Raw genomic sequence first — 56,419 nt, forward strand, 5'->3', positions numbered from 1 at the left:
ATGGCCATTGACGCCGGGCTCGCTCCCTTGGAAGCGTGGCGTCATGGACGACATGGTGCGGGCACGCAGGTACGCGGTGGTGACGGGCGCCTCGAGTGGCATCGGCCGGGAGCTGGCGTCGCTGCTGGCACGCGAGGGGTATGCGCTGGTGCTGGTGGCCCGGCGCACCGGGCCCATGCAGGAGCTGGCGGAGCAGCTCCAGCAGGCCCATGGAGTGCCCTCGGTGGTGGTGGGGGCGGACCTGGTCTCGCCCGAGGGCGTGTCCACCGTGGTGAACGAGCTGAAGACGCGCCAGCTGGACGTGGAGGTGCTGGTGAACAACGCGGGCTTCGGGCTGGCGGGGAATTTCGAGGTGCTGCCCGCGGAGCAGCAGGTGGGGATGTTGGATCTCAACGTCCGGGCGCTCACCGCGCTCACCCGCGAGCTGGTGCCGGGGATGGTGGCGCGCAAGCGCGGGTACGTGCTCAACGTGGCCTCGCTGGCGGCCTTCACGCCGGGCCCGTTCATGTCCGTGTACTACGCGAGCAAGGCGTACGTGCTGTCCTTCTCCACCGCGCTGCACGGGGAGCTGAAGGGGCAGGGGGTGAGGGTGACGGCGCTGTGCCCGGGGTTCACCGAGACGGAGTTCGCCGCGCGGGCGGGGGAGCACCAGAAGGCCCGGCTCTTCAGCGGCCCCATGGGGACGAGCACCGCGCGCCAGGTGGCCGAGGCGGGCTTCCGGGGCCTGATGCGGGGCAAGCCGGTGGTGGTACCCGGGCTCTCCAACCGCCTCTCGGCCTGGTTCATGCCGCTGACCCCGCTGGGGCTGAGGCTGCGCATCGCCGGGTACATGAACGCGAGCGAGCCCTGATCCGGTGGAGTTGAGCCGGTGGTTCGGCCGGAGTTAGAGAGACGGGATGAAAAAGCGCTACCGCTGCATGATGTGCCAGTACATCTATGACCCGGCCGTGGGCGATCCCGACTCCGGCATCGCGCCGGGCACGGCCTTCGAGGACATCCCCGACACCTGGTACTGCCCCGAGTGCGGCGCGGGCAAGGCCGACTTCGAGCCGTTGGAGGACTAGGCGGCGGCTAGGGGGCCGGGCGGCGCAGCACGTAGACGACGCGCTGCGAGCCGGGCTCGATGGGCTGTAGCTCGCTGCGGGTGAAGGGCGCGCCCACCAGCTCCATCATCGCGTCCATGTTGCCGTGCATGAAGTGCGGGTCGATGCCTGGCGTGGTGCCCAGGGCGGCGAAGAACTCGGGCATCACCTCGAAGGTGACCTCGAGCGCGCCATCCGGCAGGAAGCGGGTCCGGGCCGACAGGAAGTTCGTCCCCGACTGCAGCCCGCGGGAAATCCGGCCCAGCGAGCGCTCCCAGCCCAGCATCCGCAGCATGGCGAACACGGCCCGGCCCATGGTGGTCTGGCCGTACCCGTCCACCAGCTTGCGGCCAATCTTGTAGCGGGCCTGCTCGTTGGACAGGTCCGGGAAGAGGACCTCGGAGCACACCCCCACGGCGGCGAACCAGGTCGGCACCGAGTAGGCCACGAGGAACGGGTGATCCAGGTCGATGCCGATCTTCTTGAGCCGTGCCCGGGTGTGGGTGTCGAGCCGCTCCTTGAAGGCGTGCTTGAAGAGGGCCTCCACCACCTGACTGAAGATGACGGGTTCCTTCCGGGGTACGGCAGCGGTCATCATCGAGCATCCCTGGGACGAATGGGTACCCAGCCCCGCGGCAGGGTACCCCCTACGTGGTGGCCTCTACCACCATCTCCAGGGATTTGGTTTCCGGAGTTGTGTCCCAAGGTAGGACATTGTCCTGCCTGTGAGGAGAGCTACTGGATGAGGTCCGCCTGGCGGGTGGCGGTGTTGCGGACGAGGCCGAAGTGGCTCTCGGAGAGGGTGTAGGAGGCGGTCTCGTTGGTGAGCTGGCTGGAGTGGACGCCGTCCACGGTGCACACGCCGGTGGCGCAGACGATCTCATCCGAGTTGCTCTTGAGGGAGTAGATGCGGGTGGCCATGCGCTTGCCTTGGATGCCGGTGAGGAAGGGGCTCTTCACGGACAGGCCCCAGTAGCCGCAGGTGGAGGTGACGACGTTGAAGGGGTAGGTGCCGCAGGTCCACAGTCCGCGGTAGCCGGCGGCGAGCCCCACGAAGGCATCCACGCGGCTCTGCACGCCCAGGTCGAGGATGGCCTTGATGGCGAGCGTCACGCCCATGGAGTGGCCGATGACGTCGATCTTCCCGGTGCACGAGCGGGCGAGGGCCTGGGTGATGGCGTCGCGGACGGGGGTCTCCTCGGAGCCGGAGTGGTCGTTACAGGCGGCGCACGTCTTGGAGCCCCAGCTGGGGCGGAAGATGTCCGCGGCGGCGTACCCGCGGGAGATCAGCGTGTTGTAGGTGTTGTTGTAGTCCGAGGGATAGGAGGTGTTGCCGTGCACCAGCACCACCGCGTCCCGGCACGTCTGCGCGCTGGCGGAGGCCGCGGCGAACCCGACGACGAGAACGGACAGACAACGCACTGCGCTCGACAGCCGCTTCATCTCCATGGTGCTCCTCCGGGGCAAGTGCCGTCCTCCTGGGACGGTACGGCCGGGGAGCCTTCATGAATCATGATTCAGGTGTCAACTGCTGATTCCCGGATTCAGGGAAAATAGTGGATGGGGGTGGGGGTTACTGGGGCAGGGTGACGCTGTGGGCGAGCACCATGCGCCATTGGCCGCCGCGCTTGAGGGCGATGTCGGTGAAGGCGCCCAGGTCGGCCACGGTGGTGCCGTCCTCCATCTGGACTCGGGCGCGCTGCCGGCCGAGGAGGACCCCGACGTCACCATAGATGCGGGCTTCGAGGTCCTCGGACTCGACGGACAGGATGGTGCCGGGGATGGCGAGGATGGCGGCGATGAAGCCGGCGCGATCCACCGGGGGATTGCCCGGGACGCGGAGCTCGAAGCGCTCGTCCAGGATGCGCTCGAGCATCTGGCGATCCCGGGTGCGGATGGCGGTGAACATGTCCTTCTCGAGCTGGAGCAGCTGCGCCTGGTCGGTCATGTTCGAGGAGTCTGCCTGTCGAGCGGAGCGAAGTCCGCAGGCGGTGCACAGGCAGAGGACGGCGAGGAGCGTGAGCCGGGCGGGGGTTCTCATGGAGCCGAAGATACCGGTCTCCTGGGGGAAGCCCCGGGGCGCTCACCGGGAGGGCGTTCTGGCTCGTGTCGAGCCGGTTACCCGCGCGGCGTCACTTGCGTTGACTTGGCTCAGCCAAACTACGCGCTCGCCGGGTAGGTGGCGCCTCCTCACTTGGAGGAGGGCAGGCCCTCGGCGGTCTCCACGACCTTCTCCAGGGCCTTGATGCCCTTGCGCTGGCCCACGGCCACCACGGTGAGGTTCTCCCGGGCGAAGTAGCGCCGGGCCACGTCGCGCACGTGCGCCGCGCTGGCCGCGTCCACCAGGTCCGCCCGGCGGCCGAAGGACTCGGGCCGGCGGAACAGCTCCGTGCCGCCGAACCACCCGGCCAGCTCGCCCGGCGAGTCCTGGGAGAACTCCAGCAGCATCCGGTGCCGCCGCTTGGCCCGAGCCAGCTCCTCCTCGCCCACCGGCGTGGTGCTCAGCTCGCCCAGCACCCGGAACACCTCCGCCACCACCAGCGAGGCCCGGTCCGGCGCGCTCGCGGCTTCGATCTCGAAGATGCCCGCGTCGTGGAAGGCCTCCAGCGAGGCGTGCACCGAGTACGCCAGCCCCCGCTTCTCGACGATCTCGAAGGGCAGCCGCGAGGACAGCCCGTCATCCAGGAAGCGACGCAGCAACTGCAGGGCGGGCCAGTCCTCGTGGTGCTCGGGGACGGTGCGGAAGCTGATGCGGAACTCCGTCTGCGACTCGTCGTGGGTGACGACGTGCAGGTGCGGCCCGGCGGGTGTGGGCGGCGGCGGCAGGTCGATGCTCTCGGCGCCCCGGGGCAGCCGCGCGAAGTGGCGCTCCACCAGCGCGAGCACCTCGTCGTGCTTCACCCGGCCCGCCGCCGTCACCACCATGTTGCCGGTGACGTAGTGGCGCGCGAAGTGCTCGCGGATCTGCTCGTGGGAGAGCAGCGAGACGGACTCCTTCGTGCCGGCGATCTTGAAGGCCAGCGGGTGGTCGCGGAAGAGCACCCGCTTGGACAGGTTGTCGATGTCGATGTCCCGGCCCTTCTCGTCCACCTCGTCGAGCATCTCCTCGAGGATGATGTTCCGCTCCACCTCCATGTCGGTGAGCTTGGGGCGGGTGAGCATGTCCCCGAGCACCTCGAGGCCCACGTCGAGGTGCGCCGGGTGCAGGGGCGTGTAGTAGTAGCCGTGGTCGCGCGTGGTGACGCCGTTGAGGTTGCCGCCCACCTCCTCCACGGCGGAGTTCATCTTCACGGTGTCCGGCCAGCCCTCGCTGCCGCGGAAGAAGAGGTGCTCGAGGAAGTGGCTGACGCCATTGTTGGCGGCCGTCTCGTGGCGGCTGCCGGTGCGCACGTACACCGCGAGCAGGGCGGTGTGCAGGTGCGGGGTCTCGATGGTGACGACGCGCAGCCCGTTGGGCAGGACATCGCGGTGGTAGCTGAAGCTCATGCGCGGGGAAGCCTGACGGAGAAGGTGGTGCCCTGGCCGGACTCGCTCTGGCACCCGAGCGAGCCGCCATGGGCCTTGAGGATCTGCTGGCAGACGGCGAGCCCCAGGCCCGTGCCGTCTTCCTTGGTGGTGAAGAAGGGTTCGAAGATGCGCGAGCGCACGGCCTCGGTCATGCCGCGGCCGGTGTCCTGGATGCGCACCTCCACCTCGCGCTCGTGCACGCGCGTGGAGATGGTGAGCCGGCCGCCATCGGGCATGGCCTCGCGGGCGTTGCGCAGCAGGTTGAGGAACACCTGGCGCAGCTGGCCCTCGTCGGCCAGGGCCTGGGGCGGAGTCTCGGCGAGCTCGCTCGCCACCTCCACGTGGGCGCGCTCCAGCTCCTCGCGGGAGAAGTCCAGCACGCTGGCCAGCACGTCGGTGACGTCGGTGGGCTCGAGGCTGGGCCGGGGCGGGCGCGCCATGCGCAGGTACTGCTCCGTCACCTCGGTGAGCCGGTCCACCTCGCGGGTGACGGCGGCGAGCAGCTCGCGCGCCTCGCGGGCATCCACCGGGGACTCGAAGGTGGCGCGCTCGAAGGCGTCCTGCATCAGCTCCACGTTGAGGCCGATGGAGGACAGGGGGTTGCGCACCTCGTGGGCCACCTGGGCGGAGATGCGGCCCACGGCCGCCAGCTGCTCGGCGCGCATGAGGGCCTCGGCCTGGGCCTTGAGCTGGGCCTCGCGCGCCTGGAGCGAGCGGGCCATGGCGTCGAACTCGCGGGCGAGCACCGCCACCTCGTCGTCACCGCGCACGCCCAGCTGGGCGCTGTAGTCGCCGCGGCCGATGCGCGACACGCCCTCGATGAGGGTGCGCACCGGGCGCAGCGTGCGGGCCGACCAGGCGGTGGCGCCCAGGCCCACGCCGATGGCCAGCACGGACAGGGTGATGATGGCCAGGCCCGTGCGCCGCTCGCGGTCCTCGGCCCCGTCCACGCGCTCGCGGATGCGGTTGCTCAGCGCGGCGCGCAGGAAGCGGATGTCCCGGCCGATGGAGGACTCCTGTTGGCGCAGCTCGGCGGTGGCCCGTGCCACCTCCTCCGCCAGGGGCTGCTCGTTGGAGAGCACCGTGAAGACGGCCTCCGCCGCCCGCCCGTAGGCCTGGTAGCGGTTGGCGAGCTCCCCCAGGCGCGACTCCAGGTCCTGGACGAAGTGCACCTCGCCGCCAGGCGCCAGGGTGCGCACCTCGCTGGCCCTCGCCTTGGCCGCCTGCAGCCGCTCCGCCATGAGCGAGGGAAAGTACAGCCGGGCCAGCCGGATGAGGGCCCGCCGTGTCTCCACGCTGCCCTCCTCGAGCAGGCGCTCGGTGTCCTTCTCCTGGTTGGTGTGGAAGGACTCGAGCGCGGCCGCGTCCTGCGACAGCTGGAGGTAGCCCTGGCTCACCAGGCGGATCTCCAGCCGGTTGCGGTGCAGCTCGGCCACGCTGAAGAGCGACACCGCGCCGAAGGTGGCGAGCACCACCGCGTAACCAAGGAAGATGCGGGTGGCGAGCGAGAGCTTCATTCAGGGGGCGGGGGCCGCGTTGACCACGGACGGAGCCCATCGCTACGCTCGGGACGGTCCGAGCGCAAGCCCATCTTTAGCCTTCGCCGGGACCTGAGACCGCAAAAGGGGAACACGATGAGGCGGAGTATCAACGGGTGGACCTCGTCCGCCCGCCGGGGCAGGGGACAGGGCAGGGCCCGGTCATCAGGTGGGAAGGCCTGGATGGTGGCGCTGGGTCTCCTGAGTGCCTGCGGGCCGAAGGAGGAGATCTACGCGGTGGAGATCAACCACCTCAGGACGTGTAGCGGCACTCCGGCCCTGGAGGGCGTCCGCTACCTGCGCTTGCGCGTGACCGGCGAGGACATGGAGCCCGTGGAGCGCTACGAGCCCGTGGAGCGCTACGTCCTGAGGGAGGGGGACGACGTGTCCGAGTATCTCAGGCGGCGTCAGCCGCTGCTGCCCCCCGTCCCCCTTGGGAAGGGTCGTGTCCTGGAGGTGCGTGGCTATACGGATCTGCCTCGCTCGGGGGGCCGTGTGGTGGCCCTGGGACGCTCAGCGCCCTTCCAGGTCCAGGCGCGGCAGGCCGGGGAGGGCTTCCCGGGCGTCCACGTCGCCGTCCGTCGGGTGGATGAGTACGTGCGGTATGGGCGGCAGGGCGTCGAGGATGGCGAGTGCGCGTCACTCTCGCTCGCTCAGCCTCGTGCGGCGCACACCGCGACGCTGCTGGAGGACGGCCGGGTGCTGCTGGCCGGAGGCTTCCAGTCCAGCCCGGACGGCCGCGACACCTCGGTGTCCCAGGTGGAGATCTTCACTCCGCTGCCAGCCCCTCCAGGGCCCTATAGGCCGCAGGTCGGGTCGCTGTCAGGCCTGGTGGAGGCGGTGGTTGAGAGCGCGCCTCTGTGGGCGCCGCGTGCGTTCCACACCGCGACGTTGCTGCCGGGCGACAAGGTGCTGCTGGCGGGCGGTCAGGTGGAGTCGGTGGAGGGCTCGTTGCCCCTGCGGAGCGCCCAGGTGCTGGACCTGGTCTCGAACACGTCCACCGAGGTGGAGTTGAAGGCGGCGCGCAGCCATCACGCGGCGGCGGTGGACTCGGGCGGACGGGTGCTGTTCGTCGGCGGAGTGGGGGCCGGCGGCGAGGTGGTGGCCGAGGCCGAGGGGTATGATCCCTCCACGGGCCAGGTGCTCCCCGTGAGCACGCCGGTGCCTCGCGTGGGCATGTCGGTGATGCCGGTGCGGGATGGCCGGAACATCGCGGTGGTGGGCGGCTCGGACGGGACGTCGCTGCGGCCCGAGGTGCTGTTCTTCTCCTTCCAGGCTGGCTCCTTCGTCCCGGTGGGCGAGGGCGCGCGGTTGCGCGAGCCCCGGCGCGATGCGGCGCTCGTGCCGTTCGGCGGGCCGGAGCGGCTGCTGTACGTGGGAGGGAATGCCTCGCCGGGTGGAGGGGAGGACGCGCGCTTCCTGGCCTCCTCGGAGGTCCTCTCCCCGGGCGCGGCGACGCAGGTGTCCCCGGGTCCCCAGGTGTTCGCCCGGAGCGGGCTGTGCGCGGTGACGCTCCCGGATGGCCGCGTGCTGACCTTCGGGGGGTTGCGGTACGACGCGGGGGCGTTCGTGAGCGACTCGCACGCGGAGATGCTCGTTCCCGGGAAGGACGGCGCCGCTCCGGCTCTGCTCGGGTTGAAGCCCCTAGACCGTCCGCGTCACCAGCACTCGTGCACGGTGCTGCGGGATGGCTCGGTGCTCATCGCGGGCGGCGTGGAGGACACCGGCACCCAGCGCACCACGCTGGACGACCTGGTCATCTACATGCCGGCTCCGCTGGACTGACCCCACCTTGATTCACGAAGCATCCCGCCTACGGCGCTCAGAGGCCGGATCTTCCGCCTCAGCGGTGGTTTCGGCACGGGGTCACCACGCACCCGATGGGTGAGGTGGATGGAGGACCCAGCAATCGCCTCGGAGGCCGACAATCCGGCCCCGAACCGTGCTTCGCGGCGCGCTCTCGTGGGCTGACAAGTCCTCTTCACCTCTCTTTCAGCTCGCCCTTGGGCTTCGTTGACACTCACCGGCCCTGGCATGTCACTCAAGCGCCGGAGTCCACTCGTCGACTTCGACCTTCAGCGAGGACGTCGTTGCGATTTCACCCAGGAGCTTCCTGAGCGTTCCCGCGTTTTCCCCCCCGAGCGTGAAGGTCTGGATGCCCGCGGGTTTTTCCCTCAGGGTGCTATTGCAAATCATTGCCGCATCGGAGCGTTCATACAGTCCGCAGAAGGGCCCGGTGGGAATCGGCTTCGTGAACCCAAAACTGCTCATCAACGGGTCGAGGCGAGAGAGAACGTCGGGTTCGTCGCTGGCGAAAATGCCCTCGCACTGCTGCGGCATCTTGCCAAGTCGAAAGCTCAAGAATGCACCCCACGCCAACATCTCGCGCAAAGTCTCGAATTGGTCATGAAGCTCACCGCCTCGCGCATGCCGCTTGGTTACTCTCGCATCCGATCGAGCCGGCGCGTCGAGATCGTAGAAGACATGCAGAGGCATCATCTCGTCGGACTCATGTGCGATGAGCAGGAATCGGGGATGAGGCACGACCAGCTTCTCGGCATAACAGGCGAGCACGCGCTGGGCTGAGAAGTCCAGGCTCGGATAGGCCAGAGGGCCCATGCTCTGGCCCATGCGGGTCAGAAACCAATTATAGAATGGAGGCAAGGGGCGGCCTGCAAGCCGCTCGATCTGCGCGATCTCGTCTGGCGTGCTGCCCTTCCACTGCTCGGCGAGCCCGGGTACGCTTCTCAGGAGTAACTCCTCCATCTCAAGTTCTAGTCCTTGTGCTGGCACTTCTCCTCCTTGTCTCCAGGGCAAAGCATCAACGGAATGATGAGCTCGCAGGTCCTACACGGTGGGACGGTCGTGCCGTGTTCAAACGTTCTGACAACCACCTGCCCTTGGCTCTCATCGAAGAACTGGATCGGCGCCCCGGTCGGCTTGCCCTTGCTGTGGAAGAACTGTTCTGTGAGGCCACCTGGGTAGGCGCCCCCATCCAGAGCGAGCAAGAGCGTTTTTTGGGCAGCACATGTTCCCGGCGGATAGGCGGCGGGTCCTGTTCGGTCGCGGTCACTCTTTTTGGCTCGGCGATCGGCTCTGTCCCATATCGGATTCACGTTCGTTTCTCCGAGGCGTTTTAGAAGGTGTGAGTGAACCCGTTCTCGCGTGGCGGTGTAGGTCTTGTCGTCTTCATCTCTGGCATCGATTGATAGAGAACCTGTAGGTGCGTGCCACCCGAGGTGCTTGATGACATCGCAGACCTCCAGGAGCGTCACGGCCGACTGGTCTGCATACTTTTGTCCACACTTGCACTGGACCACACCCAGCATCGTCACCAGGCGGCGCCCCTTCTTGGCTCCCACCATCGTGTCGAGCTTCGATGCCAATTCTGAAGCGCCGACCTTCGTCTTTTCCGTCTCTTCCAGTGCGTCATGTTGCTTGCCGCACAGGGGGCAAGCGTCCTTTCCAGTGACGGCTGTGACGAACCCGGTCGCTTGGAGCACGCCCATCATCGTCGCTGCGTTGGCTGGACTCCCGCTCGGTCCACAGTTGTTGAGCATCGGGTCGCCGAGCAACTGGACGTTCTTCCCCTCGATCTTCACGTCGATGGACCCGGGACCCACGAAGCTCGTGGGCCCTTCCACGTTCGAGGAGACGATTCCTCCGCCTGTTCCCTTGCTGGCCACGTCACCCATGGAACCGAAGGTGGCGCCCCTGATCGCCACCTTCTTTCCTTCGATGGTGACACTCTTGGAGTAGTTTTTCGGGTCTGTTCCGCTCTTGCCGATGTTGGGCAGCGGGGTGGGGACAAACGGCGCCGGAGGCCCCGGCATCTTGCACACGTTGGGGACCGTCGCCGCGGCGACTCCGTTGCTCCCCTCGGTCACCGGGGTCTTCGGCGTATTCACAGTGACTTTCGACATTCGGATTGTCTCCTCATGATGCCTGCGGAGCTTGCAGGAGCATGGCCCCTCTCAGTCCGCCATCGGAACCGGCCATCACCAGCGCCCGCGGGCCCCGCGCATAGCCCCGTGCGAACGCTTGGACCGCCAGGATGCTTCCGAGCGCCCCAGACGCGGCGCCCACGTCACCCCAGCAGTCGCTCGGAGCCTTGTACCCAGGTGTCTTCCAAACCGACGGCGCACGCAACGCGGTGAAACCCCACTCCTCGCTGCGGTAACGCTCACCGTTGATATCCGTGTACACAACATCGACGCTCTCGCGGGGACGGTCGAGCCTGGCGATGGCGCCCTCGACGGCCTGGGTCATTGCGGCGCCGAACGAGCCCGTGTCACTGTCACGCAGGAGTCGCTCCTGTGCGGTGCTCGCCCCTCGTACGACAGCCAGTTGGGGGAGGCGCAAGCGACGGCGCAGTCCCGCGCTGAGCAGTGCGAGACATCCAGCTCCCTCTCCAGGGGTGAACCCGTTGCGAATACCCGGCTGTGCGAACCGGCGGTCGCGCTCCAACCATGCGAACGTGTCCGCGTGGTGATAGCTATCCACGCCAACGACCAGGAACAGCTCGTCATGGCTCTCGGAGCACTCCCGCCTCACCTGCTCGACCGCCCGGATTGCCCCGGCGTGCCCGCGTCCGGCAATCTCGACGTGCGTGTTGGACGTCTTCGCTCGCAAGTGCACGGCCAGGGAGTCCGTCACCCAGGCCGCGTCGTTCTCGGAGAACCCCGGGCGGGTTTCTGGCAGTGCGAGCAACACACGGAGCCTGCCTCCGTAAAGGATCCTCTGATCGATCTTGGCTTCAATCTCCTCGAGAACACTCTGGGCCATGGGCACCAGACGGTCTCGTCCCTCGAGTCTGGGCGCGAGCAGCCCGTCGGCGGCGACCACGACCGGCTCGCCGCGAGGGTCGATGAAGGGATACTCGGCGTACCGCGTGATGCCAGCGCGCACGGCCGCCGCGCTGCTCTCGGCGGTGAGCCCGACCGGGGTTCGCGCGCCGACGGCTACCAGATCGACCTGGGCGTTCACGTCGTGCTCCTTCGTTCGACGATCTCCGTTTCGTCGAGATAGTCTGCCTCAGGGGCGGGAACTCGCAGCACGCTCTGCCACACTAGGCAGAGGCGCCTCTCCTCGGGCTCCACGAGCACCGTCACCACGCGCGGGCCGTGCTGCTCGCGCCGCGTGCCGATGCGTGTGGTGAAGCCAAGCGAAATACGCGGGAGCTCGAAGCGCAGGACACCGTCGGGGGTCATGTTCAGGAGCTCGACACGCTCTCCGCCGACAAGGGGCTTCTCGGTCCGCTGGTCCGTGGGGGCACTCAACGCGAAGGAGGGATGGAAGTCATCAGGCAGCAAGGGCTTCTTCGATTGCTCCCACCGTGCGTCATATGTCCCCGCGAGCTTGCGCCGCGGCATCCATGAGGAATCGATCGGGCCGAACCCCGCCGGACCCATCTCCGCTGGCTCGCCACGTGGATACTCTATCGCGTGGGCCACTTGCCCAACGACGTGAGCTGCCCGCCGTGCGAAGCCGCGCCCGATCGGGTTCCGCTCGTCGATGCGATGCTTCTGGGGAGCGGGGTCGGTCAGATCGCCGCCACCGAACGCGAACTCGTATCGGATGGGGCGTCTGGTGAACGGCTGCGGCCGGGTCACCGTCACGCTGAGCAACCCCCGGTCGTAGAGGCGATCCCCATGGACGAGCAGTTCCTTGTGGAGCCGTTCGACATGCAGAGAGACTGGCACTGTCGGAGCGGGCTTGTCATGAGGGGCGTGCGCGTGCGCGATGACCAACACGTCCGTGCCCGGCTTCGCCGCGAGAAGATCCGAGTCGTAGCGCAAGCTCGACCGGCCTGGTTCGCCGAAATACTCTGGCGCCAGCACCGGGGGCAGTTGCTCGTCCGCTAGCATGAGCCGTCCCCCGGGAGCGATGTCGAACGTTGCCTTGACCGCGACGAGCCACCAGTGGACCCCGTCCTTGTCGCGCGTCCAGTTCCGCTCCGCAGCGTAAGCTGTGCGATTCTTCAGTGCCCACATTGATTCAACACCCCACACCGGAGCAGCGACGTTAGGTAAATTCAGACGAATGTGTCAAACGTTGTAGGTGTGGGCTCCCAGCGTTCCAGTTGCTCAGATGGCGGATGGTAGGGCCTGCTGGAGAAGGCGTCCCGCCTGTTGGGCTGGTTCCAACCAGACGAGGTGAGGGCTGGGCTCCACCACAATCGGAGGATGTACCGGATGAAGATGCCCATGAATTCGTTGGGAGCAGGGTCGGACGACGGAATGCGCGAGCCCATCTGGGGAAGCAGGCTGGGGTGGATTGTTGGGATGGACGAGGCGGGATGGGTGCTGGTGGATTTCGAGGGAAACAGCGCGGGCCGCCCGTTGGCCGCCCGGCGGACAGTTCCGCTGGAGCCCGAGACGCTACAGGATGCCATTGCTACCCGTCAGCGCGCGGTATTGCTCGTCGAAAATGGAGACCCCTTGATGCCGCTGGTGGTGGGGCTGGAGCAGACACCCAGTCCCACGCCGTTACTGGACGCGGTGCTCGCGCAGCCTGCTCCCACCGAGGAACAACCCATGGAGGCCCATGTCGATGGCAAACGGGTCGTCATTGAGGGCCAGGATGAGATCGTCCTGAGGTGTGGCCAGGCCAGTATCACCCTGCGGCGCAATGGCCGGGTCGTCATCAAGGGCATCCAGCTCGAGAGCCACGCCTCGGGCACTCACCGCATCAAGGGTGGCGCGGTGCAGGTGAACTGACCCATGGCCTCCCTGCTGATGGACATCTACGAGGAGCACCTGGACGAGGCGAGCTTCCTCTGGGTGCAGTGGGAGCGCGCCCTGGTGGCGCCGGATTACAACTTGGAGGACGCGGCCACGCTGGATGAGCGGCTTCTGGCGCACCTGGACGGACTGGTGGTGGGCGGCGAGCCCGTGGCCAGGGAACTGCTGTTGCCCGCGCTGGACTCGGAGGACCCGCCGCGCATCTCCGCCGCGCTCTGGGCGCTGCTGGCCGAACCCGTGCGCATGGAACTGGCGGAACTGGTGAAGCAGGTGCGGGCCGCCGCTCCCGAAGGGCCGCTCGCCGCCCTCCGGCGGGCGCTGGAACTGAACGGACGGCCGGAGGTGGGCGAGGCCCTGCTGCCATTGTTGAAGGCGCAGGAGCCCCTGCTTCAAGCCTGGGCGCTCAAGGTCCTCGCCGCCAAAGGTCCTCGCCGCCAGGGGACAGCTCCCTCGCGGTATCGAAGTGGAGGTGCTCGGCTCCCCGGACGCCCGGGTAGTGGTGGCCGTGCTTCGCGCAATGCCGTCCTTGCCCCGGGACGTGGCCTCGCGCGAACTGCCCCGGTTGCTGGTGGACGCCCGTCCTGGCGTGCGGGAAGCCGTCATCACGGCGGGGATGATGTCTGGAATAAACGCCGCCTGGGATGCATGCCGCAAGGTGGTGGATTCACGCACGAGGGTGGACCGGACGTCGCTGGTGTTGCTGGCGCTCGGGGGAGACGAGCGTGACCTGGTGCGGCTGCTGGCGTGCACTGGGGTGGAGGCGATGCGCGAGGACTCCCTCTGGGCCCTGGGCTTCAGTGGCCGGGTGGAGGCTGCCGAGGCATGTCTGGAGTTCATGGGGCCTGGACCCGTGGCGGCACTGGCGGGCGAGTCCTTCAGCGCCATCACCGGGCTGAAGCTGGAGGGCACCTTCGTAGGGGGGGAGGAGGAAGAAGAGCCGCTGCCCCCGCTGGAGGAGGACCTCTCACGGGAGCTGGAGCCTCAGCCGGAGGATGCGCTCCCGGTGCCAGCAAGAGAGGCGGTGGCCGCGTGGTGGAAGGAAGCCCGGAAGGACTTCGCCCGCGGTACCCGCTACCTGCGCGGACGCGCGTTCAGTCTGGATGGGCTGCTGGATGAGCTGGAGCGAGGCCCCATGCGGCGACGGCACATGCTCGCGCTGGAGCTCTTCCTGCGGAGCCAGGGGGCGTGCCAACTCCAGACGCGGGCCTTCACTCAGCGACAGCACGCCGGGCTGGCGCAGGCCCGGGAGATGCGCGGACGTCTGTCGGCCTCTGCCTTCCCGCGTATTTTGGGCGGCTGAGGCCCAGGGCCGAGGGCAATGGCGTCGCCTGCGCCCAGGTGCAGAACCCAGGCACGCTACGCCTCCCAGTGGGAGGCGGCGTGCCTCGGGAGCGTCGTTACGCGGTGGGCGTCTGGGCCTTCTCGTCCTGCTGAGGCTCGGTCTTCGCCGGCTGCTCGCCCGACGCCGCCGGCTCGCTCGCCGCCGCCACCGCCTGCTGCTGCGCCGCCTCCGCCGTGGCACGGGCCTGCGCGGCCTCCTCCACCTTCCGGTCGCTCGCCGCCATCTCGTCCGGCGTCAGCTCCGTGCGCTCGGCCAGCATGCCCGTCTTCTTCTCCAGGTCCTTGATCGCCCGGCGCAGCAGATCCCGCTCCAGCAGCGTGCGGTTCAGGCGCTTCTCCAGCGCCTTGTACTTGTCCTTCACCAGCTCCAGCTCGTTCTTGCTGGCCGCGAAGATGCGCTGCTGCGAGTCCGCCCGGCCCTTCACGCGCTTCAGCTCGCGCTCCAGATCGGCCGCCCGGCTGCGCTCCTTGTTCGCCGTCTGCTCCAGCCGCTCCATCTTCTCGCGGTCGGCGTCGTTCAGGTCCCGGTAACGGCGCTGGGCCTTCTCCGCGGCGGGCTCGGCGGCGGCGGCGGGCACCACCGTCGTGCTCGTGTTCACCACCCGCTCCTCCGGCTGCGCCGGGGCCGACAGCTGCTGCGCCTGCGCCGGGGCCGTCACCGCCGGAGCGGCAGCGGGCGCCGGAGCGCCGCCACGGCGGCCTCCCTTGCCGCCCATCTCCACCTCGGACTTCAGGCGGGCGATCTCCGCCTCGGCCTGGGCCAGCTCGCCCCGGACCACCTCCAGCTGCAGGGACGCGCTGCGCTCCACCTCGGCGCGGGCCTTGGCCAGATCCTTCTCGCCCTTCTCCCCCTCCTTCTGCTCGTAGAGCTTGCGCTTGGCCTGCTTGAGCTGCTCCTTCACCTCCTGCAGCTGCGCACGCTGTTCATCCATCTCCTTGCGCCTGCGATCCAGCTCCGCCTCCAGCTTCGCGCGCGCCTTGCTGTCCGACTCCAGCTCGGCCCGCGCCGTGGGCGAGGACGACGAGGGGAGCGCCGCGGCCGACTTCTGGCCGAAGAACACGTAGGCGAGCGTGGCGAGGAAGAGCACCGACACGACGACGAGCAGAACTTCCAACACGGGGGTGACCTCCGGGGATGATGCAAAAAGCGGCGCAGCCTAGCGTCCGGCGGCGGCACGTCAATAGGTCTCGTTGCCCGCCCTCCGGCCGTCAGGACAGGCCCCACCCCGCCCGCTCCCTCCTGCGAGGTGGGGACCCGCTGCTCAAGTTAGGGGCCAGGGTGCCGGGGTGCCGGAAAGCCCGTACGGTGGCGCGCAGGGTAGGGGGGCTTTCTCCGGGACCGGGAAAAACGTAAAGGTGGGGGCTCGCGCACCGTCCTGGAGGAACCCCGCGTCATGGCTCACCTGGAGCTCATCCCCAAGGAGAACGTTTCCAGCTTCCGCAAGCTGGCCATCGGCAGCTGGAAGACGGCGTACGACCCGACCGTCTACGGGACGATGACGCTGCGCATGGACAAGGCCCTGGCCTACATCGAGGCCTTCCGTGTGAAGACGGGCATCCGGCTCACCGTCACCCACCTGCTGGCCAAGGCCATGGCCGAGGCGCTGCGCCGCTGCCCGGACGCCAACGCCATCCTCCGCTTCAACCGCATCTACCTGCGCAAGCGCATCACCATCTCCACCCTCGTGGTGCAGACGGACGGCGGCAAGGTGGACCTGACCTCGGCGAAGATCGACGACGCCGAGCAGAAGTCCCTCCGGGAGATCTCCGCCGAGCTCGAGGCCGCCGTGCAGAAGGTCCGCCAGCGCAGGGACGAGGCGCTGGAGAAGAGCAAGGGCACCATCCACGCGCTGCCCTACGCCTTCCTCAACTTCTTCACCTGGCTCATCTCCTTCTTCATGTACACGCTGAACTGGGACATGACGTGGGCGGGCATGCCCCGGGACGCGTTCGGCTCGGCCATCATCACCAACGTGGGCTCGCTGGGGCTGGACACGGCGTACGTGCCGCTGGTGCCCTACACGCGCGTGCCCATCTTCATCGCCCCGGGCGCCATCAAGGACGCCCCCGTGGTGGAGAACGGCAAGGTGGTGCCCGGCAAGCTGATGAACGTGAATGCCTCGTTCGATCACCGCTTCATCGACGGCTTCCACGCCAGCATCCTCGCCAACACGTTCCGCGAGATGCTGGAGAACCCCTTCGAGCACTTCGACAAGCTCGACGAGGTGGCCCCCGCGGTGCCGGCGGACGTCAAGCCGCCGGTGTCCGCCGCGGGGTAGTCCCCCCGGGTTCCCGCTACGCCCAGGCGTTGCGCCAGGCGCGGGAGCCCATGCTGGCCCCCATCTCGCGCAGGCGCCGCACCCGCTCGGGGATGGGCGGGTGGGTGGAGAACAGGCCCATGATGGCGCCGCCGGACAGCGGGTTCACGATGAACAGGTGCGAGGTGGCCGGCGCCCGGTCATAGGGCATCAGCTCCGCGCCGCGCTCCAGCTTCAGCAGCGCATTGGCCAGCGCATCCGGATCCCCACACAGCTCCGCCCCCGTCGCGTCCGCGCCGTACTCGCGCGAGCGGCTCACCGCCAGCTGCAGCAGCGTGGCGGCGATGGGCGCCACCAGCAGCACGCCCAGGTTGCCCAGCGCGTGCCCCAGCCCCTCCTCGTCGTCATCGCGGCTGAGCAGCGAGCCGCCGAACCAGAAGAGCATCTGCGCCGCGTAGCTGATGACGCCCGCCAGCGTGGCCGCCACCGTGCCAATCAGCGTGTCGCGGTTCTTCACGTGCGCCAGCTCGTGCGCCAGCACGCCCTCGAGCTCCCGCTGATCCAGGATGTCCAGGATGCCGGCCGTCACCGCCACCGCGGCGTGCTCCGGGTTGCGGCCCGTGGCGAACGCGTTGGGCGTCCGGGTGGGCAGCAGGTACAGCTTCGGCTTGGGCATCCCCGCCCGGGCCGCCAGCCGCTCCACCATCTGGTGCAGCCACGGCGCCTCCGCGTACTCCAGCGGCTGCGCCCCGTGCATCGCCAGGGCGATCCGATCGCTGAACCAGTACGAGCCGAAGTTCATCACCACGACGAAGAAGCCCGCCACGACGAGCCCCTGCGGGCCGCCCAGGCGCTCGCCGACGAACAACATCAGCGCCGTGAGTCCCGCCAGCAGCACCGTCGTCTTCAGCGCGTTGCCCAGCCGGTGTCCCCAGCCGCTCCCGCGCACGCCCCCCTGGGGCATCGACGAGCCATACCTCCCGCCAGCACTCATGACGTTGCCTTGCCTTTCCTTTCCCCTCTCGGGTTCTGGATCAACCTAAGCAGGCGGCGGGGCGCGTCAAACGCACCCGGAACCCCCGGCGCTCGTCAGAGGTAGAAGCGGTCCACGACGCCCGCGGTCCTCTGCAGGATGGCGCTCCAGCCGACCCAGCCGTCGATCGGCCCCTTGTCCGCCAGGTGCTCGGCCCCCAGCGCGCCCAGAGAGCCCGTGCAGCCCTGCACCGTGCCCAGCCCGGACTCGCGCACGTGCTCCAGCAGCTGGCGCAGCGTCGGGATGCGGCGCGTCTCGAAGCGGTCCGCCACGTCCTCGCGCGGTGGCTCGAAGTCCGGGTCATCCAGCCGGCCCTCGAGGAAGCGCTCCAGTGCCCACCAGAAGAGGTACACCTCCGCCTTCCGGCCCGACGCCACCGCCGCCGCCGCGATGGCCAGCCCCTGGTGCACGCGGTCGTAATCGCCGCTGTGCAGGAAGACGACCACCTTGGGCGCGGGAGTACTCACGCGGCCCTCATACCGTCCACCCTCCCACCCGTCCACCCGCACTCCCCGTCCGCTCCCGTTGAACAGCCGTGGCTTGCGCCTGCTTGCCCTACTTGCTAGGGAATCGGGGATATCGGACACTCTCCGCGTTTTTGTAAATTTCCAGGCACATGGTTCCTACACAGGGCAGGCGAGACGTCATGGGTGAGGAGTCGACGGCGAAGCGCAAGGACGATCACCTCGACCTGTGCGCGACCGGAGACGTCGAGCCGGCACAGAACAGCACGCTGTTGGAGTGCGTCCGGCTGGTGCACTGCGCGATGCCGGAGCTCTCCGTGGACGAGGTGGATCTCTCCACGGAGTTCCTCGGCAAGAAGCTGCGCTACCCGCTGCTGATCACCGGCATGACCGGTGGCACGGAGCGGGCCGGGGCGGTGAACCGGGACATGGCGCTGCTGGCCGAGCGGCACGGGCTGGCCTTTGGCGTGGGCAGTCAGCGCGCCATGGCGGAGAACCCCCAGCTGGGAGCGACGTTCCAGGTGCGGCAGGTGGCGCCCACGATTCCCGTGCTGGGCAACATCGGCCTGTACCAGGCGGTGGGGCTGGGCGTGGACGGGGTGCGGCGGCTGGCCGAGGCCATTGGCGCGGACGGCATGGCGCTGCACCTCAACGCCGGCCAGGAGCTCACCCAGCCCGAGGGCGACCGGGACTTCCGCGGCGGCTACAAGGTGGTGGAGGGGCTGGTGCGCGTCTTCGGCGCGCGCCTGCTGGTGAAGGAGACGGGGTGCGGCATCGGCCCCGAGGTGGCGCGCCGGCTGGTGGAGCTGGGCGTGCGCAACCTGGATGTCTCCGGGCTGGGCGGCACCTCGTGGGTGCGGGTGGAGCAGCTGCGCGCCTCGGGCGTGCAGGCCCAGGTGGGCGCCGAGTTCTCCAGCTGGGGCATCCCCACGGCGGCGGCCATCGCCACCGTGCGCAGGGCCGTGGGCCCGGACGCCCGCCTGGTGGCCTCGGGCGGACTGCGCACGGGCCTGGACGTGGCCAAGGTGCTCACCCTGGGCGCGGACGTGGGCGGCATGGCCCTGCCCCTCTTCCGCGCGCAGCAGCAGGGCGGACTGCCAGCGGCCGAGCAGGCACTCGCCACCATCCTCACCAGCTTGAGACAGGCGCTCGTGCTCACCGGCAGCCGCACCTGCGCGGAGCTGCGCCAGAAGCCCCGTATCATCGTGGGGGAGTTGAAGGACTGGCTCGCGGCACTGTAGGGATTATTCCCGCGGCTCCGAATTGCCTTCCGTCGTGGAGAAACGAATGTCCGAATCGCTGACGTCCCGGTTGTCTGGCTTCCACAAGCTGTCGATGGTCGAGCGCCACGAGAAGCTCTCCCAGATGCTGGGCCTGGACGAGATGGACCTGGCGCAGCTCCAGGGCATCAGCGCGCTGCAGCCGGGCCTTGCGAACAAGATGATCGAGAACGCCGTGGGCACGTTCTCGCTGCCGCTGGGTCTGGGGTTGAACCTGCAGATCAACGGCCGCGACTACCTGGTGCCCATGGCGGTGGAGGAGCCGTCCGTGGTGGCGGCGGTGTCGTTCGCCTCGAAGATCGTCCGCGAGGCGGGTGGCTTCACCGCCGAGGCCGATGATCCGATCATGATCGGCCAGGTGCAGCTCACCCGCTACGGGGACCCCACCGAGGCCACCAAGCGCATCATGGCCGCCAAGGAGGCCATCCTCGCGCTGGCCAACAGCTTCCACCCGTCCATGGTGAAGCGGGGCGGTGGCTGCAAGGACATCGAGGTGCGCGTGCTGCCGGCCCCCGAGGGTCCGCGCGGTGAGCCGCTGCTCGTGGTCCACCTGATCATCGACACGCAGGAGGCCATGGGGGCCAACCTCATCAACACCATGGCCGAGGGCGTGGCCCCGCTGCTCGAGCAGCTCACGGGCGGCAAGGTGTTCCTGCGCATCCTCTCCAACCTGGCGGATCGCCGGCTGGCGCGCGCCACGTGCCGGATTCCCGTGGCGCTGCTGGCGGACTTCGACATGCCGGGAGAGAGCATCGCCGAGGGCATCTACCAGGCGAGCCGGTTCGCGCTGGCGGATCCCTACCGGGCGGCCACGCACAACAAGGGCATCATGAATGGCATCGACTCGGCGGCCATCGCCGCGGGCCAGGACTGGCGCGCCATCGAGGCGGGTGCGCATGCCTTCGCCTGCCGGGATGGGCAGTACCGGCCGCTGTCGACGTGGCACGTGGAGGACGGGCACCTGATTGGCCGCATCGAGCTGCCCATGGCGCTGGGCCTGGTGGGCGGTCCCATCAAGATCCACCCGGGCGTGCAGGTGGCCATGAGGATCCTCCGCGTGGAGTCGGCGCGCGAGCTGTCCATGGTCTTCGCGGCGGTGGGACTGGCGCAGAACTTCGCGGCGGTGCGCGCGCTGGGCTCGGTGGGCATCCAGAAGGGCCACATGGCGATGCACGCGCGGTGCGTGGCGGTGACGGCGGGCGCGCGCGGTGACTGGGTGGAGAAGATCGCCGAGCTGCTGGTGACGGCGGGCCACGTGAAGGTGGAGAAGGCCCGGGAGATCATCGAATCACTGTCGGAGTCGGACTTCCGCGCTGCCACCGGCACCGACGGGTGACAACATCCTCTCCCACCGGGAGAGGGCCGGGGCGAGGGGTTCCTCTCGCCCTGGTCATGACAGGACATCATGGACACGAACAACACTTCCTCCCTGACCGGCTTCGGCGCGGGCAAGGTCATCCTGCTGGGCGAGCACAGCGTGGTGTACGGCTACCCGGCGCTCGCGGGCCCGCTGTCACGTGGCGTGACGGCGAAGGGCGAGCCGTCCAACAAGTGCCAGCTCGTCATTCCGGATGCCCTCATGCCCGAGCAGCGCAAGGTGCTGAAGGCGGCCTTCGCGCGGGCCATGGCGGCGTGCGGCGAGCCCGGGGTGAAGGTGTCGTTCGACACGGATCTGCCGCTGTCCATGGGACTGGGCAGCTCCGGGGCGCTGTCGGTGGCGTGCTCGCGGGTGCTGCTGCAGGCGGCGGGGCGCAAGGCGTCGGCCTCCGAGGTGGCGGCCGTGGCGTGGGAGATGGAGCAGGAGTTCCACGGGACGCCGTCGGGCGTGGACCACACGACGAGCGCCATGGAGCAGCTCATCCTCTACCGCCGCAAGCCGGGCGCGGAGCATGGCCGGGCCAAGGTGGTGGACAGCCCCAAGCCGCTGAAGCTGGTGGTGGTGATGGCGGGCGCGCGCAGCCCGACGAAGCAGACGGTGGGCGCGCTGCGCGAGCGCCAGAAGCGCTGGTCCGAGCGCTACCAGCGCATCTTCCGGGAGATCGGCCTGCTGGCGTCCGAGGGCGCCGAGGCGGTGGAGGAGGGGGACCTGGAGGCGCTGGGTGACGTGATGAACGTCAACCACGGCCTGCTCGCGGCGCTGGGCCTGTCCTCGCCGGGCCTGGACGACATGGTGCACCGGCTGCGCAACATGGGCGCGCTGGGCGCCAAGCTCACGGGCGCCGGTGGAGACGGTGGCGCCGTCATCGGCCTGTTCACGGAGACGGAGCCGGTGGTGCACGAGCTGACGCGGCTCGGCATCCGGTGCTTCGACAGCCAGCTCGCGGGCCCGCGCGCCGAGGGAACCCGGGGGGCGGCATGAAGGCCACCGTCCGGGCACACCCCAACCTCGCGCTGGTGAAGTACTGGGGCAAGCGGGATGACGCGCTCATCCTCCCCCACCAGTCGAGCCTCTCGATGACGCTGTCGCCCTTGTCGGTGCGGACGACGGTGGCCTTCGGCGTGGGCTCGGCGGACGAGGTGGAGCTCAACGGGTACGTGGCCAAGGGCAGCGAGCGCGACCGCGTGCTGCGCGTGCTGGACGCGGTGCGCGCCGAGGCGAAGGGCGCGAAGCTGGGCCCGGCGAAGATGGTGTCGCGCGGGGACTTCCCGGCGTCGGCGGGCCTGGCGAGCAGCGCGGCGGGCTTCGCGGCGCTGGCGGTGGCGGCGCGCTCGGCGGCGGGGCTGCCGGCGGACCCCCAGGCGGCGAGCATGCTGGCCCGGCTGGGCAGTGGCTCGGCGTGCCGCAGCGTGCAGGGCGGCTTCTGCGAGTGGATGCGCGGCGAGCGCCCGGACGGCACGGACAGCTACGCGGTGCAGCGCTTCGACGAGAAGCACTGGCCGGAGCTGCGCATGGTGGTGGCCATCGTCAGCCGCGACGAGAAGGAAGTGAAGTCGCGCGACGGCATGAAGAACGCCGTGGAGACGAGCCCGTACTACCCGGCGTGGGTGAAGGACGCCGAGGCCGAGGTGGTGCGCGCCCGCGAGTACCTCGCGAAGAAGGACCTGCAGGCGCTGGGCGAGATGTGCGAGCGCAACGCGTGGAGGATGCACGCCACGTCGCTCGCGGCGGATCCGCCCCTCTGCTACCTGATGCCGAAGACGCTGGAGCTGATCCACTCGTTGCGCGAGCAGCGGAAGAAGGGCGTGCCGGTGTGGTTCACGCTGGACGCGGGCCCCAACCCCTGCATCCTGACGGACGCGGCGCACGAGCTGGCGGCCGAGGCGGCGGCGATGGCCTGCGGCGCCACCGAGGTGGTGCGGTGCGTGCCGGGCGGTGACGCGACGCTGCTGACGGAGCACCTCTTCTGATGGAGCGCGCGCTCTCGGCCCCGGGGAAGCTGTTCGTGTCTGGCGAGTACGCCGTGCTGTGGGGCGGCGTGTCGCGCGTGGCGGCGGTGGGCCCGCGGACGGCGGCGCTGGTGAGCCGGCGGGCGGACAGCCGGGTGCACGTGTGCGTGGAGGAGGGGACGCTGTCGGGGCGGACGACGCCTCGGGGCGTGAAGTGGGACCGGGAGGTGCCGGCGGGCTTCTCCTTCGTGGCGCGCACGCTGGACGAGGCGCTGCGGCTGCACGGGCGCGAGTCGGTGGGCTTCGACCTGGCGGTGTCGCCGTCGGCGGTGGATGCCAACGGGCGCAAGCTGGGCATGGGCGGCAGCGCGTGCGCCACGGTGCTGGCGGCGGACGCGGTGCGCTTCGTGCTGGAGGAGAAGTTCGACGCGCTGAAGGTGGCGCTCGTCTCGCACGCGGCGGCGCAGGGCGGGAAGGGCAGCGGCGGTGACGTGGCCGCGAGCTACGCGGGCGGTGTGGTGCGCTACCGGCGCTACGAGGTGTCGGGGCTCATCGAGGCGTCGAGCGCGGGAGGCTATCGCGCGGCGCTGGACGCGGCGCCCACGGTGGACGTGTGGCGGCTGCCAGTGCCCAAGGTGTCGCTGGGCTATGCCTTCACGGGGGAGAGCGCCTCGACGCGGGTGCTCATCTCGCAGGTGGAGGCGAAGATGGGCGAGGCGGGGCGGCGGGCCTTCGTGGAGCGCTCGGACGCGCTGGGGCACGAGATTGAAGTAGGACTCGGGGGCGGGGACTTCCGCGCCTTCTCCGAGGCCGTGCGCGAGCAGCACGCGCTGCTCCAGGAGTTGGGTCCGCTGGAGACCGAGCCGATGCACCGGGTGCTGGCGATGGCGTCGGCGTACGGGTGCGTGGGCAAGCAGTCCGGTGCCGGAGGCGGGGACGGTTGCATCCTGTTCGCCCCGGACGCGGAGAAGCGGGCCGCGCTGCTCGAGGGCATCCGCGCGCGGGGCTTCCACACGCTGGAGCTCGACGTGGAGCCCGGCGTGCGCGGCGAGGCCCAGCCGGACGCGCGGCTGCGCGCATGGCTCGACGCCTCGCGGTGAGGAGCGCGCCGGGCGATGATGGGCACCCCATGAGGACTCTGCCCCATCGCCTGTTGCTGCTCGTGTCATTCGCCGCCCTTCTGGGGTTCCCGGGTGGGGCGGTGGCGGGTTCCCCCGAGCCCCGTTCGCCCACGAAGGAGGAGCGGGTCCGCTACCCGTGGCTCTCCGCGGAGCGCTCCATCCGCCCGCTCGCCGAGGCCCTTCCACCTCCGTCCGGCTACACGCGGGTGGCTGTCGAGGACGGGTCCTTCGGCGCGTGGTTGCGCGGCCTTCCGCTGCGTCCCCCGGGCACCCCGGTGAATGACTTCGGAGGACAGGAGATCCTGGCCGGGGACCATGCCGCCCTCGCGGCCGTGGCCGAGTTGGATGTGGGCTCGGCCAACCTCCAGCAGTGCGCGGACTCCATCATCCGCCTCCACGCCGAGTGGCAGTGGTCGCGCGGCCAGAAGGAGCGCATCGGCTACCGCTTCACCAGCGGAGACCTGGCCTCCTGGTCGCGCTACGCGGCGGGCGAGCGCGCCCGGGTGTCCGGCTCCAAGGTGTCGTGGGTGAAGAGCGGGCCGGTGGATGGCTCGCGGGCCTCGTTCCGCGCTTACCTGGACCTGGTCTTCACCTACGCGGGCACGCTGTCCCTGGCCAACGAGCGGCAGCGCCCCAAGCGCGCCGACGTGCGGCCGGGCGACTTCTTCGTGCTGGGCGGCAGCCCGGGCCATGCGGTGCTGGTGCTGGACGTGGCGCGCAACGCGAAGGGCGAGCGGGTGGCGCTGCTCGGCCAGGGCTTCATCCCGGCTCAGGACTTCCACGTCCTGTCGCCGGGTGAGGACGGCCCCTGGTTCTCACTGGAAGGAGACGAGGTGGCGACGCCCTTCTGGAAGCCCTTCCCCTGGTCCTCGCTTCGGCGGTTCCCGGGGCTCTGACCCCCGCACGCTCTCCGAGCGAGCGACCGTCCCTGCCTCACCGTGCTCCGGTACACCGTTTAGCTTCAAGGTGTCATGTCCACCGGGCTGAAAGCAGGGCGTGCATCCACTCCTTGGCGGCCCGTGGCCATCTACGCCGTGGTCGCCGGGTCGTGGATCATCCTCTCCGACGTCCTGCTCGCGGGGGTGGTGCGGGGCCTGGGCACGTTCGTCCAGGTGCAGATCCTCAAGGGCTGGTTCTACGTCGCCGCCACCTCGGTCCTCCTGTACGCCCTCATCCGCAAGGACACCGCCGCCCTCCGCGAGTCCGAGGCCCGCCACCGCGCGAGTCTGGAGAGCATGGCCGACGCCCTCATCCTGGTCGATTCCCACGGGCGGATCGTGGAGGCGAACAAGGCCGTGCTGACACTGTTCGGACTGGAGGCGCCCGGGATGCCGGCGGAGCTCCGGCGCTTCATCGAGCTGCTCGATCTCCGCCATCCCGACGGAAGCCCGATCGCCTGGGACGCGCTGCCCAGTCAGCGGGCCTTGAGAGGCGAGACGGTCCGCGAGCAGGAGCTGTTGTCCCGGCATTCCAACGGAGCGCTGCTCCACATCAGCGCGACGGCCTCCCCGGTCGCCACGGAAGCGGGACGGGCGCCGGAGCTGGCGGTGGTGGTGCTGCGCGATCTGACCGGGCTCAAGCGCCTGGAGCGGATGCGCGATGAGTTCCTCTCCACCGCCGCCCACGAGCTGCGCACGCCCATCACCACCATCAAGGGCTACGCCCAGCTCCTGGATCGCTGGACGCCGGGCGGGCACGAGCCTCGTGAGGGTAAGGCCTTCCGGATCCTCAACCGCCAGAGTGATCGGCTCACGCAGCTGGTGCAGGAGCTGCTCGAGGTGTCCCGGCTCCAGCTCGGCCGGCTCGCGTTGCGGCGCCAGCGCTTCGAGCTGGGCGAGCTGGTGGCGGATGTGCTCGAGCGCATGCAGGGCGTGTCCTCCCGGCACCGGCTCGTGTTGCACCAGGAGGGCCACGTGTTCGTGGACGCGGACCGGGAGCGGATCGAGCAGGTGCTCGTCAACCTGTTCGACAACGCCATCAAGTACTCGCCCGAGGGCGGAGACATCGAGGCCCGGGTGGAGGTCCGCGAGGGCTCGGGCGTGGTGTCGATTCGCGACCCGGGGATGGGTATCCCCAAGGAGCGCCAGGGACAACTCTTCGAGCGCTTCTATCGCGCCCATGCCGGGCTCGAGTCGGACCGCGGAGGCATGGGGATCGGCCTGCACCTGTGCGAGCAGATCGTCCAGCGGCACGGTGGCCGCATCTGGTTCGAGAGTGAAGTGGGGAAGGGGTCGATCTTCTCGTTCAGCCTCGCGTTGGCACAGCAGGTTGGACAGGAGCACGAGGCTCGGGTGTGAACCCGGGACGCGTGGCACCCTCACCCCGTCCCTCTCCCGGAGGGCGAGGGGATATTGGGGCTCGGAACCTCAGGGGTCTGGTGCTTCAGAACATGTGGCCGAAGTTCAGGTAGATGCGCTGGCGGCCCGTCTCCGGGGACATGGCCCAGTCGAAGCGCACCACCGCGGCTCGCCGCGCCAGCCGCAGCCCCGCGCCCACTCCCGGGTGCCACTTCCACCACGGCCCGTTCTCCACGCCCGGGTGCCACACCCGCCCCAGGTCCACGAAGCCCACCGCACCCGCGATCACCGGCGAGCCGAACAGGTTGAAGTCGAAGGCCCGGTACCGCAGCTCCGTGTTCGTGAACGCCTTGATGTTGCCCGCGAACCGGTTGCGCTCGATGCCGCGCACGCTGCTCATGCCGCCAATGCCCTCGGAGGAGCTCACGCCCCCCGTGTTCACCCACTCGAAGAAGGGCACCTGGCCGAACAGCATGTCCAGCGTCACCCGCTGCGCCAGGATGAAGCGCGGGCCCAGCTGCCAGTAACGCCGCTCGCTCAGCGTCACGCCCGCGTACTGGTAGCGGCTGCCGGTGGCGGTGCCCGACACGCGCAGGCTCACCTCCTCCACGCCTCCGCGCACCGGATCCGACTCGTTGTCACGCGTGTCCCACAGCACACCCGCGGTGATCTGCCCCGTGGCTCCTCCCTGGATGCCCTCGGGCTTGAGCTGCGCCAGCACCGAGGCCTCGAACGGATCCACCTCCGTGTACCGCCACGAGTAACCCACGTAGGACTGGAAGGGGTGGTTCTCTCCCCAGGGCCGGCCGCGCAGGCGTACCCACGCGCCCGGCGCGTTCTTCGTGTAGTTGAAGCGCTCCTGCGTCTCATCGCCGTTGAAGTCCTGCGCGGACACGTTGCCCGCTCCGTAGAAGGGGCTGCGCAGCTCGCGCCGGTACTCCAGGCGGAACTCCAGGCGCATGGGGCCGATGAGCCGCGGCCCGTCGTAGCGCAGGTAGTGGCTCTGCTGGCCCCGGCTGGTGAACATCGCCTGGAGGGAGATGGCGTGCCGGTAGGGGATGTAGCCGGGTGAATACAGGTAGGCGCCGGCCACGCCGCCGTACGTGAAGCCCTGGTCCGAGTTGTAGCTCAACAAGGGGATCGCGATGGCGTCGATGCCCTTCTCCTTCTTCGCCGGCTGCTCCGCGGGAGCGGTAGCCGTGGGAGCAGCGGGAAGGGCATCCGGCGGAGCAGCCGTGGCGGTGGCCAGCGTCGTCAACAGCAGCGCGGTCGTGAGCATCACAGCCCAAGGTGCCACGCGAAGAAGGGATGGGACCATCTTCACGTTCGGGGGCCATGCCCGTCTGGCTGCTCTCCAGCGGACCGCCCCGGAATACCCGGCTGGTGTCCGCCCGCGTGCGCATATCTGGGGCGCATCGTGGTGCTGGGGGGAGGGGAGACGAGACCGTGAAAGAAGTCATCAACCCGCAGTTGCAGGCGTGGGCTCGAGACTACGTGTGGCGTGTGGGGTCGAAGGTCGGCCCATTGTCGTCTTCACGCCGTCGCAAGTTGCTCGTCGTCCATCTGGACGGCGTGCCCAAGGCGCATCTGGACGAGGCCGTCCGCACCGGACGCATGCCCTTCCTGTCCAGGCTGGTGACCTCGGGGACCTATGCGTTGGACGGAGCGTTCTGGGGCTCGCCTGCCTCCACGCCCTTCTTCCAGGCGGGCTTCCTCTACGGCCTGCGCCATCCCAACCTGCCGGCCTACACCTGGTTCGACCGGGAGCTCGGCCGCAGGGTGCAGATGAACACCCCCACGGACACGATCGCCGTGGAGTCGCGGCTGGGTTGCCGCCCCGGCTCCAGTCTGCTGTCCGGCGGCGGGCACACGTACTTCTCGCTCTTCCAGGCCGAGGCCAACAATCGTCTCTGCATGAGCTCGCTGGCCAGCTACAAGGTCATGGTCCGCGGCTTCAAGTACGAGATGGAGGGCATCCTCGCGGCCCGCACGCAGACGCCGTTCTCGTACATCCGCTCGCTCGGGCGCGACGCGTGGAGCTCCTTCACGGAGATCTACCGCTGGGCCCGCGCGCTCCGCGACTGGCGCCATGAGAGCGGCTTCCTCATGAGCCGCGTCCTGCTGCAGCGGCTCGGGTGGAGCTTCGCCCACACCAAGGCCCTGGTGGACATGGTGCGCGGCGTGCCCTCCGTCTACCTCGTCTACGGCAACTACGACGAGGTGGCCCACCGCCGCGGTCCGCGCTCGGAACAGGCCATGGCGGAGCTGCGGCGCGTGGACGCCTACCTCGCCGAGCTCTACGCCGTGGCCCAGGCGGTGGAGCCCGGCTACGACCTCGTCTTCCTCACGGACCACGGCCACGTGGACAGCCACCCCATCGAGCAGCGCGGAGGCCGCCAGCGCCTGGAGGACATCCTCCTGCGCGGCGCGCCGCTGCCCCTGTCCGAGGACATCGCGCGGGCGCTGCTCGACGGCCGCCCGCACCCGGTGGACGCGCCCCATGCGCCGCAGGAGCCGGTGGTCATCGAGTCCGGCAACTTCTCCCATGTCTACCTGACGCGCGAGCGCGAGCCGCTCGAGGCCACGCAGCTGGTGGCGCGCCACCCGGAGGTGCTCGCGAGGGCCATGGGCCATCCGGACATCGCCATCGTGGCGCTGCGCCGGGGTGACTCGGCGGTGGCCATCATCGGCGGCGGGGTGTACGGGCCGGACGAGATCGACAGCGCGCCGCTGGACGCGGAGTTCTCGCGCCGCGCGGTGGCGGACTTCCTGCGCGAGCTGCCCCACATGCCCACCGCGGGAGACCTGGTGCTCTACGGCCAGGCGGTCTCCAAGGGCGGCACGGTGGGCTTCGCCTGGGAGTTCGGCTCGCACGGCGGCCTCACCCGCACGGAGACCAACAGCGTCATCTGCTGGCCCACGAGCCTCCCGGTGGACCTGTCCGGACTGAGCCACGTCACGCAGTTGCACGACCGGCTGTCCGAGGTGTACCGCGACGGCGCCCGGCCCCTGGTGCGTCCGGAGGACTCGCCGGAGGACTCGGAGGAGAGGTGGGCGGAGGCGACATGAAACGCCCCGCGGGCCGGACGTTCCTCAAGGCACTGGCGGTGGGGGTGGGGGTGGCGTTGTCCGCCGCCCTCATCACCAGCGTCTTCTTCCAGTTGAACCCGCGTGGGGCCGGGCCCCTGCTCGTCCCACGCTTCCCGCTGGAGAAGTTCGTCCGCGACCTGCCGGGCCACTTGCGGTGGCTCATCCCCTTCATGCTGCTCTCCGCGGCCATCATCCCGCTGCGGGCGGTGCAGTGGCAGAGGACGCTGAGCAAGCCCGTCCCCCTGCTCGAGCGCTACCACCTGGTGGCCATTGGCGCCTTCACCCACAACGCGGTGCCCGGGAAGCTCGGGGACGTCATGCGCTCGTTCCTGATGTCGCGCACCCAGCGCATCCCCTTCCTGCAGTCGCTCGGCTCGGTGCTGGTGTGCAAGCTGCTGGAGTTCGCCGCGCTGATGGGGCTGTTGGCCGTGTCCTTCCTCGGGCCCTTGGGCGAGACGATGTCCGGGTTCGCCGGTCCGCTGCGGATCGCCGTGGGGGTGTGCGTGGGACTGGTGGTGCTGGTGGTGCTGCTGGCCCACTACGCGCTGCCGCTGGCCCGCTGGTTGGAGCGCAAGCACCGGCTGCCGCGGGCCCGGCACCTGCTGGGGCACGTGTCCGAGGGGCTGGGCACCGCGCGCAGCTTCCGGGGCATGGCCAAGGCGCTGGTCTTCTCCGTGGGGCCGGTGCTGGCGCCCGCCCTGGCCTATGGGTTGGCCCTTCGGGGCATCGGCGTGCGCGGGGGCCTCTTCGCTGGTGCCGTCATCCTGGGCGCCATCGCGCTCGGCCAGGCCCCCGGGGTGCCGGCGGGCACGGGCATCTACTTCGGGGTGACGAGCGGGGTGACGAGAGGCCTGCTGGGGGCCACACCCGAGGACGCGGCGGCCTTCTCCATCCTCACCTGGCTGGGCACCGTGCTGAGCCAGGTGGCGGTGGGGGCGATCTCCGTCCGCTTCCGGGGCATCCGGCTGAAGGACCTCCGCAAGGGCGGAAGCCTGGCACGCGAGGCCACCAGCCACGTGGCCCACGAGGCCGTGCAGCCCGTCCACACCCCGGGCTGACGCGGGGGAGTGCTGAAAAAGAAAAAGGCCCCGACTTTTCAGTCGGGGCCTTCTTCAGTGCCCAGGAGAGGACTCGAACCTCCATGCCCTTGCAGGCGCTAGACCCTGAATCTAGTGTGTCTACCAATTCCACCACCTGGGCAGGCGGTGCGTCTCGCTCGGCGGTGCGTTGCGTCGCGTTGACGGGAGCGGTGTATAGATGCCTGAACCGTCCCCGTCAAGCACATGTTTCAACATCACTTCTTCAACGGCCATTTCCCCTCGGACTCGAGCCGGCGCCGGACGGCGGGGTTCTCATCCATGTAGGCCGTGAGGGACTCCTCCGTGATCTCCACGGAGATGTCCTCATTCCCCAGCTCGGTCTGGCAGGACAGGCGGGAGTACGGGCGCACGTCGAACCCCATGTCCAGCCGGTCCATCTCCTGGTCCGTCTGTTCGGAGAGGGACTCGAGGCCCTTGCGCACCCAGATGTGGCAGGTGGAACAGGCGCAGACCCCGCCGCACGAGTGACCCACCTGGGCGCCGGCCTTCTCGGCGGCATCCAGCAGGGTGGTCCCCGTGGACACGTCCACGGTGACGTCTTGCAGGGGGCTCTTGAAGTGGACCTTGGGCACGTCAGAACTCCTCGACCGAATGGCCCGCGACGACCTTCGTCAGGGCCTGGTTCATCACCCGCTCGACGAACGGCTTGCACACGTCGTCCAGGGCATGGATGGCTTCCTTGAGGGCGTGGTGGTCGTTCCCCTGGGCCATCTCGCGCACCTTCGCCATGGCCGCCTCGATGGAGGCCCGCTCCCCGTCCGCCAGCAGCTCCCCGTGCTCGCCGAGCTGCCGCTGAGCCTCGGTGAGGACACGCTCGGCCTCCACCCGCTGCTCGCGCAGCTGGCGCACCTGCACGTCGTCCTCGGCGTGGTCGATGGAGTCGAGCAGCATGTTCTCGATCTCCTCGTCCGTGAGGCCGTGGCTGGGCTTCACCGTGATGGACTGGGTGGTGCCGGTGCTCTGCTCCTTGGCCGTGACGGCGAGGATGCCGTCCGCGTCCACCTGGAAGCGCACCTCCACGCGAGCCATACCGGCGGGCAGGGGAGGAATGCCACTCAGCGTGAAACGGGCGAGGCTGCGGCAGTCCTCCACCAGCTCGCGCTCGCCCTGGAGCACGTGGACGTCCAGACCCGTCTGGCCATCCTTGAAGGTGGTGAAGACCTGGGCCGCGGCGGTGGGGATGGTGGAGTTGCGCTGAATCAGCTTCTCCACCAGGCCGCCCATCGTCTCCAGGCCGAGCGACAGGGGGATGACGTCCAGCAGGAGCACCTCGTCCTGCCGGTCCACGTTGGTGAGCAGGTCCGCCTGCACGGCGGCCCCGAGGGCCACCACCTGGTCCGGGTCGATGTCACTGAGCGGCTCGCGGCCGAAGAGCTCGGCGACGAAGCGGCGCACGGCGGGCACGCGGGTGGCGCCGCCCACGAGGATGACGCCATCCAGCTCCGAGGCCGTCACGCCCGCGTCCTTGAGGGCCCGGCGGCACACCACGCCCGTCTTCTGGATGAGCGGGCGGATCCACTCCTCGAAGTCCGAGCGCTTCAGCGTCTGCCGGTGCGAGCCCACGGTGAGCTCCACCTCGGGCGCGCCGGTGAGGGCCTCCTTGGCCTTGCGTGAGGCTGCCAGCACCTCGGCCACCAGCGACGGGGAGGGGGAGGTCTGGCCCAGGGCCTCCAGCACGCGCTGGGCGATGGCCCGGTCGAAGTCATCGCCGCCCAGGGCCGAGTCACCGCCGGTGGACTTCACCTCGAAGACGCCGTCCACCAGCTTGAGGAGGGAGACGTCGAAGGTGCCGCCGCCGAGGTCGTACACCGCGTAGGTGCCCTGGCTGCCCTTGTCGAGCCCGTAGGCGAGCGCCGCCGCGGTGGGCTCGTTGAGCAGGCGCAGCACCTCGAGGCCCGCGAGCCGGCCCGCGTCCTTGGTGGCCTGGCGCTGGGCGTCGTCGAAGTAGGCGGGCACGGTGATGACGGCCTGCTCCACCCGGCCCGAGAAGTAGCTCTCCGCGCGGCGCTTGAGGGCGCGCAGGATTTCGCCGGACACCTCGATGGGCGTCACCGGCTGGCCACCGGACACCTCGAAGCGCACCACCTTGCCGCCGCTGGCGAACTTGTAGGCCCCCAGCTTGCGCGTCTCCGCGTCCTCCGGGCTGCGGCCCATGAAGCGCTTCACGGAGAGGATGGTGTCCGTGGGGTGCTCGGCCGCGAGCGTCTTCGCCCGCGCCCCCACCACCACGCCCCCGTCCTTCCCGTAGTGCACCACCGAGGGCAGGAGGTTGGACTCCCCCTCGTCCGCCGCCAGGCACCGGGGCTTGCCCTGGATGACGCTCGCCACCAGCGAGTTCGTCGTTCCCAGGTCGATCCCCACCGCGTGCCCCTTGGGCTTGAGGGGATCGTGAATCTGCAGGTAGCCGTTCTTGCTCACGACAGCATCTCCTCCTCGAACGTCTCCACCTGCTCGAGGAAGCGCGTGAAGTACCTCACCCGTCCCAGCGCGTGCGACGCCTTTTTCACCGATGACTCGGCCGGGGGGCCCTTTTCCAGGGTGCGCAGCGTGTCCACGGCCTCCTGGAGGGCGGCCTTGCGGCGCGTCTCCACGTCCGCGGCCATCTTCTGGGCCCGGTCCAGATTCTTCGCTTCCATCGCCTCGTCGAGCGCCTCGCGCAGCTCCATGACCTCCTCGAGGAACTCGAGGGGCATGTCCTTCTGCGCTCCGGCGTCCTCCCGCTCCAGGTCCACCCCGAGCAGCTTCAACAGGTAGAAGGCCCGCCGGGTGGGGTCCTTGAGCGTCTTCGTCGCCTCGTTGAGCGCCGTCGTCTGCTCCAGGGACAGCCGGCGCTCGCGCGCCTCGGCCTGGGCGAAGCGGTCCGGGTGCAGCTTCAGCGACAGCTCCCGGTACTGGCGCTCCAGCGCCGCCACGTCCACGTCGTACGCCCGGGGAAGACCGAAGACGTCGAAGTGGGTCGCTCCCGGTGGCCGGGCGGCGATCTTCCCGCACTCCGGACAGAAGGGGCGTCCCCGCGTGTCCTTCTCACAGTTCCAGCACTTCACTTCGGTGGCCCCTTTCCGGGGGAAAATCAAAGGGCCCGGCTTTGCGCGGCCGAGCCCCCAGTGACTCTCTCATCCCGAGGTTCAACCCGGGATGCTCGATACCCTCACCCCGTCCCTCTCCCGAGGGGAGAGGGGAGGGCGGTCAGACGGAGAAGCTCTCGCCGCAGCCGCACGAGCCCTTCACGTTCGGGTTGTTCAGCTTGAACCCCGAGGCCATCAGCGTCGACTCGTACACGATCTCCGTGCCGAGCAGATACAGGTAGCTCTTCGGATCCACGAACACCCGCACCCCGTCCCGCTCGAAGATCTTGTCCTTCTCGCGCGGCTTCTCCGCCCACTCCATCACGTACGCCAGCCCCGAGCACCCTCCACCCCGCACCGCGATGCGCAGCCCCGCCTCGGGCGTCTGCCGCTCCGCCAGCAGCTTCTTCAGCTGCTCCACCGCGCTCTCGTGCAGCGTGATGCCCCGCGCCGGCTTCGCGGCCGCGGCAGGCGCCGTCGGCGTCTGGCTCGTCTGTGTCGTCGCCTGCTCGTTCATCACGTGCCTCCTCCTTCAACCCGTCCTGCTCAGGCCTTCTGCTGCCGCGCCTCGCGCTTCTTCTTGAAGTCCTCGATGGCCGCCTTGATGGCGTCCTCGGCCAGCACCGAGCAGTGGATCTTCACCGGCGGCAGCGCCAGCTCGCGGGCCACGTCCTTGTTGGAGATGGTCATCGCCTGGTCCACCGTCTTGCCCTTCACCCACTCGGTCACCAGCGAGCTGGACGCGATGGCCGAGCCGCACCCGAACGTCTTGAACCTGGCGTCCTCGATGATGCCCTCGTCGCTGATCTTCAGCTGCAGGCGCATCACGTCGCCGCACGCCGGAGCGCCCACCAGGCCCGTGCCCACGTTCGGGTCGGCCTTGTCGAGCGTGCCGACATTGCGGGGGTTCTCGTAGTGGTCGATGACTTTGTCGCTGTAAGCCATGGTGTTTCCCTACCTATATGAAGCCGTGTCACCGGGTCCGTTACCCGGCGACCGTGCCGGGGCTGGGGGCCCGCTCGCCCTCCAAGCGGGGGAGGGCTCAAAACGGGGCTAGTGCGCCGTCCACTCGATGCTCTTCAGGTCGATGCCCTCCTTGGCCATCTCGTACAGGGGGCTCATCTCGCGCAGGCGGTTCACCTTGTCCACCATGAGCTTGATGACGTAGTCGACCTCTTCCTCGGTGTTGAAGCGGCCCAGGCCGAAGCGGATGGAGCTGTGCGCCAGCTCCTCCTCCACGCCGCACGCGCGCAGCACGTACGAGGGCTCCAGCGACGCCGAGGTGCACGCCGAGCCGGAGGACACCGCCACGTCCTTGATGGCCATCATCAGCGCCTCGCCCTCGACGTAGGCGAACGAGATGTTGAGGTTGCCCGGCAGCCGGTGCTCCAGCGAGCCGTTCACCGTCACCATGTCCAGCTGGTCCGTAATGCCCTTGCGCAGCTTCTCGCGCAGGCGGAGCAGGCGCGCGGACTCGTCGGCCATCTCCAGGCGGGCGAGCTCCGCCGCCTTGCCGAAGCCCACGATGGCCGCCACGTTCAGCGTGCCCGAGCGCATACCACGCTCATGGCCACCGCCGTCGATGATGGGGGCGATGCGCACGCGCGGCTTGCGGCGCACGTAGAGCGCGCCCACGCCCTTGGGGCCGTACATCTTGTGCGAGGTGATGGACGCCAGGTCGACGTTCATCTCCTCCACGTTGAAGGGCACCTTGCCGATGCCCTGCACCGCGTCGCAGTGGAAGAGGATGCCCTTCTGGCGGCACAGCTTGCCGATCTCCGCCACCGGCTGCACGGTGCCGATCTCGTTGTTGGCGAGCATGATGGAGACCAGGATGGTCTTGTCCGTCATGGCCGCCTCGAGCTTCTTCATGTCCACCCGGCCGTCCTTCTCCACGTCCAGGTAGGTGACGCGCGCGCCGCCGGTGGGCATCTCCGCCCACTGCCGGTACACGGCGTCGTTGTCCAGGTCGTGCTTGATGGACAGCTCGGCGAGGTGGTCGCGCGACACGGGCGCGCCGGTGAGCTGGGCCAGCCGCATCAGCTTCAGCTCGTCCAGCCGCTCCTGGCGGATGCGCTCCAGGCGCTTGCAGGTGTCGAGCACCGCCTTGTGCTCGGTCTTCAGGGTGATGATGTGATCACCCTTCTCCTTGTAGAACTCGACCACGCCCTTGATGGCGAGGTTGTCGGACTCGGTGGCGCCGGAGGTGAAGACGAGCTCCTTGTCGGACGCGCCGATGAGCGCCGCCACCTGCTTGCGCGCCTGCTCCACCGCCGCCTCGGCCTTCCAGCCGAAGGGGTGGTTGCGCGACGCGGCATTGCCGAAGTCCTCACGGAGGTACGGCATCATCGCCTCCAGCACCCGCGGATCCATCGGGGTGGTGGCGTGGTTGTCCATGTAGATGGGCAGCTTCAGCATCTCGGTAAACCTTCCGGGCGGCTGTCCGGCCGCTCGCCGCGGGGGCCGGATAACCCCGCGTGCTCTCTAGGTGCTCCTACATGGACACACCTAATGTGGACTGGACCGGTCAAATATAAAAGAGGGCCCCCCCCGGTCAAGACGACATAAGGGGAAGGCGCTCCAGCCCTCTTCAACCACGAATCGGACCGATTCAGTCCACTATACACGGTTGCCCCCACCTGGCACCTGTCCGAGGGGCTCCCGAGCCCCTTGGGGCCTGGGAGGCGTCAGGTGGCAGGTCTGGCTACAGGCCCTTCGCTCAGGCGAGGTGCAGCAGGTGCGCACCGTCCAGGCGTACGGCGACGCCAGTGGCGGTGAGGGTCGCGTTGTATTGCGACATGTAGACGGCGGTGGCGCCAGCACTCAGGTGTTTGATGGAGACGTTGCCGATGGGGCGGCGCCAGACAGGGGAAATAGGCCGTTCGGGGCCGGCGATGAACAGGGTCATGCCATCGGTGCCGAGCCATGCGCCGGGCGCCCAGGGCAGGGGCTCCCACTGCGAACCCTCTGTCGGCGCCAACCAGCGCAGGGTGTCGAGCCAGGAGCCGTCGGGCGCCTCATCGGGCGGCAGCGGGGTCCAGGCCGCATCGGCCTCGCGACGTGCGTACAGGCCGCCGTGGAAGGCCAGCCATGCGTCGCCGACGCGGCTGATGATGGGCGCGCCGGAGCCGGCCAGGAGTGGCGGAAAGCCCTGGCTCCAATCCTCCAGCAGTGGTTCGCCCGCATGGCCGCGGTAGATGCGCATGCGGTTGGTGGTGACGAGTACCTCGTTGGTGCCCATGGGAAACAGTCTGGCGATGAGCTCGGAGCCGGTGTGGGGGAGCCGCCATTTGACCACCGGGGTGCTCGAGGTGACGGCCACCACGTGATTCCTGGCCGAAATCAAGAGTTCCTCTCCCAGCAAGATGGCGGCTCCCCCGACCCGTTCGCCGGGAAGGGGTATGGCGGTCCACCGGGCACCTTCGTCACGTGATTCGTACAGCATGTCGCCAGTCACCGCGAGCCATCGGTTCGGGCGAGCCACGACAGTATGAATACACTCAGGTGCGGTGAGCGGTGTGAATGTGGCGCCAGCGTCGTCGCTGCGGTAGAGGCGGGTCTCGCTGCCAAGACCACTGCGACGGGCGAGCAGGAGCACGGTCTCTCCGGCGACGGGAACGAAGGTGCTCTCGAAGCAGTCGTTGGGTCCGGGGAACATACACCTCAACATAGCGGCACGGCCGGAGACGGCTCCAGCAGCCAACTCGACTTTCGCCATTGTGCCAAACGCACGAGCAGCTTCATCCAGGGGCTTCATTGGCAACGAATGGGAGTCAGTTGTGCCGGCTGCGCAAGCCCACCAGGGTCCTCGGAGGTGTTATGTCTCAAACCCGGTTGCAGTTCCCTCATGCGCTGGTGTTGGCGGTGCGCCTGACTTGCCTCTTCATGGTGCCGGGCGCACGGGTGCGTGCCGCCAGCCTGGCCCTGGTGCTCGCTTCCTTGATGGGCTCTGGCAGGGTGTGGGCGTCCGGGCCGCCTTCATGGAGCGGAAGGGACGGCCAGAGGACGTGTTCCGCGGTGCAGTGCCCCCTGGTCGCACTTCCAGTCGGCGCGCTCTTCCCTGTGTGGCGGCAGGCGGAGCTGTGCATCCAGGAGATTTATAATGATGAGCATCAGGAGAATGTGGTCAGCCGCAACAAGGAATGGCTTTCTTACACCGGAATACGACCGGAACAGATCCGCGCACTGCGCTGTCTGAAGAAGGAGGGATTCACGGGCAAATCGGGCATGGCCGCGGGCGAGCCGGACCTGTGGGATTTCACCGAGAGGACCATGTACGAAATCACGACTCCTTCGGGTGTGGCCTTCCGCAAGGGCAAGCTCGCGGTGCAGCTCGAGCTCGCCAATGACATCTGCTCGAAGATGGAGTGCGGCGGCGTCACCTTTCGTCCGGGGAGCTGGTTTCCCAAGGGGCCCTGTTATGCATTGGGCGGCGCTCTGTACATGCGCGTCGAGAACGTCAGTGGCGTCCTGGTCTATCACGCGCTCATGGACGGGACGAAGGAGGCGGCCCTCGCCACCACCCTCACGACACTCGCGGCGCTCTTGAAGAGTGGTCTCCTGCAACGGTTCGCCGGGGCGCTCGGGCAGAGGCTCGGCAGCAGGGTGGTACCGGGCTATGCGGTGGCGTCGGCGATGGCGGTGATCATCCTGCTCGAGTCGGGACGGGCGGAAGCGAGGGTGGGCTTCGGTGGCGACGAGCCGCTGGCCGCGCTGTTCAAGTTGCTCGAGCACAAGGGCACACCCGTACCGCCCGAGATCCGCCAGATGCTCGAGAACGAGCCAACGCTGAAGAGGGCGGTCGAAGACGCCATGACCGGCAAGAAGGGTCTGACGCGGGCGCAGAAGGAACTGAACGGCAGGGTCCTTCAAATCATCAAGGACAACCAGGAGCGTTCCAGTGCGGAAGACCTCTCCCTGCTGCTGGGCATGACGCGGTTGGCGGGGTCGGCCCTGCCCGCGTCGGACGTGACGGTCCAGACACTCCAGAATGCGCTCGAGGCCAAGAAGGCCGGCAAGTCCGGCAGCGGGAACAACGCGGACCGCGGCAGGAGCGGTGGATTGAGCACGGCGGCGAAGGCGAAGATCGATGATGCCCCAGAGGCGAAGCGCAAGGTCTTCGATGCCCTGTTCAGCCGCACCAGCAAGGATCGTCCCGTTCTCACCGATGACGCGCTGAACCTGTTTCTCTCCATTGTTCCGCCCGACCTGAGCGACGGCGAGGTTTCGGTGCTCGTCTCTCGGCTTCAGCCTTGGGTGGGCGGCTCCGTCGCCGACGTGCTGGCGGGCCTGACGACGGCTGTGGCGGAACTGCGGTTGCCGGATACGGGAGCGAAGCTGCCGGAGGCCGTCACCGATGGCACGATTGGCACGGGTGCCGCGCCGCCGGATTCACGGGAATCGTCCAAGGAACTGATGGCGACACTGGCCTCCGTCGTGCGCCTCGGCGACTACTCGCGGGTGGAGGAGGGCACGCTCTACTTCGAGTCGAAAAGAAACGAGCTCGAGACCGGCTCGACGCTGACGAAGCCGTTGCTCACGATATTGGGAGGCAAGCGTCTCGCCGCCCTGGTCACGTTCAAGGTGACCGGTACCGGGGACGATTGGGTACAAGTGATGATTCTCGGCTCGAGTGTATGGGTCGACGCGGACCAGAACCCATGGGGCGAGGTGGACGAGCTCGTGTCGAACGAGCCGGTCCGATTATTCTGGTACGACGCCCAGAAGAAGTGAGCTGGCCCAGCGAGGCGTGAGCCGGCAGAGCGTGACCCGCGCCGGTCTGGCCCTCATGCAGTGAGCCGGTCTGGAGCGCCCCACTTCGGAACAGGTGCGCCAGGGTGGAACACCCCGTGCGGCCAAGTGGGCGATTTCAGGGCAGCGAGGGGTTGGCCGACAGACTGCAATTCGGGGACTCCGAGAGATTTCGGAGGGAGCGCCGATGAGCACGAACGAGAAGCGGGCCGTGAAGCTGAACGCCGTGGGGGCCATGGAGCTGTCGGTGGGCGGGAGGAACGAGCTGGTGCGGAGCGGAGGGGGCGAGCCGCCGCAGGGGGACGAGCCGCGCCGGTACTCGCAGGCGGGGTGGAGGGCGGGCAAGCCGGAGGAGGACCCGGAGAAGATGAAGAAGTGGGGACTGGTGACGGCGAGGCCGAGCGAGTTCCTCATCCACATGCGGCGGGGCCGCGTACGGGACGTGAGCGGGCAGGGCGCCTCGTGCTTCAAGCTGCCGGGCGACGCGGTGGCCATCGTCCCGACGAGCGTGCAGCGGCTGCAGTTCACCGCGGACCAGGTGACGAACGAGAAGGTCGGCGTGCAGGTGACGGGCCTGGCGGTGTACCGGATCGTCGATCCGCTGGTGGCTTTCCGGATGCTGAACTTCTCCTTCCCGGAGCGGGCGCAGCAGAAGCTGGCGGAGCTGCTGCGGGAGATGTTCGTGGGCGCGGTGCGCCGGCTGGTGGCGAACCTGTCGGTGGAGGAATGCCTCTCCAAGCGCAAGGAGGGGATCGCCACGGAGCTGATGAAGGAGATCGCTCCGGTGGTGTCGGGGAAGGGGCGGCCGGAGGACCGGACGGACTCGGGATGGGGCGTGGTCCTGGACACGATTGAGATCCAGGACGTGCGGGTGCTGTCGGAGACGGTGTTCGCGAACATGCAGGCGCGCTTCCGCGAGGAGCAGGAGCGGGTGGCGCGCGAGGCGGAGCTGGCGAAGGAGCGCTTCATCCAGCGGGAGGAGGCGGAGGCGGAGCGGCAGACCGCGCTGACGCGGCTGGCGACGGAGGAGGAGGTCCGTCACAAGCGGCAGGAGGCGGAGGAGCAGGCGAAGCTGGAGGCGCTGGCGGTCGAGTCGAGGGTGGAGGAGGCGCGGGTCGCGAAGGAGCGGAGCACGCGGCAGGCGCAGGTGTCGCTGGAGCGCGAGACGGCGCTGGCGAAGCTGAACGCCGAGCTGGAGGTGAGGGAGCAGAAGGCGAAGGCGGAGGAAGGGCAGAAGCTGGCGCAGCTGGAGGCGGAGCGGAGGATGTCGGAGGCGAAGCTGGCGCAGGAGCGGGCCCTGGCGGCGTCGAAGGCGCAGGCGGAGCTGGAGAAGCTGAAGCTGGAGCAGCAGGCGCAGACGGCGAAGCTGACGAACGAGCGGGCGTTGGCGGCGGCGAAGGCGCAGGCGGAGCTGGAGCGGCTGAAGCTGGAGCAGGAGGCGGAGGCGGCGCGGCTGGCGCACGAGCGTCAGATGGCGGCGGTGAAGGCGGAGGCGGAGCTGGAGAAGCTGCACCAGGAGCAGCAGGCGCAGACGGCGCGGCACGGGGCGATGATGGCGGTGCTGCAGCAGGAGGCGGAGCGGGCGAGGGCGCAGGCGAAGGTGGCGGAGGCGCGGTGCGCGATCGCCGAGGCGGAGCTGGCGATGGCGGAGATGGATGCGCGCAAGGCGCGGATCACGCAGGATCCGGAGCTGGCGAAGGTGAGGGCGCTGAAGGAGATCGACAACACGCTGTCGCCGGAGGCGATCCAGCTGGTGCTGGCGCAGCAGTTGCCGCAGGTGGCGGCGGCGTTCCAGCAGAAGATGGGGGAGGTGCACGTGACGGCGGTGGATGGAGCCAACCCGTTCGGCTACATCGCGGCGGCGGTGGAGGGCGTCATGGGCCTGGCGCGCTCGGCGGGCCTGCAGGTGCCGGCGGTCAAGAAGGACCAGGCCGTCTGAGAAGGAGCCTCTCCCTCTCCCCTCGGGAGAGGGTCGGGGTGAGGGTATCCGGCCCCTGGGTTGAATCCGCGTCAATCCCCTCTCCCCCCTGGGAGAGGGTCAGGGTGAGGGTCATCCCGCCACTACGGTGACACCTGGGTCAGAATCTCCGCGCCATCCCGGGTCACATAGATGGTGTGTTCGAACTGCGCGGACCGCTTCCCATCTGCTGTCACCACGGTCCACCCATCATCCCAGTCCAGGTGGCGGGTGGAGCCCATGGTGAGCATGGGCTCGATGGTGAAGAACATGCCTTCCTGGATGATGTCGGTCGCGTGGTAGTCGAACGTATGAGACACCTGCGGCTCGAGGTGGAAGATCTCCCCGATGCCGTGGCCGCAGTACGACTGGACCACGCCATAGCCGTAGCGCTTGGCATGAGCCTCGATGGCGCGGCCGATGACGTTGATGGGAAGCCCCGGCTTGACGGCTTCAATCCCGAGCATCATGCACTCGCGAGTCACGCGGAGCAGCTGTTCGGAAGCAGCATCAATCTTCCCGACAGGGAAGGTGGCGGAGCAGTCCCCGTGCATGCCATCGAGGTAGATGGTGACGTCGAGGTTGACGATGTCGCCATCCTCGAGGGGCCGGCTATCGGGGATGCCGTGGAGGATGACCTCGTTGACGGAGGTGCAGAGGGACTTGGGGAACCCGTGGTAGTTCAGGGTGCTCGGGTAGCCCCCGCGGCGGATGTATTCCTCGTGGCAGATGGCATCGAGCGCGTCGGTGGTGATGCCGGGCTTCACGGCGGCGCCAGTGACCTGGAGGACCTCGGCGGCGGCGCGGCAGGCCCGGCGCATGCGCTCCACGCGGGTGGAGGGATCTCCCTTCGCACCGGGGCCGGGGCGGCCGGTGTCCGCGTAATCGGGCCGGGGGATATGAGCGGGCACGGGCCTGCGGGGGCTCACCGCGCCGGGACGCACACGCCGGGCGGCGGGGGCGGGCGCGCGGGCCTGCGAGTCCTCGCCGCGGTGACACTTCTTGTACTTGTTCCCGCTGCCGCACCAGCAGGGCTCGTTGGGTCCGGGCAGCTTCGCGGGGGGAGCGAGTGTCGTGCTGGTCGTGTTCATGTCCGTGCTTCCTTCCGTCAGGTGCCGCTGGCGCACCCCCTATCTACACCTCCGGAAACCCGAGGGCTCATGCCATTTGCGCATGGCCCGCGTGAGCCCGGGGGAGATCAGAGCAACCGCTTACTCCCTGGCTCGGCGTTCCCAGCGGCCACGCCCGGTGGGTCCGGGTCGAGGTCGAGGAGGAAGGCCCTGAAGGACTCACGGCGCCCGTGTCAGCGGCGCTCGTTGTCTCCACCCTGCCGCTCGCCGTCGTGCTCCTGCTGCTGTCCCGAGCCGCCCATGCCTTCCTTGAAGCCCTCCACGGCCTCGTGGGTCGTCTCGCGCGCCTCCTCCGCGCTCTTGCGCGCATCCTCGGCCGCCTGGTCCACGGCTTGCCCGGCCTTGCGAGCCTCCTCGCGCACCGTGCGGTTCCCGCGCTCGTTACAGCCCACGCCCAGGCCGAGCACCCCGAGCAGCCCCGCCAGCGCGAGGCGCTTCCATCCCTGCCGCACCATCACCGCCTCCTTCGCATGAAGTCGTTTCACTCCAGGCCGCTCATCCGATACGGGCGAGCAGCCTGTTCCCGAGCGCGAGGGCCACGGCGTCCTCCACCAGCCCCGCCACCACGTTGGGGACGCCCCACTCACGGGTCGCCAGTTGCCGCAGCTTGTAGAAGGCGAAGGACGAGGCCACGGCCGCCGCCGCGCCGAGCAGGGCCCGGCCCACGGTCATCCGCCGGTGCGGAGCCGCCACGGCGGCGCCCGCCAGTGCCCCCGAGAGGGCCCTCGCCACCAGGGACGGCGGTGCGGTGCGCGCGGGAGTCCACGGCAGCTTGTCGGCGACGAGCTCGCCAGCGGCCAGCACGGCCAGCACGCGCGAGTTCCGCTCGGACGCGAGCGCATGCACGCGCCCCTTGGGAGCGTCGACGGGCTGTTGCGCCAGCTGGTGGCTGAGGAAGGCGGGGGCGCTGAAGCTCCGCATTCCGGCCAGCACTCCGAAGCCCACGGTGTTCAACAGCGCGTCCCGTCTCATGTGCTCACTCTCCTGCTCGATGCCGCCGAGCCGGCGGCCCAGGCTCTTCTGCGAGTAGAACTGCACCGGTTTCCCATCCACTTCGAGGTGCGCATGCACCAGCTGCTCGGCATCGGGGTGGCGCTCCAGGTGGCCGGTGCGCAGCAGCTCCCTCATCCGGGCGTGGGCCAGGTGGTGCCAGGCGCGCTGGTAGCGCCGTCCCATCAGCGCGAAGCCCAGCCGGCTCCACCAGTTGGGGAACTGGCCCTCGCGCCAGGAGGCCTGGATGTGGAAGCGCAGCTCGCCACTGCGGTGGTCCTTGGTGAGCAGGAACCACTCCCGCCCGGCCTCGATGTGGCCCCGCAGCGTGTCGATGCGGAAGCCGTACAGGGTCCGCTCTTCCCCCTGTTCGGAGCGGATGGCGCCGATGCGCACCGGGCAGAGGTAGTGCAGGCCCATGGACTTGAGCTCGAGCAGCACCGGCCGGTTCTCCATCGGCATGGCGGCGTCGAAGTGCCCGTACACGACGCGCGGGTCGGAGAACCCGTAATAGACGAGGGCGTGCTTCAGCTTGTCGAACGCGTCCTCCGCGGTGGGCGTACCCGGGCGATCCCTCGCGATGACGGCCCGCGACTCCACCTGGTTCCAGCCGTTGTCGAGCGTCATCTCCTCCTCGGCCGCCTCGAAGTTGAGGGGGAGGGTGGAGGCCTGCTCGAGCCGCGCCAGCACCTCGTCGGCCGACCAGCCGCGCAGGAAGCGCCAATCGACGTGGGTCATGTCTCGTCTCCGCGAGCGAGGAAGGTGGGGCCCCGGATGTCATCCGCGCTCTCGTGCGCCTCGAGCATGAGGGTGGTCTCCGCGTGGAGGAAGCCGATGACGCCCTCGCCCACGGTGAGGGCCACGGCGTTCACGAAGTCGGTCCAGGTGTTGGTCTGCATGGCCTCGCCGCCGGTGCGGAACCCCAGGTACTTCACCCGCGAGCCGGAGCGGGCCCGGCTGCGGATGTGGAAGATGACGTCGCCCCGCTCGTTGCGGTAGGCGCCAAAGGTGATGCGTCCCGCTTCCGGGTGCCCGGGCAGGGTGGCCAGGGTGAGGCTCTGGCGATCCCGGTGGATGATGCGTACGCGGAACGTCCCCGCCCCGCGGATCTGCACCCGCAGCTCATCGCCCGGCTCCAGCGGCCCGTCCCGTTCGTGCTCGGGCTCGAAGATGACCAGCTCCCTCGGGGCGAACTCCGGGAAGCGGCAGGCCACCAGCTCCATCACCTCCGAGGGCGAGCACCCGCAGCGCTCGATGATGGCCCAGTAATCGCGTTGCAGCAGCGGGCCGCTGCCCTTCGTCGCGTGGAGCAGCCCGCCGAACAAGCCGTCGCCCGCCGCTGTGCCTGCCTCCCCCATCTCGCCTCCTCCATCGGACGTCCTCAATATGGTGCTGGGCGCAACGAGGGGCGCACGGGGCCAGGGGACGGGCCTCCACCCGAGGACAGGAGGGCGGCATGCAGCAGGACATCAATCCCGCGAGCAGGCGATCGATCCAGGACTACCAGGCCGCGACGGTCATGCGCGCCGAGCACACCGAGAGCTCGCTCACCCGGCTGCTGGAGCAGCAGACCGCGAAGATTCCCTCGGACTTCTTCCTCTTCGCCAGCCTGTGCGCGATGGGCTTCTCGCTGGTGGCGGAGCTGTCACGGAAGAACCGGGCCAGCCACTTCGTGGGCATGTGGGTGGGCCCGCTGCTCATCATGGGCGTCTACAACAAGATGGTGAAGACGTTCGGCGCGCGCTGAGCCACGGCTCAGCCCACGTGCTGTTCCATGGGCGGGGCCGGCCCGCGCGCTCCAGACAGGCCGCCGCCCACTTCGCCGCCTCGGACAGGGAGGTGGTGAGGACGGCTCCCTCGGCGTCCAGGAGCTCCTGTACACTGTCTCCCTCAATGGGTCCTGACCAGCCCTCGCCTGGCGCCGCGTGCCGCCACGAAGCAACGCACTCCCCCCTGGAGCGCTCGCTGACGGGGTCGTTGCTGGGCCTGCTCCTGTGGGGGCTGCTGCTGTGCCCGCCGGCGGCGGCGCAGACCCCTCCGGGCCGGCTGCCCTTCGTTCCGTATGGCGCGGAGGTGGGGCTGGGCCAGTGGAACATCCGCGCCATCTCCCAGGACTCCACCGGATTGCTCTGGGTGGGGACGGATGATGGGCTCTACCGCCATGACGGGCACCGCTTCCAGCCGGTGCCGCTGCCACCGGGGCTCACCTCGGACTTCGTGCAGCGGCTGGCTCCAGGGCGCGAGGGCGGCATGTGGTGCGTGATGCAGCGGGGCACCGCGCACTGGCACCAGGGGCGCTGGCGTGTGCTGGACGAGGCTCGCGAGCTGGGAGGCCCCCTGATCTCCCTGGTGACGGACACGGCGGGCACGGCCTGGGTCTCCTCTCATGCCGGCCTCTTCCGCGAGCGGGAGGCGGACCACTTCGAGCGCGTCACCGACGCCCCCGGCCAGCCGCTGCAGGTGCTCTTCTCCACCCCCCAGGGCGAGCTGTACTCGCATGAAGGCCTGTTGCTGCACCAGCGGACCGCGCAGGGGCGCTGGCGGACCTTGAGTCAGGCCGAGGGGCTGCCGCCGCTGACCTGGCTCCACGCCCTGCACCCGGACGGCAGCGGCCGGCTCTGGTTCGGAGGCCAGCAACAGCTCGTCGCCTACCACCCTCGGTCGCGGCGCGTGGAGGACTTCTCCGCGCTCGTGAGGGAGCGGTGGATCGCGGGCATCACCGCCAACCTGAGCGGTACCATCTGGGTGGGCTCCACCCAGGGGCTGCTCGCGTTGGAGCAGGGCCGGCCGCGAAACCTGGCGGGCCTGCCCTCGGAGCCGCTCCAGAGCCTCTTCGTGGACCGGGAGGGCTCGCTCTGGGTGGGCTCGCTGGGGCTGTACCGGCTGGTGGGCCGCGGGCTCTGGCGGCACTACGGGGCCGAGGAGGGGCTGGGCCATCGCACGGTCTGGTCCGTGGGGCGCGACAGGGGCGGCACGCTCTGGGCGGCCACCAAACGGGGGCTGGCACGCGCCACCGAGGCAGGCTTCCACATGGAGCCGGAGGTGCCCTCCATCCACCTGATGGCCGTGCAGCCGATGGCCGATGGGCGGCTGTGGCTGGCGGGCGTGACCTCCGAGTTGTTCCGCTATGAGCCGCGCACCCGGAGGCTGGAGCGCTTCGCCCTGGAGGGGGCCTCGCGCGACGCCGCCATCTTCGACCTGGCCCTGGATGCGCGGGGCCGGCTGTGGGTGGGCTCCAGTGAGGGGCTCTTCGCCGGCGAGGCCTCGGCGGTGGTGCCCCGGTTCACCCGGCCGCCCCTGGGGTCGCCGCACGAGGGGCGCTGGCAGGTGGACGATCTGCTGGTGGACAGCCAGCAGCGGCTGTGGGCCGCGGGGAACATGGGGCTGGTGCAGGTGCGGCCCGAGCGCGGCGAGGTGCGCTACCTGGGGACGGCCGAGGGCCTGCGCACCGGCCAGGTGTTGTTGGTGATGGAGCGGCGCAATGGCGAGCTGTGCGTGGCCTACCGCATGGGCTCGGGCCTGAGCTGCTTCCGCTATGAGGGGGAGCGCACCTCCGGGTGGACGCACCTGGACCGCGACTCCGGCCTCTCCAGCAACACCCTGTACCAGCTCGGCGAGGACGCGGCGGGCCGGCTGTGGGCGGGCTCTGGCAAGGGGATGGACCTCATCGAGGGAGGCCGGGTGGTGGAGCGCTTCACGAGCGCCGACGGGCTGCCGGGGGACGACTGCAACGCCCGGGCGTTCCTGGCCGAGCCGGACGGGGACGTGTGGGTGGGCACCAGCGGCGGCCTGGGGCGCTTCCTGGGGGCGCGCTACAGGGGCCCTCCGCCCGCCCCTCCCATGCTGCTCACGTCCGCCACCGCGGGGGGGGTGGACCTGCTGCGGGCGCCACGGCCGCTGGAGCTGCCCTACCAGCACGGCACGCTCGAGTTCGATGTGGCCCCCATGGGCTTCCTGCACCCCGGGAGCGTGGAGCGGCAGGTGCGGCTGGTGGGGGTGGACGAGGAGTTCCACCCCGAGCCGGAGCAGGGGCGGCTGCGCTACGTGGGCCTGCCTCCCGGCGACTACGAGCTGCTCGCGCGCGCCCGCTACCCGCATGGGGAGTATGGGCCCGTGACGCGGTTCGCCTTCGCCGTGCGGCCCGCCTGGTGGCAGACGTGGTGGGCGCGCCTGGGGGCGGTGCTGGCGCTGGTGGGAGCGCTGGCGCTGGTGGGGCGCGTGCGCCAGATGGCGCTGCGGCGGCGCAACGCCCAGCTCGAGCACCTGGTGGCCGAGCGCACCGAGGCGCTCGCGCGGGCCCAGGCGCGCGTGGTGGAGCTGGAGCGCGAGTCCACCGAGCAGCGCATGGCGGGGGGCTTCGCCCATGAGATGCGCAACGCCCTGGCGGGCGCCCGGCTGATGCTCTCGCGTGTGCTGGGCTCGGACGCCGCCGACTCCACCCTGTGCGCGGACAACAGCCAGAAGCTCAAGGAGCTGTACCTGGAGGTGCGCGAGCGGCTGACGCCGGAGGAGCGTCCCCGGGTGGCCATGCTGCTCCAGCAGCTCAACGGCAACGAGGCGCTGTTGGACACGGCGCTGCGCGGCACGGTGGCGCAGGTGGACCGGGGACTGGCCATCACCCGGCTGCTGCTGGAGTACTCCCGGCTGGGCCGGGAGAGCCCCGGCCGAGAGCCCGTGCCCCTGGCGGCCCTGGCGCGCTCCATCACCGCCGAGATGCAGGAGGAGCTGCGCGCCCACGCGATACGCACCGAGCTGGCCGTGCCGGAGCAGGCGGTGCTCACCGGGCGGGAGGAGCACTTCTACTCGGTGCTCAAGAACCTGGTGTCCAACGCGAGGGACGCGCTGGTGGACACGGCGGGCGAGCGCGCGCGGTGCATCCGCATCTCCGCCGTGGAGCAGGGCGAGCACCTGCGGCTGGAGGTGGAGGACACGGGCCCGGGCATCGCGCCAGAGAACCTGGAGCGCATCTTCGAGCCCTTCTTCTCCACCAAGCCGGAGACGGGGGTGGGGCTGGGGCTGGGCGTGGTGCGCAAGCTGGTGCTGCTCTACGGCGGCACGGTGCAGGTGCACAGTGAGGTGGGACAGGGCACGCGCTTCGTCCTCACCCTGCCGCGAGGCGGCGCCCGGTCCAACGAGTGAAGCGAACGTCCCCGCCACACGCACCGGAGGAGCGTCACGGGAATTGACGGCTTTCGCGAGGCTCTGGGGCGGGCCGTGACGAATGGTGTGACGGTCCTCCGGCAGGTTGAGTTCCGTTCGAAGTCACCGAGCCGTGGTGGGCAGCACCTTGCACCGCGAAACCGTCACACTGAAGCACGAAAGTTCCTCATGAAGACGTCCCGTCTCTCGTCCCGTCGTCCTCTTTCCATGGCGTTGCTGGCCGGTATTGCCCTCGTGGGTTGCGGTGTCGACCGCGAGGCCGAGAACCAGGAGATCATCTCCAACCTGATCGAGTCCGGTTATCCGGCCGACGACATCATGATCCACGAGGGGGCCGTGTACGTGGGGCGCGACGCGCACGTCACCCTCGAGGCGTCCCGTGAGATGCTGCAGACCAGCGGGAGCCAGGAGCAGTACCGGACCAACAACCTCGTCGGCTTCCACGTGTCGAAGATCTGCATCAACCCTACCGCCGCGTTCAACAGCTACCCCAAATTCATCTATGGCCTGGATCTGGCCATCCAGAACTACAATGAGCACGGCCGCCGGATCTACTTCGTGCGCGGCCCGACCACCGGGTGCACCGCGAACATCACCGCGGAGGTCAGGAGCGGCGACGGCGGAGACGCGGGCTACCCCTCGGGCGGCTACCCCTACGGGATCTTCTTCATCGGCACCCTCATGAACGACAACTACTACCCCGTGGACACGGTCGAGCACGTCATCACCCACGAGCTGGGCCACACCATCGGCTTCCGCCACTCGGACTGCTACAATCGGTCCATCAGCTGCACCGGCGCCGCCATCAACGAAGGTGACGAGGGCGTGGGCTCCGTCCTCATCCCCGGCACGCCAGCCGTGGCCACCTGGGGTGGGTCGCTCATGAACTCCTGCTACCGGCAAGTCGAGACCGGTGAGTTCACCAGCACCGACCTCACTGCGCTGTACTACCTCTACTGAGACAGATGACGCGGCAGCCCCCAGTGCATTCATGACACCGTGGGGCCCGCTCAACATCGGGTGCGGCAAGGCTCGCGCTTCGTCCTCACCCTGCCGCGATGCGGCGCCCGGTCCAGCGGCTGAGACACCGCGGACCGGGCGCCCAAGACCCAACGTGAGACGTTCCGCTGGGGAGGGCTCAGGTGCCGCTGAGCGTAGCCTGCATATCGTACTGGCCGGACGCGGTCGCGTGCATCATGTACGTGCCGGCGCCCTGCGGGGCGAACTGGATCCAGAAACCATGGTTCGGGTTGCCGCCACAGTTCGCGGCCACGGCGGCATCACGCGGCTGGTTCGCGTAGCCCGCGCCGACGAGGCGCCAGCCGTAGTACTCATACTTGTAGATGTTGACGTTGTAGATGTTGTTGGGGCGCGAGGGCCCGCAGACCCAGCCACTGGCGACACCGTTGACCTGCATGTCGTAAAAGCCCCTCGTGTAGCACAGCGTGCACACCGACTCCACGGGCTGCACCACCTGGCCGTTCTCATCGATTTCGAAGGTGGTGGGGAGGGCGGGGCTGTTGATGTCGGCGGAGACGGGCGCCGGCGTTTCCTCTTCCGGAGCGCCGCACGCGGAGACCGCGAGGGAGAGAGTCGCGGCCATCAGCAGACGGGGCGAGAGACGGGACGTGTTCATGATGGACTTTCGTGCTTCGGGGTGAAGGGTTCGTGGCGCGAGGTGCTGCTCACCACGACTCGGTGATTTCGAGCGGAATGCAATCTGCCGGAGGACCGTCACGCCATTCGTCACGGCCCGCGCCTGGGCGACAGCGAAAACCGTGACGCTCCCTGTCCGCCCGCACCAGGGCATCACGGGAAACCGTCAACGGCGTGGGCCCCTGCACTCCGTTTGCCTGCGAGCGCATGCGCCGCAAGCAAACGGGGTACAGGGGCCCTCAGGAGGAACTGCCCCTCGTCACATCAACCCCTCAGCAGCCCTTGTAGCCCTGGCAGTAGGGGACGATACCCAGATCCGCGCGCACTCCGCCCACCGGGCTGAAGGCGAAGTCCGTGGGGCCAGCACCCCACATGAGCCCTACCAGTGTCGCGTTGTTGCCGGAGCGGATGTAGACCGGCGAGCCGCTGTCGCCACCGGCTGCCACCTGGTAGGAGTTGGATGCGATGTAGTTGCAGTAGTAGGTGTGCACCGCCCCTCCCGCGTTGACGGTGGCGCACGCAAAATTGATGGTGCCACCGGTGGTGCCAGTCGTACGGCCCGTCTTGTAGACGAACTGCCCCTGAGCCGGGTAGTCCACCTTGGCAGGCACCTCCAGCCATGCGTTGATGCTGAGCTGGTTGGGACCCGGGGTCGCGGCGATGAGGGGGGTGACGCCAACGCCGCCGGCGGCACTGAAGAAGGCGCTGTCGCTGTTGCGGCAGAGGCGGCCAGCGGGACAACTCCCGCCGGTCTGGAAAGCCGGATCAACGGCCTCGTAGCCCGCCACCGAGGACAGGGCGGGTTGCCCAGACGCGCCATAGTCCAAGCTGCCCATCGTCGTCGAGCAGTGCGAATTGGTCACATAGCCCAGCGTACCGCCCCAGAGGGCGGTAAAACCGAGCGTGCAGTAGCGGCCCGGCGTCCACTCGATCTGCACTCCGCCCGGCACCGGCCGCCAGCCCCCCTGTACGGAGGCGGGGTAGATGGGATTGACGTCGACAACCTCCACCATGTCCGAGGGCACCCCGAGTGCCTTCAGACGCTGCTCCATGTTCCCCCGCGCCTCCAGATCAGACACACCGATGGTCACCCGGTTGGTCTTTTCGTCCACGTCCGTCAACACGGCTCCCCTGAGAGACAGGACATCCGGGGTGATGCGCTGCTGGAGCTCCTTGAGCCTGGCAAAGCTATGCTGGGCGGGGGCGGCCACGATTCCCTCGGCGGGGATACGCTCCACACCGAAGATGGCGGCAATGGCACGCTGGGCCGCGGGCTTGTCCTCGGCGCGGGTGAGGCGCACGACCAGCCGCCCCTGCTCGTCATGGTACATGCCACCAAAAGAGCTCACCTGAGCGCCCACATCGAGCAGCAAGTCATCGAGCACCTTGGGCGAGTTGCCGCGGCCGGGAACCGCGGGAGCCTCACCAGCCCCTGCGCCCTGGAGGCCAGGGGCCGCGGGCTCCATCGCCTCGGCTCCAGTGCCCCACCCTGCCAGCGTGAGCGCCACCGCGAGCCCGGCAGCCTTGTACGTCCATTTCCAATACGGAGAATTGCTGTGTGCCATGTTGTTCAGTCCTCGTGTGTATGAACGGATGCGAACGGCTTCACTTCACTTTGAAGGTTTCGCGGTGCAGCAGGGTTGAATCCTGTGTGGCGGGTCCGGGGGTCCGCGAACGGCCCCGGTGCTCGGGCCGCTGTGGCTGTGGGTGAGCGAGCCGCTACCGGGACCAGGCCTGCGTCCTCAGAAGGCGCAACCGGTGCAGCTTCCGAAGAGCCGCCCGCTCGGGACATTGGAGAAGTAGGAGTTCCGGGTGGCCGCCGAGGTGGTGTAGCGGACGATGTCGTTGTTGTAGGAGCCCCAGATGCCATTCATGGGCAGGGTGCCGTCCACCATGGGCTGCTGGTAACCCGAGTAGGTCGAGGGGGCCCACTGCCCATAGGAGCCGCACTGCTGGAAACCGTGAGGCTGAGCGTTGAAGTCCAGACCCTTGAACATGACACACGAGAGCGCGGCAGCTCTCACCGTGGTCTCCTCGGAAGGCGGGTCCACACCCATGCCCTCCTGGGCTTGCGGCTCTTCGGCGCCACCACAGCCCGCCATCATCAGGCCCGCCACGGCCGCCAGGCCCATCGTCATACGTCGCATCATCTTCTTCATGTGCCGGTGTCTCCCATTGTGTCCATGCCCGCCCCATGAACGGGCCAGTCCGAAGAAACATGCCAGGCGCTACAACCGGGCCAGGTCCGTCACTCCGGGAAACCTTGTCTCCCCCCAGCGTCAACGGGAGCGTCACCAGGAGCGTCAAAAGGACAGCAGTGGTTCTTTTTTCGCCCCCGCGGCATTGGTGCGCCGTGTCAACGCAGCCGCACCGCCGTCTCCAGAGCGTCACGCAAACCGTCAACTCCCGTGACGGACGGCCGCACGAAGCCGGCGCCGGGTGTGACGGTTTCCGTGACGGCCGTACCTCATGGAACCCCCATGCAGATGAATCGCCTCGCATCGAAGACCGCCGTCTCCCTCCTGCTCGCGCTTGGCGCGTGCGGGGTCCCCGAAGGTGAGAAGCCCCAGGAGCCATTGGGCAGCGCCGCGCAGGCGTTGACCGCGCGTGGCTGGGACCCCTTCCTGAACATTCCCAACGCGTGGACGAAGAGCCCCGAGCAGCACCGCTTCTGTCAGGGAAGCGGTTGCTCCAGCACCCTGGGCTACGCGGTCGCCAGCAGCAGCGAGAGCACCTGCGCCGTGCGGGGCGTGGGCTACGACACCTACGGGACCGGTGGCTTGTGCCCCAACTGGTTCAACTGGGAGTGGGATGCGTCCGTCGGCCGCTGGAAGGCCCACATCATCTCCGTTCCGGTAGCGGGCCAGAACGGGTACCAGTACGTGGGGCTCGAGCAGTACATCAACAACACCCGGAGCTTCCCCTCCTGGGACTTCTCCAACACCAACCACTGGCCCTACGTCTCCTGGGTTCATTCCGTGCACCTCCAGGTGCGCGCCCGCTACTGCAACCAGAACTCCAACGCCCGCATGCCGTATTACTTCGCCTGGGTCGTGCCCTCCAATCCCAGCCTCGACGGCCAGGTGTCCATCGATCTGCTGACGTACGTCGGCGCGCCGCCCGCCCTGGGCATGCCGGATCCCGGCCCTTCGCAGACCGAGGAGTACCTGGCCACCCGCGCGGGGGTGACGGTCATCAAGGAGGAGATGAAGCGCACCTTCGAGGTCAACGGCGCCTCCTGGGGGGTGAAGCCCAACAATTACAGCTCGTCGCAGCTGTGGTGCTACAACTCCATCCACGACGCGCCCTGGCTCGACTTCTCCATCAACCTCCCCGCCGTCCTCAGCCGCCTGCAGCAGGAGGGCCGCCTGCCCACCCCGCTGCCCGCGGACATGCGGTACTCGGGCGGCATCATCGGCGGCATCGAGTTCTGGGGCCCCGTCGGTGGCTGGGCCGAGGTGGAACTGCGCGACCACGAAATCTGGACCTACTGAGCACCCCACCCCGGTGAGGGATTCGCCAGTGGAAACCAGGATGGGCGCCTTTCGGGACTCTTCCCGGGATTTCCGGGAGAGACTCGATTAGATTGTCCCGAAATGACCGCTGTCATGTTTCACCTGCTGGGGCTTCCCCGGATCGAGCGCGATGGCGCCCCGGTTGCCCTCGTCCGCCACAAGGCCCTCGCGCTGCTGACGTACGTGGCGCTGACGCGCCGGCGCCAGGAGCGCGCCCTGCTCGCGGGACTGCTGTGGCCCGAGCACGAGCCGGCCCGGGCCCGCGCCTCGCTGCGCACCGCGCTGTGGGAGCTCGCCCAGGCGCTGGGAACCGAGGTGCTGGAGGTGGAGCGCGACACGGTGGCCCTGCCGGTGGGCTCCACGGCCTGGGTGGACGTGCACCGCTTCGAGCAACTGCGCGCGGCCTGCTCGCTCCGGGAGGGAGCAGGGCCAGAGGAAGGGCTGGAGGAGCTGGCCGAGGCCGCCACCCTCTACCGTGGCGAGCTGCTGCAGGGGGTGCGGCTCAAGGGGTGCGAGGACTTCGAGGCGTGGAAGCAGGCCCAGGCCGAGCATCTGCGCGGTGGGCTGGGAGATGTGCTGCGCCGGCTCGCCGCGGCCCACGCCGCGCGAGGCCACTTCGCGCGGGCCCTGCCCTTCGCCCGGCGGCTGGTGGCCCTCGAGCCCTTCGACGAGCAGGCCCATGCACTCGTCATGCGCCTGCTGGCCTGGAGTGGACAACGCACCGAGGCGCTGCGCCAGTACGAGCGGCTGTGCACCACGCTCGCCGAGGAACTGGGCGTGCGCCCCGGAGAGGAGTGCCGGCGCCTCCACTCGGAGCTGAGCCAGGGCCGTACCCCCCCCGCGCCCGTGGCCCGGGAGCGGCGTGAGCCCGTGGCCCCGCCTCCCCCCTCCGCTGTCTCGCAAGGAGCGGAGGCCCACGCGGGCCAGCCTTCCCTCGCCCTGCGCCTGCTCGGCCCGCTGGAGCTCCGGCTGAAAGGGACCCCGGTGGAGGGGGTGCCTCACAAGGCGGTCGCGCTGCTGGCGTACCTGGCCCTCACGCGCCGCCGCCACACCCGCGAGGCCCTGGCGCTCCTGCTCTGGCCCGAGACCGAGGCCCCCCAGCGGATGGACTCGCTGCGCGGCGCCCTGTCGCAGCTCCACCTCTCCCTGGGCGGGCACTGGCTGGACGTGGACGGCTCCAGCGTGGAGCTCGCCGCCCGTGAATCCGTCGAGGTGGACGTGGAGCGCTTCGAGCGGCTCACCGGCGCCTCCAGCGCCTCCCCGCGGGAGCTCGCCGAGGCCGTGGCCCTCTGGCGCGGCGACTTCCTCCAGGGCTTCGAGCGGGAGTTGGACGGGTGCTCCTCCTTCCTCGAGTGGCACGCCGCCCAGGCCGAGCACCTGCACACCCGGCTCGTCCACGCCCTGCGGCAGCTCATCGCCCGCCACGTCCAGGCGGAGCAGCCTCGCGAGGCCCTGCCCTACGCCCAGCGGCTGGTGGACGTGGAGCCGCTGGACGAGCAGGCCCACTGTCACCTCATGCGCCTGTATGCCGGGTGCGGCCAGCACGAGCGGGCCCTCGCACAGTACGAGGCCTGTGCCACGCTGCTCGCCTCCGAGCTCGGCGTGCACCCCCAGCAGGAGACGCAGGAGCTGGCCGCCCTGCTGCGCTCCGGCCGCGGCCCTTCCCGCCCCCTCCCGCCCAGGCCCCCAGGCCCCTCGCGCGCCTCCCCGCTGCCCGCCCCGCTGGCCTCCTTCGTCGGCCGCGAGGCCGAGCTGGCCGCCCTCGCCCAGCGCCTGGAGGATCCGCACTGCCGCCTGCTCACCCTCACCGGCCCCGGCGGCGTGGGCAAGTCCGTCCTCGCCCTGGAGGCCGCCCGCCGTCAGGCGCCCCGCTTCAAGGACGGCGCCTGGCTGGTGCCACTGTCGCCCGTCACCTCGGCCGAGCTGCTGGCGCCGGCCATCGCCGAGGCGCTCGGGCTTCAGTCCGCCAGTGACGGAGACACCCTCGGCCAGCTCCTCGAGCACCTGCGCGAGCGCCACCTGCTGCTGGTGCTCGACGGCATGGAGCACCTGCTCGGGGCGGCGCCGCTGCTGGTGGAGCTGGCCGAGCGCGCCCCCGGGCTCGAGCTGCTCGTCACCTCCCAGGAGCGGCTGGGCGTGCGGGGCGAGTGGGAGCTGGAGCTCGAGGGCCTGCCGTGCGTGGAGGGCGCCGCGCCCGGTGAGCCCGGCCGGGCCGCGCTGGAGCTCTTCGTCCGGATCGCCACCCGGGTGAATGCCGGCTTCCGTCTGGAGCCCGGGCAGGAGCCCACCGTGGTGCGCCTGTGCCGGCGGCTGGAGGGGCTGCCCCTGGCCCTGGAGCTGGCGGCGGCCTGGGTGCGCCACCTGGGGGTGGAGGAGATAGCGGCGGAGGTGGAGCGGGACCTGGACTTCCTGGCCGGCGCGCGGGCGGGCCCCGAGCGCCACCGCAGCCTGCGCGCCGTCTTCCTCCATGCCTGGGAGCGGCTCTCCCCCCAGGAGCAGGGGGTGTTGGGGAGGCTGAGCGTCTTCCGCGGTGGGGCCTCGCGGGCGGCGGCGCTGGAGGTGGCGCAGGCCTCGCTGCCGCTGCTCTCCTCGCTGGCGGCGCGCTTCCTCGTGCGGCGCACGCCCACGCGGCGCTACGTGCTGCACGAGCTGCTGCGCCGCTATGCCGGAGAGGCCCTGCGGGCGGCACCCGAGGAGGAGCGGCGCGCCCAGGAGCGGCACGCCGAGCACTACAGCGCGCTGCTGGAGCGGCTGGGCGGGGAGCTGCACGGCAGGGGGCGGGGCGAGGCGCTCGCGGCGCTGGCGGTGGAGCTGGAGAACGCGCGCGCGGCGCTGGCCTGGGCGGCCCAGGCGGGCCGGCTGGAGCTGGTGGACCGGGCGCTGGAGGGCCTGTGCACCGCGGAGGAGCAGCTGGGCCACTTCCAACAGGCCGAGGCGTTGCTGGCGGAGCTGGCCGCGAGGGTGCGGCCCGAGGGCGGCACCGAGGAGCGCTTCCTCCGGGGGCGGCTGCTCGT

The 56,419-nt window shown here is 69.4% G+C and carries 49 protein-coding genes and 1 tRNA gene (1 of these 50 running past the window's edge); 22 read left to right on the plus strand and 28 right to left on the minus strand.

All coding sequences use genetic code 11. From position 1 onward, the window contains the following. Positions 1-43: 43 nt before the first annotated feature. Positions 44-850 carry an SDR family oxidoreductase gene (locus VFZ09_RS11840; RefSeq protein WP_329727636.1) on the plus strand — a complete coding sequence of 269 codons (807 nt, stop codon included), beginning with the start codon at positions 44-46 and terminating at the stop codon, positions 848-850. A gap of 46 nt (positions 851-896) precedes the next feature. Further along, entirely contained in the window at positions 897-1,064 is a 168-nt protein-coding gene (gene rd, locus VFZ09_RS11845) for a rubredoxin (protein WP_329727637.1), read from the plus strand. A gap of 7 nt (positions 1,065-1,071) precedes the next feature. Here the strand turns inward: rd and VFZ09_RS11850 are convergent, their stop codons facing one another. The 5 genes from VFZ09_RS11850 to VFZ09_RS11870 form a co-directional block, all read right to left on the minus strand. Then, on the minus strand, positions 1,072-1,680 hold the full coding sequence (locus tag VFZ09_RS11850; protein WP_329727638.1) for a DUF2378 family protein: 609 nt from the start codon (positions 1,678-1,680) through the stop codon (positions 1,072-1,074). A 137-nt stretch (positions 1,681-1,817) separates the two neighbouring features. Then, positions 1,818-2,531: a hypothetical protein gene (locus VFZ09_RS11855; RefSeq protein WP_329727639.1), complete on the minus strand. Its 714-nt coding sequence runs from the start codon at positions 2,529-2,531 to the stop codon at positions 1,818-1,820. 124 nt (positions 2,532-2,655) lie between these two features. Then, positions 2,656-3,030 (minus strand): nuclear transport factor 2 family protein, encoded by a 375-nt coding sequence (locus VFZ09_RS11860; protein ID WP_329727640.1) that lies wholly within the window; start codon positions 3,028-3,030, stop codon positions 2,656-2,658. Between the two features lie 242 nt (positions 3,031-3,272). Next, entirely contained in the window at positions 3,273-4,568 is a 1,296-nt protein-coding gene (locus VFZ09_RS11865) for a pitrilysin family protein (RefSeq protein WP_329727641.1), read from the minus strand. Then, the gene (locus VFZ09_RS11870; RefSeq protein WP_329727642.1) at positions 4,565-6,106 is read right to left on the minus strand and encodes a sensor histidine kinase; all 1,542 of its coding nucleotides are present in this window, start codon (positions 6,104-6,106) and stop codon (positions 4,565-4,567) included. Before VFZ09_RS11870 ends, VFZ09_RS11865 begins: the two co-directional genes overlap by 4 nt. 204 nt (positions 6,107-6,310) lie before the next feature. Here VFZ09_RS11870 and VFZ09_RS11875 point away from each other — a divergent pair, with 204 nt between their 5' ends. Beyond that, positions 6,311-7,912 (plus strand): kelch repeat-containing protein, encoded by a 1,602-nt coding sequence (locus VFZ09_RS11875; protein WP_329727643.1) that lies wholly within the window; start codon positions 6,311-6,313, stop codon positions 7,910-7,912. A gap of 252 nt (positions 7,913-8,164) precedes the next feature. On the opposite strand, the gene VFZ09_RS11880 is transcribed toward VFZ09_RS11875, so the two are convergent. The 4 genes from VFZ09_RS11880 to VFZ09_RS11895 are packed head-to-tail and all read right to left on the minus strand — an operon-like array spanning position 8,165 to position 12,120. Continuing rightward, positions 8,165-8,920: an SMI1/KNR4 family protein gene (locus VFZ09_RS11880; protein WP_329727644.1), complete on the minus strand. Its 756-nt coding sequence runs from the start codon at positions 8,918-8,920 to the stop codon at positions 8,165-8,167. Beyond that, positions 8,902-10,050 carry a PAAR-like domain-containing protein gene (locus VFZ09_RS11885; RefSeq protein ID WP_329727645.1) on the minus strand — a complete coding sequence of 383 codons (1,149 nt, stop codon included), beginning with the start codon at positions 10,048-10,050 and terminating at the stop codon, positions 8,902-8,904. The genes VFZ09_RS11880 and VFZ09_RS11885 overlap by 19 nt, the downstream gene beginning before the upstream one ends. 13 nt (positions 10,051-10,063) lie before the next feature. Further along, positions 10,064-11,113, minus strand: coding sequence for a hypothetical protein (locus VFZ09_RS11890; protein ID WP_329727646.1), 1,050 nt, complete (start codon positions 11,111-11,113; stop codon positions 10,064-10,066). Then, positions 11,110-12,120, minus strand: coding sequence for a DUF2169 domain-containing protein (locus VFZ09_RS11895; protein WP_329727647.1), 1,011 nt, complete (start codon positions 12,118-12,120; stop codon positions 11,110-11,112). The genes VFZ09_RS11890 and VFZ09_RS11895 overlap by 4 nt, the downstream gene beginning before the upstream one ends. Positions 12,121-12,321: 201 nt before the next feature. Here VFZ09_RS11895 and VFZ09_RS11900 point away from each other — a divergent pair, with 201 nt between their 5' ends. After that, positions 12,322-12,846, plus strand: coding sequence for a DUF6484 domain-containing protein (locus tag VFZ09_RS11900; RefSeq protein ID WP_329727648.1), 525 nt, complete (start codon positions 12,322-12,324; stop codon positions 12,844-12,846). A gap of 493 nt (positions 12,847-13,339) precedes the next feature. Next, entirely contained in the window at positions 13,340-14,170 is an 831-nt protein-coding gene (locus tag VFZ09_RS11905) for a hypothetical protein (protein WP_329727649.1), read from the plus strand. A 97-nt stretch (positions 14,171-14,267) separates the two neighbouring features. Here the strand turns inward: VFZ09_RS11905 and VFZ09_RS11910 are convergent, their stop codons facing one another. Then, positions 14,268-15,326 (minus strand): cell envelope biogenesis protein TolA, encoded by a 1,059-nt coding sequence (locus VFZ09_RS11910; RefSeq protein ID WP_329727770.1) that lies wholly within the window; start codon positions 15,324-15,326, stop codon positions 14,268-14,270. A 279-nt stretch (positions 15,327-15,605) separates the two neighbouring features. On the opposite strand from VFZ09_RS11910, the gene VFZ09_RS11915 reads away from it, so the two are divergent. Next, on the plus strand, positions 15,606-16,490 hold the full coding sequence (locus VFZ09_RS11915) for a 2-oxo acid dehydrogenase subunit E2 (protein ID WP_329727650.1): 885 nt from the start codon (positions 15,606-15,608) through the stop codon (positions 16,488-16,490). 16 nt (positions 16,491-16,506) lie between these two features. Here the strand turns inward: VFZ09_RS11915 and VFZ09_RS11920 are convergent, their stop codons facing one another. Beyond that, positions 16,507-17,463, minus strand: a complete 957-nt coding sequence (locus VFZ09_RS11920; protein WP_414640694.1) for a zinc metalloprotease HtpX — start codon at positions 17,461-17,463, stop codon at positions 16,507-16,509. Between the two features lie 95 nt (positions 17,464-17,558). Continuing rightward, the gene (locus VFZ09_RS11925; RefSeq protein WP_329727651.1) at positions 17,559-17,969 is read right to left on the minus strand and encodes a hypothetical protein; all 411 of its coding nucleotides are present in this window, start codon (positions 17,967-17,969) and stop codon (positions 17,559-17,561) included. Positions 17,970-18,148: 179 nt separating this feature from the next. Here VFZ09_RS11925 and fni point away from each other — a divergent pair, with 179 nt between their 5' ends. The 7 genes from fni (at position 18,149) to VFZ09_RS11960 (ending at position 25,991) form a co-directional block, all read left to right on the plus strand. Next, entirely contained in the window at positions 18,149-19,207 is a 1,059-nt protein-coding gene (gene fni / locus VFZ09_RS11930; protein ID WP_329727652.1) for a type 2 isopentenyl-diphosphate Delta-isomerase, read from the plus strand. Positions 19,208-19,253: 46 nt separating this feature from the next. Further along, positions 19,254-20,582 (plus strand): hydroxymethylglutaryl-CoA reductase, degradative, encoded by a 1,329-nt coding sequence (locus VFZ09_RS11935; RefSeq protein ID WP_329727653.1) that lies wholly within the window; start codon positions 19,254-19,256, stop codon positions 20,580-20,582. A gap of 69 nt (positions 20,583-20,651) precedes the next feature. Further along, entirely contained in the window at positions 20,652-21,605 is a 954-nt protein-coding gene (gene mvk / locus VFZ09_RS11940) for a mevalonate kinase (RefSeq protein ID WP_329727654.1), read from the plus strand. Continuing rightward, positions 21,602-22,594: a diphosphomevalonate decarboxylase gene (gene mvaD / locus VFZ09_RS11945; RefSeq protein ID WP_329727655.1), complete on the plus strand. Its 993-nt coding sequence runs from the start codon at positions 21,602-21,604 to the stop codon at positions 22,592-22,594. Before mvk ends, mvaD begins: the two co-directional genes overlap by 4 nt. Further along, positions 22,594-23,673: a phosphomevalonate kinase gene (locus VFZ09_RS11950; protein ID WP_329727656.1), complete on the plus strand. Its 1,080-nt coding sequence runs from the start codon at positions 22,594-22,596 to the stop codon at positions 23,671-23,673. The genes mvaD and VFZ09_RS11950 overlap by 1 nt, the downstream gene beginning before the upstream one ends. 29 nt (positions 23,674-23,702) lie before the next feature. Next, on the plus strand, positions 23,703-24,590 hold the full coding sequence (locus VFZ09_RS11955; protein ID WP_329727657.1) for a DUF4846 domain-containing protein: 888 nt from the start codon (positions 23,703-23,705) through the stop codon (positions 24,588-24,590). Positions 24,591-24,713: 123 nt separating this feature from the next. Further along, the gene (locus VFZ09_RS11960) at positions 24,714-25,991 is read left to right on the plus strand and encodes a sensor histidine kinase (protein ID WP_329727658.1); all 1,278 of its coding nucleotides are present in this window, start codon (positions 24,714-24,716) and stop codon (positions 25,989-25,991) included. 85 nt (positions 25,992-26,076) lie between these two features. Here the strand turns inward: VFZ09_RS11960 and omp85 are convergent, their stop codons facing one another. Further along, positions 26,077-27,270, minus strand: a complete 1,194-nt coding sequence (gene omp85, locus VFZ09_RS11965) for an Omp85 family outer membrane protein (RefSeq protein WP_329727659.1) — start codon at positions 27,268-27,270, stop codon at positions 26,077-26,079. A gap of 167 nt (positions 27,271-27,437) precedes the next feature. Here omp85 and VFZ09_RS11970 point away from each other — a divergent pair, with 167 nt between their 5' ends. Further along, entirely contained in the window at positions 27,438-29,060 is a 1,623-nt protein-coding gene (locus VFZ09_RS11970) for an alkaline phosphatase family protein (protein WP_329727660.1), read from the plus strand. Next, positions 29,057-30,139, plus strand: a complete 1,083-nt coding sequence (locus VFZ09_RS11975) for a lysylphosphatidylglycerol synthase transmembrane domain-containing protein (protein WP_329727661.1) — start codon at positions 29,057-29,059, stop codon at positions 30,137-30,139. The genes VFZ09_RS11970 and VFZ09_RS11975 overlap by 4 nt, the downstream gene beginning before the upstream one ends. Before the next feature lie 58 nt (positions 30,140-30,197). On the opposite strand, the gene VFZ09_RS11980 is transcribed toward VFZ09_RS11975, so the two are convergent. The 8 genes from VFZ09_RS11980 to VFZ09_RS12015 all read right to left on the minus strand — a co-directional run bounded on the left by VFZ09_RS11980 (position 30,198) and on the right by VFZ09_RS12015 (position 36,844). Then, positions 30,198-30,281 (minus strand) — tRNA-Leu (locus VFZ09_RS11980). 94 nt (positions 30,282-30,375) lie between these two features. Further along, positions 30,376-30,753: a 2Fe-2S iron-sulfur cluster-binding protein gene (locus tag VFZ09_RS11985; RefSeq protein ID WP_329727662.1), complete on the minus strand. Its 378-nt coding sequence runs from the start codon at positions 30,751-30,753 to the stop codon at positions 30,376-30,378. Between the two features lies 1 nt (position 30,754). Continuing rightward, on the minus strand, positions 30,755-32,599 hold the full coding sequence (gene hscA, locus VFZ09_RS11990) for a Fe-S protein assembly chaperone HscA (protein ID WP_329727663.1): 1,845 nt from the start codon (positions 32,597-32,599) through the stop codon (positions 30,755-30,757). After that, positions 32,596-33,162, minus strand: a complete 567-nt coding sequence (gene hscB, locus VFZ09_RS11995; RefSeq protein WP_329727772.1) for a Fe-S protein assembly co-chaperone HscB — start codon at positions 33,160-33,162, stop codon at positions 32,596-32,598. Before hscB ends, hscA begins: the two co-directional genes overlap by 4 nt. Positions 33,163-33,367: 205 nt before the next feature. After that, positions 33,368-33,763, minus strand: coding sequence for an iron-sulfur cluster assembly accessory protein (locus tag VFZ09_RS12000; protein WP_329727773.1), 396 nt, complete (start codon positions 33,761-33,763; stop codon positions 33,368-33,370). 29 nt (positions 33,764-33,792) lie between these two features. Beyond that, complete coding sequence (gene iscU, locus VFZ09_RS12005) at positions 33,793-34,191, minus strand: Fe-S cluster assembly scaffold IscU (RefSeq protein WP_329727664.1); 399 nt, start codon at positions 34,189-34,191, stop codon at positions 33,793-33,795. A 108-nt stretch (positions 34,192-34,299) separates the two neighbouring features. Next, a complete protein-coding gene (locus VFZ09_RS12010; RefSeq protein ID WP_329727774.1) occupies positions 34,300-35,661 on the minus strand; it encodes an IscS subfamily cysteine desulfurase in 1,362 nt (453 codons plus the stop codon). A gap of 304 nt (positions 35,662-35,965) precedes the next feature. Continuing rightward, complete coding sequence (locus VFZ09_RS12015) at positions 35,966-36,844, minus strand: hypothetical protein (RefSeq protein ID WP_329727665.1); 879 nt, start codon at positions 36,842-36,844, stop codon at positions 35,966-35,968. 221 nt (positions 36,845-37,065) lie between these two features. Between VFZ09_RS12015 and VFZ09_RS12020 the strand changes: the two genes are divergently transcribed. Further along, the gene (locus tag VFZ09_RS12020) at positions 37,066-38,979 is read left to right on the plus strand and encodes a hypothetical protein (RefSeq protein WP_329727666.1); all 1,914 of its coding nucleotides are present in this window, start codon (positions 37,066-37,068) and stop codon (positions 38,977-38,979) included. 205 nt (positions 38,980-39,184) lie between these two features. Then, positions 39,185-40,936 (plus strand): SPFH domain-containing protein, encoded by a 1,752-nt coding sequence (locus VFZ09_RS12025; RefSeq protein ID WP_329727667.1) that lies wholly within the window; start codon positions 39,185-39,187, stop codon positions 40,934-40,936. Positions 40,937-41,058: 122 nt separating this feature from the next. Here the strand turns inward: VFZ09_RS12025 and map are convergent, their stop codons facing one another. From map to VFZ09_RS12045, 4 genes are all read right to left on the minus strand, one after another. Continuing rightward, the gene (gene map / locus VFZ09_RS12030) at positions 41,059-42,045 is read right to left on the minus strand and encodes a type I methionyl aminopeptidase (RefSeq protein WP_329727668.1); all 987 of its coding nucleotides are present in this window, start codon (positions 42,043-42,045) and stop codon (positions 41,059-41,061) included. A 212-nt stretch (positions 42,046-42,257) separates the two neighbouring features. After that, positions 42,258-42,569: a hypothetical protein gene (locus VFZ09_RS12035; protein ID WP_329727669.1), complete on the minus strand. Its 312-nt coding sequence runs from the start codon at positions 42,567-42,569 to the stop codon at positions 42,258-42,260. 10 nt (positions 42,570-42,579) lie between these two features. Then, a complete protein-coding gene (locus VFZ09_RS12040; RefSeq protein ID WP_329727670.1) occupies positions 42,580-43,812 on the minus strand; it encodes a DUF1990 family protein in 1,233 nt (410 codons plus the stop codon). Then, entirely contained in the window at positions 43,809-44,432 is a 624-nt protein-coding gene (locus VFZ09_RS12045) for a DUF1990 family protein (protein WP_329727671.1), read from the minus strand. Before VFZ09_RS12045 ends, VFZ09_RS12040 begins: the two co-directional genes overlap by 4 nt. A gap of 98 nt (positions 44,433-44,530) precedes the next feature. Here VFZ09_RS12045 and VFZ09_RS12050 point away from each other — a divergent pair, with 98 nt between their 5' ends. The 3 genes from VFZ09_RS12050 (at position 44,531) to VFZ09_RS12060 (ending at position 49,194) form a co-directional block, all read left to right on the plus strand. Then, positions 44,531-44,821, plus strand: coding sequence for a hypothetical protein (locus VFZ09_RS12050; RefSeq protein WP_329727672.1), 291 nt, complete (start codon positions 44,531-44,533; stop codon positions 44,819-44,821). 146 nt (positions 44,822-44,967) lie between these two features. Then, positions 44,968-48,213, plus strand: a complete 3,246-nt coding sequence (locus VFZ09_RS12055; RefSeq protein ID WP_329727673.1) for a sensor histidine kinase — start codon at positions 44,968-44,970, stop codon at positions 48,211-48,213. 189 nt (positions 48,214-48,402) lie between these two features. Continuing rightward, positions 48,403-49,194, plus strand: coding sequence for a M57 family metalloprotease (locus VFZ09_RS12060; protein WP_329727674.1), 792 nt, complete (start codon positions 48,403-48,405; stop codon positions 49,192-49,194). Between the two features lie 178 nt (positions 49,195-49,372). On the opposite strand, the gene VFZ09_RS12065 is transcribed toward VFZ09_RS12060, so the two are convergent. The 3 genes from VFZ09_RS12065 to VFZ09_RS12075 all read right to left on the minus strand — a co-directional run bounded on the left by VFZ09_RS12065 (position 49,373) and on the right by VFZ09_RS12075 (position 52,049). Then, complete coding sequence (locus tag VFZ09_RS12065) at positions 49,373-49,870, minus strand: hypothetical protein (protein WP_329727675.1); 498 nt, start codon at positions 49,868-49,870, stop codon at positions 49,373-49,375. Between the two features lie 292 nt (positions 49,871-50,162). Next, positions 50,163-51,455 carry a hypothetical protein gene (locus VFZ09_RS12070; RefSeq protein ID WP_329727676.1) on the minus strand — a complete coding sequence of 431 codons (1,293 nt, stop codon included), beginning with the start codon at positions 51,453-51,455 and terminating at the stop codon, positions 50,163-50,165. A gap of 177 nt (positions 51,456-51,632) precedes the next feature. Next, the gene (locus VFZ09_RS12075) at positions 51,633-52,049 is read right to left on the minus strand and encodes a hypothetical protein (protein WP_329727677.1); all 417 of its coding nucleotides are present in this window, start codon (positions 52,047-52,049) and stop codon (positions 51,633-51,635) included. 321 nt (positions 52,050-52,370) lie between these two features. On the opposite strand from VFZ09_RS12075, the gene VFZ09_RS12080 reads away from it, so the two are divergent. After that, positions 52,371-53,384 carry a hypothetical protein gene (locus tag VFZ09_RS12080; protein WP_329727678.1) on the plus strand — a complete coding sequence of 338 codons (1,014 nt, stop codon included), beginning with the start codon at positions 52,371-52,373 and terminating at the stop codon, positions 53,382-53,384. A 102-nt stretch (positions 53,385-53,486) separates the two neighbouring features. Further along, positions 53,487-56,419, plus strand: partial view of an AfsR/SARP family transcriptional regulator gene (locus VFZ09_RS12085; RefSeq protein WP_329727679.1) — the 5' portion only. Its footprint extends 1,042 nt past the window's final position; 2,933 of the gene's 3,975 nt are visible here — the first part of the coding sequence; the start codon lies at positions 53,487-53,489; the stop codon falls past the right edge of the window.

This window comes from Archangium sp., from assembly GCF_036277355.1.
GTDB lineage: Bacteria > Myxococcota > Myxococcia > Myxococcales > Myxococcaceae > Archangium.

Excerpts from the sequence above, each read along its gene's own strand:
- VFZ09_RS12065 (WP_329727675.1), bottom strand. The coding sequence starts at position 49,870 with ATGAACACGTCCCGTCTCTCGCCCCGTCTGCTGATGGCCGCGACTCTC.
- VFZ09_RS11860 (WP_329727640.1), bottom strand. The coding sequence starts at position 3,030 with ATGACCGACCAGGCGCAGCTGCTCCAGCTCGAGAAGGACATGTTCACC.
- VFZ09_RS12000 (WP_329727773.1), bottom strand. The coding sequence starts at position 33,763 with ATGAACGAGCAGGCGACGACACAGACGAGCCAGACGCCGACGGCGCCT.
- VFZ09_RS12055 (WP_329727673.1), top strand. The coding sequence starts at position 44,968 with ATGGGTCCTGACCAGCCCTCGCCTGGCGCCGCGTGCCGCCACGAAGCA.
- VFZ09_RS11950 (WP_329727656.1), top strand. The coding sequence starts at position 22,594 with ATGGAGCGCGCGCTCTCGGCCCCGGGGAAGCTGTTCGTGTCTGGCGAG.
- mvk (WP_329727654.1), top strand. The coding sequence starts at position 20,652 with ATGGACACGAACAACACTTCCTCCCTGACCGGCTTCGGCGCGGGCAAG.
- iscU (WP_329727664.1), bottom strand. The coding sequence starts at position 34,191 with ATGGCTTACAGCGACAAAGTCATCGACCACTACGAGAACCCCCGCAAT.
- VFZ09_RS11855 (WP_329727639.1), bottom strand. The coding sequence starts at position 2,531 with ATGGAGATGAAGCGGCTGTCGAGCGCAGTGCGTTGTCTGTCCGTTCTC.
- rd (WP_329727637.1), top strand. The coding sequence starts at position 897 with ATGAAAAAGCGCTACCGCTGCATGATGTGCCAGTACATCTATGACCCG.
- VFZ09_RS11875 (WP_329727643.1), top strand. The coding sequence starts at position 6,311 with ATGGTGGCGCTGGGTCTCCTGAGTGCCTGCGGGCCGAAGGAGGAGATC.
- VFZ09_RS11840 (WP_329727636.1), top strand. The coding sequence starts at position 44 with ATGGACGACATGGTGCGGGCACGCAGGTACGCGGTGGTGACGGGCGCC.
- VFZ09_RS12045 (WP_329727671.1), bottom strand. The coding sequence starts at position 44,432 with ATGGGGGAGGCAGGCACAGCGGCGGGCGACGGCTTGTTCGGCGGGCTG.
- mvaD (WP_329727655.1), top strand. The coding sequence starts at position 21,602 with ATGAAGGCCACCGTCCGGGCACACCCCAACCTCGCGCTGGTGAAGTAC.
- VFZ09_RS11955 (WP_329727657.1), top strand. The coding sequence starts at position 23,703 with ATGAGGACTCTGCCCCATCGCCTGTTGCTGCTCGTGTCATTCGCCGCC.
- VFZ09_RS12070 (WP_329727676.1), bottom strand. The coding sequence starts at position 51,455 with ATGGCACACAGCAATTCTCCGTATTGGAAATGGACGTACAAGGCTGCC.
- VFZ09_RS12080 (WP_329727678.1), top strand. The coding sequence starts at position 52,371 with ATGCAGATGAATCGCCTCGCATCGAAGACCGCCGTCTCCCTCCTGCTC.
- VFZ09_RS11935 (WP_329727653.1), top strand. The coding sequence starts at position 19,254 with ATGTCCGAATCGCTGACGTCCCGGTTGTCTGGCTTCCACAAGCTGTCG.
- VFZ09_RS11900 (WP_329727648.1), top strand. The coding sequence starts at position 12,322 with ATGAAGATGCCCATGAATTCGTTGGGAGCAGGGTCGGACGACGGAATG.
- VFZ09_RS11920 (WP_414640694.1), bottom strand. The coding sequence starts at position 17,463 with ATGAGTGCTGGCGGGAGGTATGGCTCGTCGATGCCCCAGGGGGGCGTG.
- VFZ09_RS11850 (WP_329727638.1), bottom strand. The coding sequence starts at position 1,680 with ATGATGACCGCTGCCGTACCCCGGAAGGAACCCGTCATCTTCAGTCAG.
- VFZ09_RS11865 (WP_329727641.1), bottom strand. The coding sequence starts at position 4,568 with ATGAGCTTCAGCTACCACCGCGATGTCCTGCCCAACGGGCTGCGCGTC.
- VFZ09_RS12060 (WP_329727674.1), top strand. The coding sequence starts at position 48,403 with ATGAAGACGTCCCGTCTCTCGTCCCGTCGTCCTCTTTCCATGGCGTTG.
- VFZ09_RS12025 (WP_329727667.1), top strand. The coding sequence starts at position 39,185 with ATGAGCACGAACGAGAAGCGGGCCGTGAAGCTGAACGCCGTGGGGGCC.
- VFZ09_RS12050 (WP_329727672.1), top strand. The coding sequence starts at position 44,531 with ATGCAGCAGGACATCAATCCCGCGAGCAGGCGATCGATCCAGGACTAC.
- map (WP_329727668.1), bottom strand. The coding sequence starts at position 42,045 with ATGAACACGACCAGCACGACACTCGCTCCCCCCGCGAAGCTGCCCGGA.
- VFZ09_RS11885 (WP_329727645.1), bottom strand. The coding sequence starts at position 10,050 with ATGTCGAAAGTCACTGTGAATACGCCGAAGACCCCGGTGACCGAGGGG.
- VFZ09_RS12075 (WP_329727677.1), bottom strand. The coding sequence starts at position 52,049 with ATGAAGAAGATGATGCGACGTATGACGATGGGCCTGGCGGCCGTGGCG.
- VFZ09_RS11870 (WP_329727642.1), bottom strand. The coding sequence starts at position 6,106 with ATGAAGCTCTCGCTCGCCACCCGCATCTTCCTTGGTTACGCGGTGGTG.
- VFZ09_RS11975 (WP_329727661.1), top strand. The coding sequence starts at position 29,057 with ATGAAACGCCCCGCGGGCCGGACGTTCCTCAAGGCACTGGCGGTGGGG.
- fni (WP_329727652.1), top strand. The coding sequence starts at position 18,149 with ATGGGTGAGGAGTCGACGGCGAAGCGCAAGGACGATCACCTCGACCTG.
- VFZ09_RS12040 (WP_329727670.1), bottom strand. The coding sequence starts at position 43,812 with ATGACCCACGTCGATTGGCGCTTCCTGCGCGGCTGGTCGGCCGACGAG.
- VFZ09_RS12020 (WP_329727666.1), top strand. The coding sequence starts at position 37,066 with ATGTCTCAAACCCGGTTGCAGTTCCCTCATGCGCTGGTGTTGGCGGTG.
- VFZ09_RS11915 (WP_329727650.1), top strand. The coding sequence starts at position 15,606 with ATGGCTCACCTGGAGCTCATCCCCAAGGAGAACGTTTCCAGCTTCCGC.
- VFZ09_RS11895 (WP_329727647.1), bottom strand. The coding sequence starts at position 12,120 with ATGTGGGCACTGAAGAATCGCACAGCTTACGCTGCGGAGCGGAACTGG.
- omp85 (WP_329727659.1), bottom strand. The coding sequence starts at position 27,270 with ATGCTCACGACCGCGCTGCTGTTGACGACGCTGGCCACCGCCACGGCT.